This window comes from Mesorhizobium sp. RCAM 05104 (assembly GCF_059683645.1).
On sequence record NZ_CM185033.1, the window covers coordinates 4,406,889 to 4,461,935 of the forward strand.

Genomic DNA, 55,047 nt, shown 5'->3' on the forward strand with positions numbered 1-55,047 from the left:
CCAGTCGGTGCGCGCCTTGACGCCGGCCTTGCCCGCCGTGCGCCAGGCGTCGAGGATGTCGGCCGGAATTTCGAAAGGCGGCGAATCCCAGTTGAAGAACTTGCGCGCACCAGCGATCTCGTCGGCGCCGAGCGGTGAACCGTGCGCCTTGTTGGTGCCGGCCTTGGTCGGCGCGCCGAAGCCGATGGTGGTCTTGCAGGCGATCATCGTCGGCTTGTCGGAGTGGCGGGCGGCTTCGATGGCATAGGCGATCGCTTCCGGATCCGTGCCGTCGATATGGCTGGCGTTCCAGCCAGAGGCCTGGAAGCGGGCAACCTGGTCGGTATTGTCGGCAAGCGAGACCGGGCCGTCGATCGAGATGTTGTTGTTGTCCCAGAAGACGATCAGCTTGTTGAGCTTGAGGTGACCGGCAAGCGCGATGGCTTCCTGGGAAACGCCTTCCATCAGGCAGCCGTCGCCGGCCAGCACATAGGTGTAGTGATCGACGAGGTCGTTGCCGAAGGCGGCGTTCATGATGCGCTCGCCGAGCGCGAAGCCGACCGAATTGGCGAGACCCTGGCCGAGCGGGCCGGTCGTCGTCTCGATGCCGGTGGCATGGCCGTATTCGGGGTGGCCGGCGGTCTTCGAGCCCAACTGGCGGAAATGCTTGATCTGGTCGAGGGTCATGTCCTCGTAGCCGGTCAGATGCAGCAGCGAATAGAGCAGCATCGAACCATGGCCGGCCGACAGGATGAAGCGGTCGCGGTCGGCCCAGTGCGGGGCCTTGGGGTCATATTTCAGGAAGCGCGTGAACAGCACCGTGGCGATGTCGGCGCAGCCCATGGGCAGGCCGGGATGGCCGGACTGAGCCTTCTCGACGGCATCCATGGAGAGAAAACGGATCGCATTGGCCATCCGGTCATGTTGTTCACGCGACGTCATGGTACCTCCGGGGTGGGGGTTTGGGGCCTTGGGAGAGGCCTTGAAAGGGGTGCGCGACACATAGCAGGCGCGGGCTTTTAGTCAACAAACCGGTGCGCATTTGCCGGCCTTGCAATGCCGCCGGCGGGTCTACATTAGCGTTAGCGGGGGACAGTCGCGAGAGCTTTGTTGACGTTGCCTTCACCCGGTGCCTAATGTTTCTCACATAACGCGTTCTGAACGCGAACGATTCGGTGATGGGCAGGGCACAGGACGAAGCCATGACCGGGGAAGCCACGCTCAAGGAAGTGATCGCCAGGCTGGGTAAAGCCATCGAGGGCCTGGAAAATGCCGTCGCGGCCAAGCTCGAGCACGAACGCGACTACTCGGAAGCCGAGGCCGAGGTGCAGCGGATGAATGCCGACCGCTCCCGGCTTGCACAGGAACTCGACAATTCCGAAGCGCGCGCCGAACGGCTGGAAGACGCCAACAAGGAAGTGTCGCGACGGCTGGTGACCGCCATGGAAACCATCCGCGCCGTGTTGGACAGGTAGGGGCTGGACAGGTAGGCCAATGGCACAGGTCACGGTTTCAATCGACGGCAAGCAGTATCGGATGGCCTGCGACGAAGGCCAGGAAGAGCACCTGATCGACTTGGCCGAACGCTTCGATCGCTACGTCTCGCATCTGAAGGATTCTTTTGGCGAGATCGGCGACCAGCGGCTCACCGTGATGGCCGGCATCATGGTGATGGACGAACTCTCCGAGCTCCAGAAGCGCGTCAAGGGCATGGAAAGCGAAGTCCTGACACTGCGCAAGACGCGCGACGACGCGCTGACCAAGGCCGACAAGAACGACAGCGTGCTAACCACTGCGCTCGGCGCGCTGGCGCAGCGGATGGAAGACCTGACGACGACGCTGGCCGTGAAGTCCTAGGCTTCACCGCTGCCGGCAGGTAAATTTCCGCATTCTCCAGCAAAAGGCGAAAATTTTTCGCGGGCCGCGTCGCAGCCGGCGGCCTCGGCGTTTGAAGGTAGCCGCCGGAGTGGTAAAAGGGTCCGAACCCGCCAGCCGGCGGCATTTCACAGGGGTAGGGACCATGAGCCTTCGTATCAACGACATCGCACCCGATTTCACCGCCGAGACCACGCAAGGGACGATCAGGTTCCACGAATGGATCGGTGACGGCTGGGCGATCCTGTTCAGCCACCCGAAAAACTTCACGCCGGTCTGCACGACCGAGCTTGGCACGATGGCCGGGCTGGAGGGCGAATTCAAGAAACGCAACGTCAAGATCATCGGCATCTCCGTCGACCCGGTTGCGAGCCACGACAAGTGGCAGGCCGACATCAAGACGGCGACCGGCCATTCGGTGCACTATCCGCTGATTGGCGACAAGGACCTCAAGGTCGCCAAGCTCTACGACATGCTGCCCGCCGGTGCCGGCGAGACTTCGGAAGGCCGCACGCCCGCCGACAACGCCACTGTGCGCTCGGTCTACGTCATCGGGCCGGACAAGAAGATCAAGCTGGTGCTGACCTATCCGATGACCACGGGCCGCAACTTCGACGAGATCCTGCGCGCGGTCGATTCCATGCAGCTCACCGCGAAGCACCAGGTGGCGACGCCGGCAAACTGGAAGCAGGGCGAGGACGTCATCATCACCGCCGCCGTTTCAAACGAGGATGCCATCAAGCGTTTCGGCGCCTTCGAGACCATCCTGCCCTATCTCAGGAAGACCAAGCAGCCGTCCGCCTGAGCGCTTCGGAACGGTTTTTGGCTTTCTTGCCCTTGTGAGCCAAGGGATGCTTGACTGAGCCACCCGAGTGGACAACCATGCTCCTCTCGGGTGCCGCCAGAGAAAATCATTCCTGTCGGCCGGAGCGGTCCATCGTTTCGCGGAACCGTGGAACCACTCCAGCCCGTTGTTTCGACGCAATTCCGATCGGAAAACCGTGTCACGCTTTTCCTGGAATTGCCTCAGGGGTTTGGGGAAGCCGAAATTGGACGTAGCTTTGGCCAGGCCGCAGGTCAGCGGCTTCTATGACAAGCCGACCGGGGCCATCCAGTATGTCGTCGCCGACCAGGCGACGAGGCGATGCGCCATCATCGATCCGATCCTCGATTTCGACGAGAAGTCCGGTGCGACCGGTACGAAGAACGCGGACGCCTTGCTCGATTTCATCCGGGACAACGGGCTCGAACTCGAGTGGATTCTCGACACCCATCCGCATGCGGATCATTTCTCGGCGGCGCACTACCTGAAGCAGAAAACCGGGGCACCCACCGCCATCGGCGACAGGGTCGTCGAAGTCCAGAAATTATGGAAGGCGATCTACAACTGGCCGGATTTTCCCGCCGACGGCTCGCAATGGGACAGGCTGTTCGGGGAAGGCGAGACGTTCCGGATCGGAACCGTTCCAGTCAAGGTCCTTTTCTCACCCGGGCACACGCTGGCTTCGATCACCTATGTGGTCGGTGATGCCGCCTTCGTCCACGATACGCTGTTCATGCCCGACAGCGGCACGGCGAGAGCGGATTTTCCCGGCGGGAGCGCCACGCGGCTCTGGCACTCGATCCAGGGCATCCTGGTGTTGCCGGACGAGACGCGCGTCTTCGTCGGCCACGACTATCAGGCCGGTGGGCGCGAACCCTTGTGGGAAAGCACGATCGCGATGCAGAAGGCCACCAACATCCACCTCGTTGCCGCGCGTGCCGAGGCCGATTTCGTCGCCCTGCGCGAAGCCCGCGACAGGACGCTGCCGATGCCGAGGCTGATCCTGCATGCGCTGCAGGTCAACATGAATGGCGGCCGGCTGCCGGAGCCGGAAGCCAATGGCCGGCGATACCTGAAGTTCCCCCTGGATTCGCTTTGAGCTTGCGGTGCTGAGCCGACAACAGGCTTCCTGTCAGCTGCGTAGGGTACAAAAGGAAACGGCGGCGCCAGTTTCCTGGCGCCGCCGTTCTGTTTCGTTGCCGAAGCTGGCTCAGGCCGCCGGCTGGGCCTCGATGGTGCGTAGCGCCTGGGTCTGGCGCTTGGCGGCGGCCTTGACCGCATCCTGCACCTTCTCGAAGGCGCGCACCTCGATCTGGCGCACGCGCTCGCGGCTGATGTCGAACTCGGCCGACAGCTCTTCCAGGGTCAGCGGCTCTTCCGCGAGGCGACGGGCCTCGAAGATGCGCCGCTCGCGCTCGTTGAGCACGGCAAGAGCGCCTGACAGCATGCCGCGCCGATTTTCCAGCTCGTCCTGCTCGATCAGCATGTCTTCCTGGCTTTCGTGGTCGTCGACCAGCCAGTCCTGCCATTCGCCGGACTCGCCTTCGCTCGCCCGGATCGGCGCGTTGAGCGAGGCGTCGCCCGACAGGCGGCGGTTCATCGACACCACTTCGGCTTCGGACACGTTGAGGCGGGTGGCGATCTCGGTAATCTGGTCGGGCTTCAAATCGCCATCGTCGAGCGCCTGGATCTTGCCCTTCACCTTGCGCAGGTTGAAGAACAGACGCTTCTGGTTGGCGGTCGTGCCCATCTTGACCAGGCTCCACGAGCGCAGGATGTACTCCTGGATCGAGGCCTTGATCCACCACATGGCATAGGTCGCGAGGCGGAAGCCGCGCTCGGGTTCGAACTTCTTGACGGCCTGCATCAGGCCGACATTGCCTTCCGAGATCACTTCGCCGATCGGCAGGCCATAGCCACGATAGCCCATGGCGATCTTGGCGACGAGCCTCAAATGGCTGGTGACGAGCTTGTGCGCAGCAGAAGTGTCTTCATGCTCGGCGTAACGCTTGGCGAGCATGTACTCTTCCTGCGGCTGCAGCATGGGAAAGCGGCGGATTTCTTCCAGGTAGCGGCTGAGGCCGCCTTCGCCGGAAACGATACTGGGTAATGACTGGGCCATGATAGCGCGCCCTCTCTATTGGAGTGATGCCCCCGAAACGCGGCGGGCATATGACACGAGCACCAAAAGGCTCGCTCGCGACGTCAGGTGTTTATACAGGAACAAAACCAGAAAAGACAGGCGTTTGTTCAACACGAAACAGTGTGTCACGTTGAAGTGAACAATGCGGGTCAGGTTTTGAAGGTTAGCCTTGAAGGGTGTTGTTGACGGGGTTCAAAGCTTGCGGAAGCCGCCGACGAGTTCCTCCATGTCCCCCGGCAACGGCGCCTCGAACCTCATCGATAGATGGGTAGCCGGGTGACGAAATGCAAGGAGCCAGGCATGCAAAGCTTGCCGGGAAAATGCCTTGACCTGGCTTTTCAGCGGTTCAGGCAGCCGGTTGGCCTTGGTCCGGAACGCCTGGCCGTAATCCGGGTCACCGATCACCGGATGGCCGATATGCGCCATGTGGACGCGGATCTGGTGGGTGCGGCCGGTCTCCAGCCGGCATTCGACCAGGCTTGCCGTGGCGAATTCCTGCTGTTTGTCGCCGAAACGCTCCTGCACGGCGAAGTGGGTGACGGCATGGCGGGCATCGTCGCGCCCTTCCGGCACCACGGCGCGGCGCACCCGGTCGGCGGCGCGGCCGAGCGGCGCGTCGACCGTTCCCGTCGGCCGCTGCGGGATGCCCCAGACCAGCGCCAGATAGGCGCGTTCGAGATCGCCGGTCAGGCCGTGATCGGCAAAGGCTTCGGACAGCGACTTGTGGGCGCGGTCGGTCTTGGCGACCACCATGACGCCGCTGGTCTCCTTGTCGAGGCGATGGACGATACCCGGCCGCCGCACGCCGCCGATGCCCGAAAGACTGTCGCCGCAGTGATGGATCAGCGCGTTGACCAGCGTGCCGGTCCAGTTGCCGGCGCCAGGATGCACGACAAGCCCGGCCGGCTTGTTGATGACGATCAGTTCATCGTCCTCATAGAGCACATCGAGCGGGATGTTTTCGCCTTGCGGCTCGGCCGGCTCCGGCTCCGGCATGGCGACCGACACGCTTTCGCCCGCGGTCATCTTGCGCTTGGTCTCCTCGACAGGCTTGCCGTCGACCTTGACCGCGCCCTGCCTGATCAGCATCTGCACGCGGCTGCGCGACATGTCCGGACCGAGGCTGGCCGCCAACCACTGGTCGAGGCGCTGGCCGGCCGCATCCGCGCCCGCGACCAGCACGGTGGGGGCTGCCCCTATGAATTGGTCCTCTATCAATTCAGGGGCCTCTTCGCTATGAGCGCTCATCGAAAATCGTTCCGGAATGCTTTGCCATGGCCATCGCCGAGGAAGACCCAGTTGAAGGTCGGGAGAAGCCGCTCGACCCCGAGGTCGAAAAGGTGCGCAAGAAACTCGTCCGCTTCGTCGGGATCAATCTCGGTCTGCTGTTTCTTGCCCTTATGGTGGTGATCGGGGCCCTTGTCTACAAAGCGCGCAACGCACCGCCCGCGACCCCGCCGCTGGCCGGCGACATCCAGGCGCCCGCCGGCGAGCCGGTCAGCGGCGACATCGTGCTGCCGGTTGGCGCCAAGGTGGTCAGCCAGTCGCTGTCCGGCAACCGTGTCTCGATCGACGCCGAGCTTGCCGACGGCAGCCGCACGATCTTCGTCTATGATATCGCCGAGCGCCGTCTGATCGGCCGTTTCGCGATCCGTAACAAATGAGCCGGCCGCAACAAATGCGCAGGCTTCGGGCATGACCGGGTTCGCCGAACATCGTCGCGTGGCGACCGTAGCGCTGGTGGTCGCCAGCTATGACGAGGCGATTGCCTGGTATGTCGAGCGGCTCGGCTTCCTGCTCGTCGAGGACGTCGATCTCGGCGGCGGCAAGCGCTGGGTGACGGTGGCGCCGGCCAACGGTCAAGGCGCCAGGCTGCTCCTGGCCGAGGCTTCCGACGAGGCACAGAGGAACAGCATCGGCAACCAAACCGGAGGCCGGGTGTTTCTGTTCCTCGAGACCGACGACTTTGCCCGCGACCATGCGGCGATGCTGGAAAAGGGCGTCGAGTTCCGCGAGGCGCCGCGCGTCGAGCCCTATGGCACGGTGGCGGTTTTCGCCGATCTGCACGGAAATCTCTGGGACCTGATCGAGCCGAAACGGTAGGCTTGCAGCCGACTTTTCCCCGATAAGGGAAAGCCGCCGAACCCCAGTTGCTTTTTCCCAGCCGTCAGCCTATATCGCCGGTTCTTGAACGCGCCCATCGTCTAGCGGTCAGGACACCGCCCTCTCACGGCGGGAACAGGGGTTCGATTCCCCTTGGGCGTACCAAGTGATTTTCTGCCAGATGTGATGCTTGCGCAGCAAGGCCTGTTGCAGCAAGTTGGCCGCATGAAACAACTGGCCTTGACCCTCCTCGTCTCCGTGTCCGTGATTGCCCAGTGTAACCCGTCGTTCTCCAAGGACAGGAAGATCACGGGTACCATTCGAGGCTTCGAATGTGGTGACAATTGCTATCTGACCATCGTCGACCGCAAGAAGGCCGAGCAAGTTGGCCTGTGTGCCGCACCCGAGTGCGAAAGCTGGAACGAGCAGACCGTGATGCCGTCTCGCTACAAGGGAAAACGCGTGACCGTTACGGTCGGGCAAGGGCAGCAGGTCGATGACAGCGGCAACGTCATGGGAGAGATGATGGCGTTCAAGAAAATCATCTTTCTCGACTGACGATTGTGCTGCGCGGGCGAAATCAAGATTTCGCTCACCATTCGCCTATCTACCGGAGGCAATTCGCTTTCGGCGCGACCAGATGTACCGGTGCAAATGTCGAAAGAAAATGGTCGGCTCAGTGCCGGCCTTTTTGCTTTTGGCGTGCTGCGCCTTGGGCGCACCTCTTTCTCAGAGCTCTCCACCAATCGTCCAACCCAGGCCGCATTCGCCGCTTCTGGCGCAGCGGGGCCGATTGGATTAGCATCGCGGGATGGATCCCCGGCTAGAGCGGCGCGCAGAACGCCGTTGCCCAAGCAGATCCGGACGGGCAGCGATGCCTCGGGAGGGAGACCAATGCAGAAACTGCAGTCGCAAGGCGTGCATCACATCACCCTGGTCGGCGCCGGGCGCCAGACCTCGATCGATTTCTGGGAAGGCGTGCTCGGCATGCCGTTCATCTTCGAGCAGCCTAATCTCGACAAGGCGAGTGAAAGCCACCTCTATTTCGATCCGGGCGACGGCCGGCTGATCACCGTCTTCACCGACGAGAGCCGCACGCCGGAGAAACGGCGCACGCCGACCGATCCGGGTTGCGTCCATCACATCGCCTTTGCGGTATCGCGCGTCACCTTCCTGCAGGCGGTCGCCCGGCTCGACGAGCGCGCCATCAAGCACAGCGGCGTCAAGGATCGCGGCTTCATGGATTCGATCTATTTCGAGGACCCGCTCGGCCTGCTGATCGAGCTCGCCTCCTACCGCTTCGAGCCGCCGGCGGGCTTCACCCATGCCGACGTGCTGATGGAAGCGCACGGACTGCGTGTCTCGCGCGGCGACTACAACATTGCGGAAGTGCATCTCGCCGATGCGATCCAGGCGCTTGTCGAGCGTTCCCGCGCAACCTTGTCGGACGACCGGGCGCCGAAGAACCCATACTGACGATAGCCAAAACAAAAGGGAGGAACACAATGGCAAAGACAGCGATCAAGGGTGCGAAGAAGCCGGCGGCCAAGGCAGCCGCAAAGCCGGTGGGGAAGGCTGCGAAGCCAGCAGCCAAGCCAGCGCCAAAAGCTGCCGCGAAGGCGACGGCAAAGTCGGCGGCCAAGGCGACCGCCAAACCCGCACCGAAGGCCAAGGCGAAGTCGGCGAAGAAGCCGGTGCTGAAGCTCAGCATGCTGAAGCCGAGCGTCAACAACATGACCGTTCGGGTGTTTGCGAGAGCGGCCGGGTTCGATCATGCCGAGACCGACGCCTGGGGCACCACGCGCTCGCCCGAATACATGGCGCGCAACCCGGCGCATCTGACGCCAATGATCGAGGACAAGAGCCTGCCACGCGGCGTTCTGTGGGAAAGCTGCGCCATCATGCAGTATCTCGCCAACAAGCATGGGCTGGAGAAGTTCTATCCGAAGGCACCGGCCAAGCGGGCCATGATCGACAGCGCCATGTTCTATCTGATCGGCACGCTCTACCCCTATGTCGCACGCGCCACCTATCCGGCGCTCGGCTTCCCGCAATATGCCGGCGAGGTCGGCCATAGCGACGCCCACCCCGACAAGAAGTCCGAAGCCCAGAAAGCAGCCATGGCCGCGATCGCCGAGCCACTGGAGGTGTTCCACAGCTTCTTCCGGGACGGCAAGCCGTTCATCGGCGGCTCGAACCCTTCGATCGCCGACATCCGCCTGGCGGCGACGCTCGAATTCCTGGCCGTCATCGACTACCCCTTGCCCAAATGGGCGAAGGACTATGTGGAGGCGATCGAGAAGAAGCTCGGCAAGGCCTACGCCGAGCCGGCCGCCGACGTGCGCGGCTACATCGCCTATGTGAGGTCGCAGGCCAAGGCCTGAGGTTAGGGATTCATTAACCAATACCCTGTCTACTGCCGGTAATTCACCCCGCGACCACGGATGTACTGGCGCCGAGGTGAAAGGAAAGGTCGGCGCAATGCCGGCCTTTTTGCTTTTTTCACACGCCATCGCCGGCGGTGAGACGAGCAGGCGGTGCGAGCGTTTTTCGGCATCAACTTTTTATCGAGAGATATTGTCATTGCCGGTGTTGGCCTTACCATCGATTCCGGCAGTCCGGCAGGGATTGTCGGTTGACGGTGAAGACATGGGGATTGCGATGAACATCGTGGCCAAACTTGCGATTGCGGGCGTTATGTCGGCAGGCATCGCCTGCCCGTCGTTTGCCGCGCCGCTCAACACCATGAACGAAGTGAAGGCCGCGATCCAGGCATGCTGGACGCCGCCGGCCGACGCCGGAAATGCCAGCGTCACGTTGAGCTTCAGCTTGAAGCGCGACGGCACGCTGATCGGTCCACCGAGGCCGACAGCAATCAAGGTGGACGGCGACGCCAAGGCCAAGAAATCATTCGTCGATGCCGCCACCACGGCCTTGCAGAACTGCCTGCCCTTATCCTTTTCGCCGACGCTGGCGCAAGGCATGGCAGGCAACGTGTTCATGTTGCAATTCACCTCTCCCAAAAAATAAGCCGAAGCCGGCATGCACCGGTGGGCATGCGCGACCCTTGACCCATTCGGGCTCGGTGATGACTACGCGGGCTCAGTGACGACTGCGCCTGGCATCTGCATGGCGCGCAAGATCGGGCGTCTCGAAGACATAGTCATTCCAGGCCGATTCCGGGATCTGGCCAGCCAGATAGCATTCCAGCAGCAGCCTGTGCTCGGGGCTGAGAGGCCTTGGCGCGCGTTCGTGATCCAGCCCAAGCGAGTGAAACAGGTTTCTTGTCAGGTCCGAGACCGTGAATTGGATCGACATCTGCGTTCTCCTTCGACCATCAACGCCGAAGGCCGGGCAAAGGTTTCGGGAGGGCAGCCGGTAACGATGGTTTGATCGCGGCTTCGCCGCACCTCAGTCACCGGCTCTGTGTGGTCGGCGCGGCCTTCTTCCTAAAGCCGTTCCGAAGTCGACGGCTGGCCGGTATCGGCGAGCCTGCCGGAAGCGGGCACACGATACGCCTGGAACGCAGGGGCGCTCGCAGCGTTGTCATCGACATCAGCCAGGAGAAACGCCATGGCCACATTCAGGGAAATGAGGGTGCTGGAGATCGTCGAGGACGATGCCCTGACCTCCGAGCAAAAGATCGCTGGGCTGCGCGAGATCGAGTCCGAGGCGCGGGGATTGCAACGGGCCGCGTCGGAAAGCCCGATGAACGACGATGACGGCTGGCAGGACGATTTGCGCCAGGTTCGGCTTGCGCTCGACAAGCTGGGCGCGACAGAGCCCAAAAAGGGTGCGGCCTCGCTGTAAGGCAATTGCCTTGAAGGGGCTTTTCCGGGCGTCAGTCGCAGACCATGCGAATTCTCTTGCCGGGTTCGCTGACATTCCTGCATGCCAGCGGCTTCGCCGGGCCGGAAGACAGCGAGGGGGGCGTCGAAACCCTGGTCTGGTGCCGTCTCGGCGCGGTGCCCTCGGAAAAGCGCCTTGGCGGCTGCGGCGCTACCGGAAAAGCGCCGCTTTCGGCCTGCGGCTGGGCGTACTCGACATTTGGCGGCGGCCGATCCCAGAAACGCCGGACATCAAGCGGCCTCGGGATGACGACGGTGCCATCATAGGTGCGCGAGCAGCCACTGGCAGAAAGCAGCGACACGCCCACGAAAAAAGGCAAAATCCGTCCGAACATTAGCAACACCCCTAGGTGCTTATATAGCGGCTACGAGCTCGCCGACAACCGGGCGGAATAACGCAGGCCGGACCGGCCGATCGCTCTCTAACCAGCCGTTAAGGTTAGCGGATCGTTAATGCTTCTCGGGCACATTCCGCCGACGAACCACGGAGGGGGTTCGACCTTGGTTTTCGGGGTGGGGATGGCATGGCGGAAGCGGACGAAGCAACGCGCGGCAAACGTGGGACTCGCAAATCGACATCGCATGGCGACGGTGCACCATCGTGCGCCGCCGACATGGATTCGGCCGACGTGCTTCGCCAACTGGTCGAAGCCAGTTCGGACTGGATCTGGGAGACCGACGCCGAGCTGCGATTCTCCTGGCTGTCGCAAAACTACCAGGCAGCCACCGGCATCGATCCGGCCGATGTGCTTGGCCGGTTCCGCTTCGACTTCCTCAAGCAGGTCCTGAACGGCGACCGCAGTGCCGCCGCGCATCTGGAGGATCTGCAGGCGCACCGGCCGTTTCGCGACTTCGTCTATGAACTGAAAGGTGGCCGCGCCGATTGCCGCTGGGTGTTGACCACCGGCTTTCCGAGGTTTGACGACACAGGACAATTCACCGGCTATCGCGGCATCGGCCGCAACGTCACGGCGCTGGCCGGCGCCTTCGAGAAGCTGGAGCAGGGGCCGCCGGCGGGCGGCGAGCCGGCCCAGCTTCTTGCCGATCTCGAGCGGACGATGGACGCCATGCACATGGGGGTCGTGCTGCTTGACGCCAGGCTCGACACGCTGATCGTCAACAAGGCCTATCGCGACCTCTCCAGGATTCCGGAAGGCGCCGTGACCGTCGGCGCTCCGTTCAGCCTGTTGATGGAACTCAACCGCCGCAACGGCATCTACGGCGACCTCGACGAACAGCAATGGCAGCGCTACCTCGCCACCCGCATCGAGGAGATTCGCGCCGGCTCCGTCGCGCCACGCGAGTTTTCCCATGCCAATGGCAGGACGATGATGTTCTCGGTGACGGCGCTGTCCGGGGGCAAGCGGCTATTGACCTATTATGAGGTCACCGAGGTCAAGCGTCGCGATGCCGAGATCGAGAGCGCCAACGCCAAGATCGCCGAAACCTTCGCCAATCTCCGCACCATGGTCGATCAGATGCCGATCGGTGTCCTCGTCGTCGATGCCGACATGCGCGCCGAAGTCATCAACCGTGCCTTCTACGATTTCTGGCAGATCGACGCCCGGCGCGCCGAGATCGGCTGCAACTTCCGCGATCTGATGAACGCCAGCCGCGACGTCGATCCGTACGGCTCCGAGGACGCGACTTGGCAGCAGCATATCGCCGATCGCGAGGCGGAAATCAGGGCCGGCACGGCCGGATCACGGCAGTTCCCGCGCAATGACGGCCGCACGCTGATCTCGTCGATGGCACCGCTGGCCGGGGGCAGGCGGCTGATCTCCTATGTCGACGTCACCGACATGAAGAACCGCGAAGCCGAACTCGCCGACGCGCTGGAGAAAGCGCGGCTGGCGGAAGCGGTCATCAACGCCGTCAAGGATCCGATCTTCGTCAAGGACGACAATCTGCGCTTCGTGTTCGTCAACGAGGCGTTCGCCACCTTGTTCGGCCAGACGCCTCGGGCCATGCTCGGCAAGCCCGGCGGCGATTTCCTCACGCTGAACGATGTCGCGCTTTTCGAACAGAGCGAACGGGACGTGCTGGCCACCGGACGGCCCTACGAAGGGGAAGAAAATTTCGAGGCCGAGGGCGCCAGCCGCTCGCGCATCGTCAGGAAGAGCCGCGTCGGCATGGCCAGCGGCCGCAACTATGTCGCCGGCTTCATCTTCGACATTTCCGACATGAAGCGCCGCGAGACGGAAGCCGAGGACGCACGCAAGAACCTCGCGACCGTGCTGGAATCGCTGCCGGCCGCCGTCATCATCTATGACCGTGACGACAAGTTCGTCTTCGCCAACCGCAAGCTGCAGGACACGCTGCCTGAACTGAAGCCCGTGTGGCAGGCAGGCCGCACCTTCCGCGAGGCCTTGGCGCTTGGCCATTCGGTCGGCTATTTCCGCCTTAGTGGCGACCCCGAAGTCGACAAACTGTACGACAGCGATCCCGAGCGCTGGCTCGACGGCATTCTCGCCCGCTACCGTTTGCCCAACTCATCCTATGAGCGTCTCAATCCCGATGGCCGCTGGTATCAGGTCTACGACATGCGGACCGAGGATGGCACCTTCATCGGCGTGCGCGTCGACATCTCCGAGATCAAGAGCCGCGAAAAGGCGCTGCAGGAAAGCATGCGTCAGATCGATCTGTTCCGGCACGTCATGGACGAGCTGCCGGTGGCCGCCTTCATCAAGGCGCAGGATCTGAGCATCGAATTCGTCAACAAGGCCTGGTGCGCGCTGACCGGCATTGCCAAGGAAGACGTCATCGGCCTCACCGACCGCCAGCTGTTCGGTGCCGAAGAGGCCGAAAGCTACAGCCACGACGACACCGAGGTCGTCGTCACCGGTCGCGTCAGGGAGATCGAGGAGCCCGTCACCCATCGCGACGGCACGCTGCGGCAGTTGATGACGCGCAAGAGCCGCCTGGTGGCGCTGGACGGATCGGTGCATCTGGTCGGTTCGAGCACGGACATCACCGAGGTCAAGGCGCGCGAGCGTGCGCTGGAAGAGAGCATGCGCGAGAACGAGGTGTTCCGCAGCCTGATCGACAACGTGCCGGTCTCGATCTACGCCAAGCGCTCGGACCTCAGGCAGTTCTACGTCAACAAGGGCTGGTGCGATCTCACCGGTCTCAGCAGGGAAGATGCGCTCGGCAAGACCGACATCGAGATTTTCGGACAGGATGGCGAAGCCTTCGTCAACAGCGATCTCGCCGTGCTGCGCACCGGCGAAACGCAGGAGGTCGAGGAAACTGTGACGCTTGCCGACGGCAGCGTGCGCCACCAGTTCGCCCGCAAGGGGGCGATGATCGCGTCCGACGGCTCGCTCTACCTGATCGGGTCGACCACCGACATCACCGAGTTGAAGCTGCGCGAGGCCGAACTGCGCGAGGCGCGTCAGCGCGCCGTGCTCGCCGACCGCGCCAAGTCGGAATTCCTTGCCAATATGAGCCATGAAATCCGCACGCCGATGAACGGCGTGCTCGGCATGGCCGAACTGTTGGCCAAATCGAACCTCGACCCGAAGCAGAAGACGTTCACCGACATCATCGTGAAATCGGGCAACGCGCTGCTCACCATCATCAACGACATTCTGGATTTCTCCAAGATCGATGCCGGCCAGCTGGTGCTCGATCCGGCGCCCTTCAACCTTGCCGAGGCGATCGAGGATGTGGCGACGCTGGTTTCGACCCGCGCCAAGGAGAAGGACCTCGAGCTCATCGTGCGCGTCGAGCCTCGTCTCGAAAGCATGTTCATCGGCGATGTCGGCCGCATCAGGCAGATCGTCACCAATCTTGTCGGCAACGCGGTGAAGTTCACCGACGAAGGCCATGTGCTGGTCGACGTCACCGGCGAACGGGTTCCGACGGGAACGAAACTGACCATCTCGGTTACCGATACCGGCATCGGTATCCCCGAGGAGAAGCTGAAACTCGTGTTTGAAAAGTTCAGCCAGGTCGACACCTCCTCGACAAGACGGCACGAGGGAACCGGCCTCGGCCTCGCCATCACCTCGCGGCTCGTCGATCTGATGGGCGGCGACATTGGTGTCGAGAGCGCCGAGGGCAAGGGCTCGACCTTCTGGTTCACGGTCACGTTGCCAAGGGCCGGGCAGCAGGACGGGCAACGCATCATGCCCGTGGACGTGACCGGCGCGCGCGTGCTGATCGTCGACGACAATGCCGTGAACCGCGCTATCTTGACCGAGCAGATGACATCGTGGACCTTCGATTCCTGCGCGGCCGAAAGCGGCGCCGAGGGCCTCAAGGTGCTGTTCGCCGCCGCCGCCTATGACGTGCCGGTCGATTGTGTCGTGCTCGACTATCAGATGCCGGGCATGAGCGGCGCCGAAATGGCACGGATCGTGCGCAACACCGCTGGCCTTGCCGACACGCCGATCATCATGCTGACCTCGGTCGACCAGTCGCTCGCCAACACCAGCTATCGCGATCTCGGCATAGATGCCCAGCTGATCAAGCCGGCGCGGTCGTCGGTGCTGCTGGAGACGCTGGTCGCCACCATCCAGCGGCATCGCCACGCGACCGGTAGCGAGGCGGAGCCGCTCGCCACCGATGGCGCTCGAGACGACGTTCCGCAGCCACCGCGGTCGACGCCATCGGCACAACGGGCGCTGCTGCAGCCGCCGGCGGTTCGCCCCCGGCTGCCTGCGACCGGCGGTGGCGGGGACAGGCTGGATATTCTCGTGGCCGAGGACAATGAAGTGAACCAGATGGTCTTTACCCAGATCCTGGGCGAGACCGGTTATGGTTTCGAGATCGTCGGCAATGGCCGCAAGGCGCTCGACGCTTTCGGCAGGCTCAATCCATGCATGATCCTGATGGATGTCTCTATGCCGGAGATGAATGGGCTTGAGGCGACCGCCGCCATTCGCCGGCTGGAGGAAGAAACCGGCACCCATGTGCCGATCGTCGGGGTCACCGCGCATGCGCTGAAGGGCGATCGCGAACGCTGCCTGGAGGCCGGCATGGACGACTATCTGCCCAAGCCGATCAGTCCCAGGGCCCTGCTCGAGAAGGTCGAGCGCTGGATCGGCGCTGGTCGCCAGGTTCAGCGCAACGCCGGCTAGCATCGCATCCGCTCGTTCTGAGGGAATCAACCGGGATTCGCCGCAACCCCTGGAGGCAAGACTATGGTGCGATCGCACCATAGCAAAGGCGGCGCCCAGTCGAGACAATGGCCATATTCGAATTCCGCTCTTCCAGTTACGGGCGGGAGCAGCGACCGCCGGCATGAAACAGCGTCAATCTACCCCAACGGACCTGTTTTCGGCGATGGCCCGGCCAAGACATCCTCTGGCTGAGAGCAACGCGCTCCCGTCCGGATTTTCTTTACCAGGGCAGCGATCCGGAAACGGCAGGCCGGCTTCGGTCTGAAACGGCGCAAGTGCCTGATTCCGGGAGCAAAGCCAGGCTCCCCGGCGAGCGCCGGTTGGCTGGCGCCTTCCCTTCCCCGGTGACGCGTTACCGGGGTGACATCAAACTGTCATGCGACTGTAATAATCGAAGGCTATTGGCCTCAGCGGGCGCCGAGAGGAATGGCGCCGAGAGACCATCTTCCGAACAGGAGCAGGCCACATGAGACATTTCATCCGCTCGGCGGCCGTTGCGATTGCAATGGCTACGGCGTCTACCTTCACCCTTTCCGCGGCAATGGCAGCTGATCTTTCCGGCGCCGGCTCGACCTTCATCTATCCGGTGTTCGCCAAGTGGGCCGACACCTACAAGAAAGACACCAACGTTGGCCTCAACTACCAGTCGATCGGCTCGGGCGGCGGCATCAAGCAGGTCATCGCCAAGACCGTGACCTTCGGCGCCACCGACAAGCCGATGTCCGATGCCGACCTGGAAAAGAACGGCCTCGTCCAGTTTCCGATGGTGATGGGCGGCATCGTGCCGATCGTCAACCTCACCGGCATCAAGCCGGGCGAACTGGTTCTCGACGGCAAGACGCTGGCCCAGATCTATCTGGGCGCCATCACCACCTGGGACGATGCCGCGATCAAGGCGCTGAACCCCACGCTCACCCTGCCGTCGACCGCGATCGCCGTCGTGCATCGTTCGGACGGCTCGGGCACGACCTTCAACTTCACCAACTACCTGGTCAAGCTGTCGCCCGACTGGAAGGACAAGATCGGTTCCGACACGGCGGTCGAATGGCCGGTCGGCGTCGGCGCCAAGGGCAGCGAAGGCGTTGCCAACACCGTCAAGCAGACCGACGGCGGCATCGGCTACGTCGAGTATGCCTATGCGTCCCAGAACAACCTGTCCTACTCCAAGATGTTGAACGCTGCCGGCAAGGTTGTCGAGCCGTCGCTCGAATCCTTCGGCTCGGCTGCTTCGAACGCCGACTGGAAGGGTGCGAAGAACTTCAACGTCATCATCACCAACGAGCCCGGCGACGCCACCTGGCCGATCGCCGCATCGACCTGGGTGCTGATCCACAAGACTCCCGAGGATGTCGCCGCCACCGGTGAAGCGCTGAAGTTCTTCGCCTGGGCCTACAAGGACGGCAAGGACATCGCCAAGGGCCTCGACTACGTTTCGATCCCCGACAACGTCGTCGACCTGATCAAGGCTTCGTGGAAGTCGGATATCGTCACCGACGGCAAGCCCGTCTACGCCGGCGAGTAACATCCTCCAAAGGAGCGCCGCGCCGCGGCGCTCCTTTTTCCTCAACACAAAGAGCCGAGCTTCACATGAGCGCTGTCCAGGAAGCCTTGCCAGCCATTCGAGGTTCGCGCGATGCCACCGTCAGGCGGTTCGCGTTGACCGACGCGATCTTCCACGGGCTTACCCGCGCCGCCGCCATATTGGTGCTGGTCCTGCTCGGCGGTGTCGCGATCTCGCTGTTTGCCGGTTCCTGGCAGGCGCTGTCGACCTTCGGCTTCTCCTTCCTGACCAGTGAAAGCTGGAATCCGGTCACCGAAAAATTCGGCGCGCTGGCGCCGATCTACGGCACCATCGTCACCTCGGCGATCGCCATCCTGATCGCCGTTCCGCTCGGCATCGGCATTGCCATCTTCCTCACCGAACTTTGCCCGCGGCCGCTTCGGCGGCCGATCGGCATGGCGGTGGAACTGCTCGCCGGCATCCCGTCGATCATCTACGGCATCTGGGGCCTGTTCGTGCTGGCGCCGTTCCTGCAGACGACCGTGCAGCCCTTCATCATCGGCGCGTTCCACGGCATTCCCGGCCTCAACAGCCTGTTTGCCGGCCCGCCTTACGGCATCGGCCTTTTGACCTCGTCGCTGATCCTGGCCATCATGGTGCTGCCCTTCATCACCTCGATCACCAAGGACGTCTTCGACACGGTGCCGCCGGTGCTGAAGGAATCCGCCTACGGCATTGGCTGCACGACCTGGGAAGTGACCCGCCGCGTTGTCATTCCCTACACAAGGATCGGCATCATGGGCGGCGTCATGCTTGGTCTCGGCCGCGCGCTCGGCGAAACCATGGCGGTGACCTTCGTCATCGGCAACGCGCATCGGATCAGCACCTCGCTGTTCGCACCGGCGACCACGATCTCCGCGACCATCGCCAATGAATTCACCGAAGCCGTCGGCGATCTCTACACGTCTTCGCTGGTGGCGCTCGGCCTGATCCTGTTCGTCATCACCTTCCTGATCCTTGCCATCGCACGCTACATGCTGATGCGCATCGACGCCCGCACGGGAGCCTGACCGATGTCGACAGCCTCATCGCTTCACCAGAGCCGCAAGAGGAAGAATGCCGTGATGATGACGCTGTGCGTCATCGCCGCGGGCATCGGACTTGCCTGGCTGGCGCTCATCCTCGGCGCGCTGGTCTACAAGGGCACCGCCGGCCTGTCCCTCGACGTCTTCACGCAGATGACGCCGCCACCCGGCGACGCCGGTGGGTTGCTCAACGCCATCTACGGCAGCGTGGTGATGACGGTCATCGCCGTCATCGTCGGCACGCCAATCGGCGTGCTTGCAGGAACCTACATGGCCGAATACGGCCGCTTCTCAAAACTCACCACGGTGGTGCGTTTCATCAACGACATCCTGCTGTCGGCGCCGTCGATCATCATCGGCCTGTTCGTCTACGAACTGATGGTGCGGCCGATGGGGCATTTCTCGGCCCTTGCCGGTTCTGTCGCACTCGCCATCCTGGTCATTCCGGTCGTCGTGCGCACCACCGAAGACATGCTCAACCTGGTGCCGAACGCCTTGCGCGAAGCCGGCACCGCGATCGGCGCGCCGCGCTGGGTTGTCATCAAGTCGGTGGCCTACCGCGCCGCTCTTTCCGGTATCGTCACAGGCATATTGCTGTCGATCGCCCGTATTTCGGGCGAGACCGCGCCACTGCTCTTTACAGCGCTCAACAACCAGTTCTGGTCGAGCAATCTCAACGCGCCGATGGCCAGCCTGCCGGTGACCATCTTCCAGTTCGCTCTCAGTCCTTACGAGGAATGGCAGCAACTGGCCTGGACCGGCGCACTCATAATCACATTGACGGTTCTCGCGCTCAGCATCTTTGCTCGCAGCCTGACCGGACGCAGAGAGGACAAATGAGTCAGATGTTGTCTCCAGACATGACGATCGCCGCCGAGGCAACCGCCAAAGCCAAGATCGAGGTCAAGAACCTCAACTTTTACTACGGTCAGAGCAAGGCGCTCAAGGGTATCACCCTGTCGCTGCCCGAGCGCAGCGTCACCGCCTTCATCGGGCCCTCGGGCTGCGGAAAGTCGACGCTGCTGCGCGTCTTCAACCGCATCTACGAGCTCTACCCGAAACAGACCGCCGAGGGCCAGGTGCTGCTCGACGGTCAGAATATCCTTGACCGGTCGCAGGATCTCAACCTGCTGCGGACCAAGATCGGCATGGTGTTCCAGAAGCCGACGCCATTTCCGATGTCGATCTATGAGAACATCGCTTTCGGCGTCAGGCTCTATGAGAAGATCAGCAAGTCCGAGATGGACGGCCGTGTCGAGCAGGCGCTCAAGCGCGCCGCGCTGTGGACCGAGGTCAAGGACAAGCTCAACGCCAGCGGCCTCAGTCTTTCGGGCGGCCAGCAGCAGCGGCTCTGCATCGCCCGCACCGTGGCGGTGAAGCCGGAAGTCATCCTGCTCGACGAGCCGGCTTCGGCGCTCGATCCGCTGTCGACCGCCAAGATCGAAGAGCTGATCGACGAGTTGCAGGCCGACTACACGATCGTCATCGTCACCCACAACATGCAGCAGGCGGCACGCGTCTCGAAGCAGACCGCCTTCATGTATCTGGGCGAACTGGTCGAATTCGACCGCACCGAGAAGATCTTCACGTCGCCCCGCGAGAAGCGCACGCAGGACTACATCACCGGCCGCTTCGGCTGAGCTCAGACATACGAGGACTAAGATCATGGGCGAACATACAGTCGCTTCTTTCGACGAGGATCTCGGACAGATCAGCAGGCTCATCAGCGATATGGGCGATCTCGCCGGCTCGATGGTCGGCGGCGCGACCAAGGCGCTTTTGAATTCCGACAACGCCCTGGCACAGCGCGTTGTCTCCGACGACGCGATCATGGACGCGCGCCAGCGCGAACTCGACGACCGCGCCATCACATTGATCGCCAAGCGTCAGCCGATGGCCGACGATCTGCGCCATGTCGTCGGTTCGATCCGCATGGCCGGCGACCTCGAACGCATCGGCGATCTTGCCAAGAACATAGCCAAACGCGTCGGCACCGTTGGCCTCAGCGTCACGCCTCGCGACCTTTCGCACTCGATCGATGCGATGGCGCAACTGGTGCTGATCCAGGTGCAGGGTGTGATCGAGGAATATGCCGCCGCCGACGCGGCGGCGCTGGCCAAGCTCAGGAACGACGACGAACGCATCGACGTCAAGTACACGTCCGTGTTCCGCGAACTCCTGACCTACATGATGGAGGATCCGCGCAACATCACCGCGTGCACGCATCTGTTGTTCTGCGCCAAGAACCTCGAACGCATCGGCGATCACGTGACCAACATCGCCGAGAATGCGTATTATGTTTTGACCGGCACGCAGCTGCCCGCCAATCGCCCGAAGCAGGACGAGACGGCAATGTCCGCGCCGGCGGCATGACGACAGGGGTGAGCAGCCGATGATCGCGCCACGCATCATGGTGGTGGAGGACGAGGAGCCGCTGGGTGTGCTGCTCCGCTACAATCTGGAGTCAGAGGGTTACCAGGTCGAGGTGGTGACGCGCGGCGACGAGGCCGAGATCCGGCTGCAGGAGAACGTCCCCGACCTTCTGGTGCTGGACTGGATGGTGCCGGCGGTTTCCGGCATCGAACTCTGCCGGCGGCTGAGAATGCGCCCCGAGACCGAGCGGCTGCCGATAATCATGCTGACCGCGCGTGGCGAGGAGAGCGATCGCGTGCGCGGCCTTTCGACAGGCGCCGACGATTATCTGGTCAAGCCGTTCTCGACACCGGAGTTCATGGCCAGGGTCAAGGCGCTGCTGCGCCGCGCCAAGCCGGAAGTGCTGTCCAGCGTGCTCAAGGTTGGCGACATCGTGCTCGATCGTGAGTCGCACCGGGTCTATCGCAAGAAGAGCGAGATCCGGCTCGGACCGACCGAATTCCGCCTGCTGGAATTCATGATGCGCCACCCTGGCCGCGTCTTCTCGCGCAGCCAGCTGCTCGACAATGTCTGGGGCGAGACAATCTATATCGACGAGCGCACGGTGGACGTGCATGTCGGCCGGTTGCGCAAGGCGGTCAACAATGGCCGCATGCCCGATGTCATCCGCACGATCCGCGGGGCGGGTTACGCGATCAGGGAAGACTAGGGACAGTCCGGGCTCAAACCTGCCGGACGACGGTGCCGATCACATTGACGAGAAGGCGCGCCGCGGTCAGGGCCGACAGGCTGTCAATGTCGGCGGGAGGATAGAGTTCGACAAGGTCGAATCCCGCGATCCTGGCCCGCCTGCCGAGGCCCGCGATCAGATCGATCACCTGGGTGTAGGTGAGGCCGCCGGGCGAACGCGCCGCCACGCCCGGCATGATGCCGGGATCGAGGCCGTCGCAGTCGAGGGTTACGACGACCCGCGCCCCTTCCGGAATATGCCGGAGAGCGGCTTCGACGCCCTGGGCGTGAACCTCGCGGGCCGTTACAAGGCGGCTGCCATAGCGCCGTGCCGCTTCGATTTCGGTGAGGCGCGCGCTGCCAACGCCACGGATGCCGACCTGCACGATGCCGGCGACATGCGGCATCTCGCTCGCGCGGCGCATCGGGTTCGAATAGCCGTAGCGCTCGCCATGCACCTCGTCGCGCCAGTCGATATGGGCGTCGATCTGCAGGATCCAGACCGGCCCGTGATCCGCAAAGCCGGCGAGGAAGGGGATGGGCACGGAATCGTCGCCGCCGAGCAGGATCGGTACGGCCGGCAATGCCAGAACCTGACGCGTTTTCGCCTGGATTCGAGCCCTGTTGCCGGTATTGTCATGCATGGTGGTCGGGATGTCGCCGGTGTCGATGCAGCAGACCGGCTTGCCGTCGAACAGCGGGCCGCCGAGATCGAAATCCCAGTGCTCGACGAGCGTGGCATCGCCCTGACTCGCAACGCGGATGGCGTCGGCGGCCAAGGCATAGCCGCGGCTGTCCTCGCCGGGATAGGTGCTGCCGTGGCCGGCTCCGAAGATCACCGCGCGCGGGATACGGCCATCGGCAAGCCAATCGGGAAAGCCGAGAAAGGGAGGCGAGGCGGTCATTTCTTGGTGGTCCTGATGATGGTTTAGCTGAAATTTCAGTGTTGAGGGTGCGGGATGATGAGCATTGGCTGGGCGTGTCGAATTAGACAGCATCCTAACAGTTGGCGCGCCTAACTGACATCATACCCATCGTGAAGCCCGGTTCAGGTCGACCGGTCGTTCAGAATATGCGCTGATCCTCAGGCAACGTTCTTTCCGGCGCCCGTTCGTGCTTGCGCGCCCGGTGCGAAAATCTCCTGGTCGACGAAGGTCAGCGCGCGCATGGCGCAGCCTTCGCGGATCAGCGGCAGTTCGTTCGGCTCGGTGTCGAAGGAAATCGATTCCGAATGCTGGCCTCCGGCGGTCTGGGCTATGGCCTCGCGCAATGCCGGCTCGATCAGGTCGAAGGCCGCGGCGCTGACACCGACCATGGCGACGGGTGCCGGATCGATCAGCGCGAACAGGCTGCCGAGGCCGTAGCCGAGCGCTTCGCCGGCCTTGCGATAGGCTTCACGCTCGGGCCCCGCGCTGTCGCGGGCCGCGGCTGCCAGAGCGCGCATGTCTGCGTCGCTGACATCGGCAACCGGCTCGGTGTCCTCGCCCAGCTGCCTTGCGTTGCGCCAGATGGCGTAGTTGCCGGCATAGGCCTCGACGCAGCCGCGTCGCCCACAGCGGCAGAGCGCGCCCCTCGGCTGGTGGATCATGTGACCGAACTCGCCGCCCGAGGAATGGGTGCCGGTGAACAACTGACCCTTCAGCACCAGGCCCATGCCGATGCCGTGCGAGAGCAGGATGGCGATGAAGTCATCACGGTAGCGCTGCGGATCGCGCCAGCGCAACGCCACCGCCATCATGTTGCAGTCGTTCTCCATGGTGGCGGGGATGCCGAACTCGTCCTCGAGGATGTCGGCGAAGGCGATGTCGGTGTGCGGCGTGATCGGCGACCACAGCATGGCGCGAGCACGGGTGTCGGTAATGCCCTGGATGGCCAGCGCGATGCGGGCGACGCTGCGGACATCAAGATCGGGGTCTTCGAGACGGCGTCGCACGATGGCGACGCATTCACCGATAAGCGCGTCGCGCGACATCGTCAGCGTCTCCAGCCGGCGCTGTTCCTCCGATATCACCTGGCCGGCATAGTCGATGACGGCGACGGACAGGAAGTTCAGAGACAGCACCACGGTCATCACCGCCGCGGCTTCCGGATTGAGGCTGAGGCCGACCTGTGGCCGGCCGCGTTTCAGCGAAGCGGGCTCGCTCGGCTTGCTCTCGGCCAGGATGCCTTCGCCGATCAGGTCGGAGGAAATCGCCGATATGGTCGAGTGGGAGAGGCCCGTGGTCGCGGCGATCTCGGTGCGTGACGGCTGTCCGGCGCGGCGCACGGCCGCAATCACCATTGCCCGGTTGCGCCGGCGCAAATCGTCGTGGCGGATTCCGACCGACATGCTTTCTCACATCCTCCCGGTCGCCGCGGCCTTTCGTGCCCTCCGAAGGCGTCGGCGAAGCCTGAAGCGCGTCGCGCCCCAGGTCGTCATTCCCGCGCCTGTCGTCGTCCCGAAACCGCTGCCCACCCTTGGGCGACACGCGCCAGCCAAATACTGGCAGAAGCGAATTATTCTGTCATTATTTATTCCGAGGCTCGAAAAAAATTCCGAGAGACATCAAAATCCATCAGAATCGATGTTGACAGCGTTCCGGTGTTGGATCAGTATTTTTTCGAGGCTCGAAAAAAGAGCCTGTGTGCCGGCCTTCGGGTCAGTTTGGTCGCGCCATACGCGGCGCAGGGAGGATAACATGAAGAGATTCACAGCCGCCATCCTGGCGGGTGTCGCCATGTCGCTGACGCTCGCGTCGGTCGCGCAGGCGAAGGACAAGGTCATCGGCGTTTCGTGGTCCAACTTCCAGGAAGAGCGCTGGAAGACGGACGAGGCCGCCATGAAGGCGGCGATCGCGGCCGCCGGCGACAAGTATATCTCCGCCGACGCGCAGTCCAATCCCGGCAAGCAGCTTACCGATGTCGAGAGCCTGATCTCGCAGGGCGCCAACTCGCTGATCATCCTGGCGCAGGATGCCTCGGCCATCGGCCCGGCGGTGCAGAAGGCACTGGACGAAGGCATTCCGGTCGTCGGCTATGACCGTCTGATCGAGAACAAGGATGTCTTCTACCTGACCTTCGACAACAAGGAAGTTGGCCGCATGCAGGCCCGCGAAGTGTTCAAGGTCAAGCCGGAAGGCAACTATGTCTTCATCAAGGGCTCCGGTGCCGATCCGAATGCCGACTTCCTGTTCTCGGGCTCAATGGAAGTGCTCAAGGAAGCCATCGACAGCGGCAAGATCAAGAATGTCGGCGAGGCCTATACGGACGGCTGGCTGCCCGCCAACGCCCAGAAGAACATGGAACAGTTCCTCACCGCCAACGACAACAAGGTCGATGCCGTGGTCGCGGCCAATGACGGCACCGCCGGCGGCGTCGTCGCGGCGCTGACGGCGCAGGGTCTGGCCGGCACCGTGCCGGTGTCGGGTCAGGACGGCGACCACGCCGCGCTGAACCGTATCGCGCTCGGCACCCAGACCGTGTCGGTCTGGAAGGACGCGCGCGAACTCGGCAAGAATGCCGCCGAGATCGCATCGCAGCTGGCCGACGGCAAGAAGATGACCGACATCGCCGGCGTGAAGGATTTCACGACGCCGGGCGGCAACACCGTCAAGTCGCTGTTCCTGACCCCGGTTGCCATCACCAAGGACAATCTCAACGTCGTCATCGACGCCGGCTGGATCAAGAAGGATGAGGTCTGCGCGGGCGTTGCCGCCGGCACCGTCGCTGCCTGCAATTAAGCCGGGCCTGTTCCTGCTCGATATCAACGCCGCGGCCCAAAGCCGCGGCGTTTTCTCAAAAAGATTTGTGTTTCCGCATCGTGCGGATAGCTTCTAGGCTGCTTACGGCATCCGCGTCAGACGGCCAGCCGGTGGGAGGAAATCATGACCGACACGACGTCCAACCCGCAGGCCGACATCGCGCGTGCGTCGGAGCTCGGCGTGGTCGCCCGGTTTCTCAAGGCAACCGAGATCGACACCCGCATGCTCGGCATGATCGGCGCCCTGCTGCTGATCTGGACCGGGCTGCATGTCATTTCCAGCCTGCGCCTCGGCGTCAATCCGCTCGATTTCGACAGCCGTACCTTTCTCACGCCGCGCAATCTGTGGAACCTGTCGGTGCAGACATCGGCGGTCGCCATCATGGCCTGCGGCATGGTGCTGGTCATCGTAATGCGCAACATCGACCTGTCGGTCGGCTCCGCCGAGGGGCTGATCGGCATGGTGATGGGCTTTGCGCAGGTGCATTTCCTGGTGCGGTTTGTCGGGCTCGAACTCGGCAATCCCTGGATATGGGTCCTGGCGCTGGTCATCGGCCTGGCGCTCGGCCTGTTGATCGGGGCCTTCCAGGGCTTCATAATCGCCTATCTCGAGGTGCCGGCCTTCATCGTCACGCTGGGCGGCCTGCTGGTCTGGCGCGGTGCCGCCTGGTGGGTCACCAGCGGCCAGACGGTGGCGCCGCTTGACGCCACCTTCCAGCTGATGGGCGGCGGTCCGGCGGGATCGATCGGCGCGACGTGGAGCTGGATCGTCGGCATCGTCGCGTGCCTTGCGGTGGTGTTTGCGCTGTTCAACGGGCGGGTGCAGCGTAAGCGGTTTCGTTTTCCGCTGCGTCCGATCTGGGCTGAGACGCTGCTTGGCGTGGTCACCTGCGCCGTCATCATGGGCGCCGTGTGGCTCGCCAATTCCTATCCCTGGCCGATCGGCATCGTGAACAGATACGCGGCCGCCAACAACATCACCGTTCCCGAAGGCGGCCTGTTCATCGCCCATGGCATCGCCATACCGGTGCTGATGGCGATCGCCGTCGGCCTGATCATGACCTTCATCACCAACCGCACCCGTTTCGGCCGCTATGTCTTTGCCATCGGCGGCAATCCGGAGGCCGCCAACCTCGCCGGCATCAACACGCGCTGGATCACCATGAAGGTGTTCATGATCATGGGCGTGCTGGCGACGGTTGCCGCGGCGATCTCCTCGGCGCGACAGAATTCATCGACCAACGTGCTCGGCACGCTCGACGAACTGCTGGTCATCGCCGCTGCCGTCATTGGCGGCACGTCGCTTGCCGGCGGTTCGGGAACGATCATCGGCGCCATGCTTGGCGCGCTGCTGATGCAGTCGCTGCAGTCCGGCATGGTGTTGCTTGGCGTCGACTCGCCGCTGCAGAGCATCGTCGTCGGCGCCGTGCTGGTCATCGCCGTCTGGCTCGACACCGTCTATCGCAAACGCGTTTAGGGAGGAGAAGCGACCATGGACAAGACCGCTCCCGCCGGCACGCCGCTGATCGATATGCGCAACATCTCGATCGCCTTCGGCGGCATTCGCGCCGTCGACGACGCCTCGATCGATCTTTTCCCCGGCGAGGTCGTGGCGCTGCTCGGCCACAACGGCGCCGGCAAGTCGACATTGATCAAGATCCTGTCCGGCGCCTACAAGCGCGACTCAGGGCATATCTTCGTCAATGGCGAGGAGGCATCGATCTCCAACCCGCGCGACGCCAAGAGATACGGCATCGAGACGATCTACCAGACGCTGGCGCTGGCCGACAATGTCGACGCCGCCGCCAATCTGTTCCTTGGCCGCGAGCTGATGACCGCCTGGGGCACGCTCGACGACGTTGCCATGGAAGCCGAGGCGCGCAAGGTGATGGGCCGGCTCAATCCCCGCTTCCAGCGCTTCAAGGAGCCGGTCATCAAGCTGTCGGGCGGACAGCGGCAGTCGGTGGCGATCGCGCGCGCGATCCTGTTCAACGCGCGCATCCTGATCATGGACGAACCGACGGCGGCACTCGGTCCGCAGGAAACCGCGCAGGTCGGCGAACTGGTCAAGCAGCTCAAGTCCGACGGCATCGGCATCTTCCTGATCAGTCACGACATCCACGATGTGTTCGACCTTGCCGACCGGGTCTGCGTCATGAAGAACGGCCAGGTCGTCGGCACCGCCCGCACCACCGACGTGACCCAGGACGAGGTGCTTGGCATGATCATTCTGGGCAAATGCCCTCCCGGCGCCATTCCCGGACCGGGCGCCTTGAAGATCGCCGCCTAGAGCCGGTCCCATCCGCGGCCGGCCGCTGGTTGCCGCACACGTGATGTGCCAGCCGTCAGGATGGCTTGGCCTTGCCATTGTGTTGGCAGGACGAGTTGCCCATAAAGGTCCGATATCGCTCAGGGACCGCGTCATCCGTTGAAGAAGCTTTTCCCAATCGTCGCGTTCATCGCCGTTGCGCTGATCAGCATGACGATGGCGGGGTTTGCCTATTTCGCGACGCAGGAGGCCGCCCGCATCAAGTTCGAAGCGGCGGCCGACGACGCACTCAACCGGATCGAGAGCCGAATCGACCTGCACCTGTCACTGCTGCGTTCGACGCAGGCCCTGTTCGACGCCCGCAACGGCGACATCTCGCAGAACGAGTTCAAGGCGTTCTTCAACGCGCTGGATGTCGACAACAATTTTGCCGGCTTGCGTGGCATCGGCTTTCTCAGACTCGTCAAGGCGGGCGACGAGGCGGCGATCGAACGCGACATGCTGCACGACCATGGCGTCAGCCATTCGGTCTATCCGGACACGACACAGCCCTGGCGTGCGCCCATCGTGCTTTTCGAACCGCTTGATCCGTCCAACCAGACCAGTATCGGCTACGACATGTTCACCGAACCGGTGCGGCGCGAAGCGATCAAAAAGGCAATGTCCGACGATCAGCAGCACGCCAGCGGGCTGGTGCAACTGGGGCAGGGTACGGGCGCCGCGCAGACCTTCACCGGCTTCCTGGTTTTCGTGCGGCTGAATGTCGAGACCGCACCCGATGTCATCAATGCGTCGAGATCCTCGACTGCCGGCTTTCTCTATGCGGCGTTTCGGGCCCGTGACCTGTTCCAGATCGCGCTCAGCCGCTCGCCGCTGCTGCCGGTCAACACCGAAATCTATGACGGCGCGGCGGATGGCGACAAGCTCTTGTTCCGCTCGGAGACGCCGCCGGCTTCCTCCTTCGGCGACAGGCTGCTCGTCACCCGCAAGATCGTGGTGGCCGGCCGGCCGTGGACCGTCCTGTTCCGGCCGACAAGCGCCTTCTCGCAGCCGTCGTCGAGGGCCATTCCGGTGATGCTGGGACTGTTCGGGCTGCTGCTGGCGGGCGCTATCGCGCTGGTGGCGCGCTACCAGGAGCGGGCCTATGAGGCGGCCTCGCGCCTGCACGAAACGACCGAAAAGAGCCTGATCGAAAAAGACCTGATGCTGCAGGAGATGAAGCATCGCATCAAGAATTCGATCACCCGGGTGCTGGCGATCGCGCGCCAGACGGCTTCGCGGGCCACAGACGTCAACGAATTTTCATCATCCTTCTCGGCCAGGCTGCAGGCGATGGCGGCGTCCCAGGACATGCTGACGCGCTCCCGCTGGCAGAAGGCCGATCTCGGCGATCTGCTGCGCATCGAACTTGGTCAGGTGTTCGGCAAGGAACTGCCCGAAGGACTGTTGTCGGGGCCGGAGGTGCTGCTCGACGAAACCACGACGCAGGCGCTCGGCCTCACGTTCCACGAACTGGCGACGAATGCGTTGAAATATGGCGAAGCCGGCAATTCGGTTGGCGCGCTCAAGGTCGACTGGTCACTCGAAGGGCGCGGAAGCGAGAGGGTTCTTGCCCTCAATTGGCGGGAAACCGGGCACAAGAAACTCGAAGCGCCGGCCAATACCGGCTTCGGCACCAAGCTGATCGACCTGAACGTCACGCGAGAGCTGCGCGGCACGATCAAGCGCGATTTTCAAGCCAATGGGCTGAACGTGGAAATAAGAATTCCACTAACGGGTTGAAAACCTGTTAGCCGGCATCGACGACCATGGCGTCCGGCCGTGAAAACCCGGAGACGGCAAGGCCGGTCTCCGGGTCGACGTTTCGATGATCGCTGAACTAGTTGCAGCGGGCTCGGTAGGTTCCCCTGCCGTCGCGGTAGCGATACACGCAATAGCCATTGCGCAGGTTGCGCACCAGCAGACCGGACCCGGCACCGACAGCCGCACCGATCAGCGCGCCCTTGCCGCCGCCGACGAGGCCGCCGACACCGGCGCCGATCAAGCCGCCGCCAACCACGTCCTGCTCGGTCGTGGTGCAGCCGCTGAGAGCGGCCACCGCAACCATGGCAATAATCATCTTCCGCATAGAGTCACTCCTCACTTTGTGTCCTCACTTTAGCAAGTGCCAGCCGCCATTTAGCACGAAATATCGGCCTTTGCTGCTGGAATTTATTGTTGGCGAAGATAGTCTTTTTCTGTGCGCGCTCCGTTCGACGCCATCACCAGGTCGGAAATTGCCAGAGAAGCGTCGAGCGTGCCGTCCGGACGCACGTTCCAGACGATCTGATCGTAGTCGTCTTCCAGCGCCGGGTCGACGGCAAGGCATTTGGCGATGATGTGCTCAGCCTGCCCTTGCACGTCGCCCATGGCGAACGGCCGCTCGGCGACGCATTGGTCGGCTGTTGCGAAAACGCTTACAGGCACCGGCAATTCGTGGCAGTCGGCCATCGTGTTCGAGCAACCGATGACCAGCAACAATGCAGCGATGTGTTCCATGGCGACATGTCCTCTCGCCATAGTAACGGTCCATGGTCGCCAAAGTTCCTGTGCCATCGGGCTGTCCAGCGAATTAAGAGGTGCGCAGGGCCGTGGGCGCCGCCGCACGGCAGGGTGGCGGATTGGACCTTCAGTACGCCAGCGGGAGCAGGATGACCGCGACGATCACCGCGGCCAGAACCAAAGCGATAAGGCGCAGCGAGACGTGAGGAGCAGGAGCTAGCGGCGGCGCGGATGCTTCAGGGTCCTGAAACTCGCCCATCGAAACACGAGCGGCCTGCTCCAGTCTGTTCATGTCGCCAACCGTCAAGGCATTCCTCCCACACCGTCATGCTGCTGCGGCAATGTTCGGCGACGCTGCAGGTTCCAGCGGTCCCTGGGAAAAACAGCATCTGCTTTCATGGTGAACAGCCGGTTAACCAACTGGCGAGCGCCGGCGCTCATTCCGTCTCGAAATTGCCGTGCGGAACGACAAGGCGATATTCGAGGCGGCCCGGCTCTATCTCAAGGGTCGCCGTTCCGTTCAGGGACGCGGGCACGACACGCTCGAGCGCGACGCTGCCGAAGCGCTTCTGGTTGCGCTCGGTGTCGTTGGCTCCTATCGCTTCTGCTCCAATCGCTTCGGCCCATGTCAACGCCAGCGCGGTGCCGCCGGCCGCGGCCGTCAGATCGGCCGTAACTTCGACGAAGCCGTTCGCCCGCGACAGGGCGCCATAGCTGACCGAATTGACGGCGAGCTCATGCATGGCAAGGCCGATATGGAGAGCGGCGTTGGGATTGAGATAGGGATTTGCCCCGCGGAAGCGCAGGCCGTGCGACGGATCCACCCCGTTCCTGCCGACTTGGCCCGACACCAGTTCGTGAAGTGCCGCGCCTCGCCAGTTGGAGGAGGTTACCAGATCCTGGGACGAGGCCAGCGATTGCAGCCGGCCGCGAAAGCGTGTCAGGAAATCAGTGATGCCGTCAGAGTAGCGCCCGGTCTGGGTGGCTATGCTCTGAATGATCGCCAACAGGTTCTTCGAACGATGACTGACTTCGCGCAACAGCGTCGTCAGGGTCTGCTCACGGCGTTTCTGCTCGGTTGTTTCGACCATGGTGGTGACGACACCCTGCACCGAGCCGCCATCGCCATGGTCGGCGTCGACCCACACCTGAAACCAGCGAAAGCCGTCTTCGGCGGGAACACTGATTTCGAGGCGTTGCGGATTGCCGGATGCGATGACCTCGCGCTTGGCGGTGCCGATGCGATCGGCCTGCGCCGCCGGCAAGGCGCCACTGCCGTCAGCGGTTTCGGAAACCCAGGGTGCGCGCATATTGCGCGCCCATACGGTTTTCATTTCGCGATCCTGATAGAGAACGGAAATGCCGGCATTGTGCAACGCGTGGAGCAGAGCCCGGCCAAGCTGCATGCCAGTCTCGGCGGGATGCAGGGCGATGACGTCATTGCCCTGCGCGTCGTCTTTCACGTCTCCGGTCTTGGAATGCATCGTCAACCTGTCCACCCAGTCAGGCTGAACGGCTCACCGTCAAATGGGTTCCCAAAAGAGGTTTCCCGAAAACCCGCCCGCAAAAAGCAGTCCGCCGAGCGGTGCCCTTTGCAGGATACCGCCCGGCGGTGGCTGGAAGCCGTTTGAGGGGTGCGGCTTCCAGTGTTCGGTCGCCCTCTCGTTATGACGCCCGCTTGAACAGGCCGGCGAGAAGCGAGATGATCAGGAAGGCGAGAAAGATGAAGAACAGTATCTGGGCTATACCGGCCGACGTGCCGGCGATGCCGCCGAAACCAAGCGCGCCGGCGATGATCGCCACGACGAGAAATACGAGCGCCCAGTAGAGCATGATCCATCTCCTTCGAATGGTGCGATAAAAACGTGGATAGATGCGGTTTGTTCCACCATTTGCCGAAAAAGACGACCCCCGAGGAGCCGTGGTGCCGAGATAAAGATCATGTGCGGGTTCACGCGACCACACAGCAGCCTATTGCCTGGCTTCGGCTGCGTGGTTCGCTTCTACGGGTGTTCGGCAAACGGGGGCGTTGCTACGGACAACGCCCTGCGCGCTATGCGGCGGCTTTTGCCTGGCGATCGAAGAAAAGCGCCTGGCTGATCAGCGCCTTGACCATATCGGGATTGAACGGCTTGGTGACCAGAAAGGCCGGTTCGGGGCGCTCACCGGTCAAGAGACGCTCGGGAAACGCGGTGATGAAGATGACCGGAACCGAAGTCGATGACAGGATTTCGTTCACGGCCTCGATGCCCGAGCTGCCGTCGGCGAGCTGGATGTCGGCCAGCACCATCTTCGGCCGCATCTTGCCGAACATCGTCACCGCCTCGGCATGGGTGCGTGCCGTGCCGACGACGCGATGGCCGAGGCTCTCGACCATCTCTTCTATGTCCATGGCGATCAGCGGTTCATCCTCGATGATAAGCACGTCGGTTGCCACCTGACGGGAAATCTCGTTGCTTGCCTGGGCAAGCAGCTCTGAAAACTCCTGGTCGCCGACATCGAGGATCTCGGCTGCCTCATCCTCCGTGAAACCCTCGACGGCCACGAGCAGGAAGGCCTGGCGGGGACGCGGTGCGAGCGCATTCAGATTGGCCGCGGCACGCTGTTCCCATGCCGATTGCGCCTGCTCCTGCGGAACGCGAATGGCCACCGATGTAAAAAGCTTGGCGAAAACCTTGTATAACGCGATGCGGTCGTTCGATGCCTCGGGAAAAATGTCGACATCGGCGATGATGGCTTCGAGCATCGCGGCGACCAGCGCGTCACCACTCTCCTGCGATCCGGAAACAGCCCGCGAGAAGCGGCGCAGAAACGGCAGGTTTGGTGCGATGGTGGCGGATAAGCTCATGGTAAGACGTCTCCCTCAGAATGACGTGATTGCATAGGTTGCAGGTCAAGCTGATTGCAAGCCCCGAGCAAACAACGCGGGTTGCGCGAGAAAGTTCCGGCCTTGCATGGAACTAATGCGCCGGGACGGCGTTTGAGGTCGGGATGGGCGACCAGACGATGATGCCGCTGGCGTTGTGTTGAGTAATGATATGAGCGGCTTGGGTGCTGGGAATACAAGGGCGAAATGAAGGATATGACGAAAGATATTCTGGCTGGCGTCGCGGGCAGGCGCCGGGATGGTTCCGGCGACCCACTTGGGCCGAACTCCGAAATCGGACGCAAACTCAAACAATACTACGACGAGCTGGTCTCCGACGATGTGCCGGATCGCTTCGCCCAGTTGCTCAGCCAACTGGAACAGGCCGAACCCGCACAGAAGAAGGACTGAGGCATGGCAGCGGTCTCCCAAGGCTTCAAGACCGATCTGCTTGGGGCAATCCCGAGCCTGCGCGCCTTTGCCGTCTCGCTGGCGCAGAATGCCGACAAGGCCGACGACCTGGTCCAGGAAACGCTGGTCAAGGCCTGGGACAAGCATGAGAGCTTCCAGCCCGGCACCAATATCAAGGCATGGCTTTTCACCATCCTGCGCAATGAATTCTATTCGCAGATGCGCAAGCGCGGACGCGAGGTGCAGGACAGTGATGGCATCATGACGGCCAGGCTCGCCGTTCATCCGGCCCAGCACGGTCAGCTCGATCTGAAGGATTTTCGCGGCGCCCTCGAACAATTGCCGGAAGACCAGCGCGAAGCCATCATCCTCATCGGAGCGTCGGGCTTTTCCTACGAAGAGGCGGCCGAGATCTGCGGATGCGCGGTCGGGACGATCAAGAGCCGTGTCAGCCGGGCCCGCACGCGATTGCAGGAGATCCTGAAGATCTCCGGCGAGGACGAGTATGGTCCGGATGCGATTTCGGCCCAGGTAACGGGATCGCCGGCTCACTGACCTGGGAGGCGGGATCAGGTTTCAATCAACGGAGCTTAGCCCGCAGGCGGTCGCGACCGCTTGCACGAGGTCTTCACCCGAATAGGGTTTGCCGACCAGCCTGACGCCCGGAAAGGATGCCTTGATTTCATCGGCATCCGAATAGCCCGAAGCAAATACGAACGGGACGCCCGCCGCGCGCAGGCCCGAGGCGAAATCGAGTGTCGAGGTGCCGCCCACCATGAGGTCGACGATGGCCGCGTCGAATTGCGTGGCGACCTGCCGGTCATCGATCTCGGCCAGATCGCGGGCGATCACCACCTCGCCCGCGCCATGGTCGCGGCAAAGCTGCTCGACATCCATGGCGATGAGAAATTCATCCTCCAGGACCAGAATCCGCAATCCGTCAAGCAAAGGGGGCACAGGCAAAGACTCCTTGAAACACACGGAGTCATGATCGTTATTCGGCGAGCTGTCATTTAAAAAAGACATGTGGTCGAGAGCGGAACCTCGATCCTTGCAACGCGTTTGAAACTCAGCCCTTCTCTGTTCCAAAGAGCGGGCTTTCGAAGAGGGGTCGAAATGTCGGGCCAGAACGGTCGCGCTGTCTCCAGCCGCCAGTATCCTTGCGAGAAATGCCCGTTGCGGCCATTGCCGGTTTTCCGCGAGTTCGAAAAACAGGAACTGGCCTTCATCAGCACATTCAAGAAGGGCGAACTCTCCGTCGACAAGGGTGCCACGGTGCTGGTGGAGGGCAGCCATAGCGCCCATCTCTACACCGTGCTCTCCGGCTGGGCGTTCCGCTACAAGCTGTTGCGGGATGGTCGCCGCCAGATCCTCAACTATCTCATGCCCGGCGATCTGATCGGCCTCCAAGGCAGCGTGATGGGCGAGATGCAGCATTCCGTCGAAGCCCTTTCGCCGATGCTGCTTTGCGTTTTCGAACGCGAGCATCTCCACGAGCTTTACCGCAATCACCCCGGGCTGGCCTACGACATCACCTGGATCGCATCGCGCGAAGAGCGCATGCTGGACGAGAACCTGCTCAGCATCGGCCGGCGCAGCGCGATCGAGCGTGCCGCCTATCTCATCGCCTTCATCAGCAGCCGGGCGAAGGTCGTCGGGCTGAACGGCAAGCAATCCATTCAGATACCGGTCACCCAGCAACACATCGCCGATACGCTTGGCCTGTCGCTGGTTCACACCAACAAGACGATCCGCAAGCTGATGGATCGCAAGCTGGTCGTCTGGCGTGACGGCGGTTGCGAGGTCATCGACAATGAAGGGCTCAAGAGGCTCGCCGGCTGGGACGGGCTGGGCGAGGTGCGCCGGCCGCTGATCTGACGAAGCACCTTTTTTGCCAAGGGGTTGGCGCATCAGGTGCGCGCGCTCGCGTTTTCAGCTACTTTGTCCTGGTCTCGGAACCTTGAGACGTGCGGTGCGTTTGAAATCAAGCAATCACAAGGAGTTAAGCAATGGCAGCTACCGCAGGGAAGACCGCAAGCGAAGGCCAGGCGAGTGCGGATCTCGAAGCCGATATCAGGCAGTTGAAGGCCGATATCGAAAAGCTCACCAAGCAACTGGCCAAGACCAGCGAGCACGGTTATGGCACTGCCCGGCGCGCGGCCACCGAAGGGGTCGAGCAGTTGCGTGCCCAGGGCGAAGCCGCGTTTGACAGCCTGCGCAGCAACGCCAAGGATATCGAAGCACAGATGATGGCAAGCGTGCGCGAAAAGCCGGTAACGTCACTGGCAATCGCCGCCGGTGTCGGCTTCCTCTTCGCGCTTCTCGCTCGTCGCTAGTCCCGCCGATGGGACTGCTGGTATCCCTGATCTCGGGTTTCGCCTCGGGTGAAACCGCAGCCGCCATGCGCCGTGCGCGCACGGCGGCCCTCATCTATGTGCTGGCCACGCTGGCAGCGCTCTGCGGTCTCGGCTTTCTGGTCGGCGCCGCCTATATCTGGGCGGCGGCCCGCTACGGATCGCTGGCTGCAGCGCTTGGCTTCGGCGCCGGCTTTCTGATCATCGCCGGGCTGATCCTGTTGATCCATCAGTTGATGTCTGGCGCCCGCGGCCGCCGCGAGGCGAGACGACGCAACGCCGACATGAAGATGATCGGCATCACAGCCGCGCTTGCCGTGCTGCCGGCGCTGCTCAAGGGAAAAGCCGGTCTCGGCCTCATTCTGGGGCCGGCGGCGGCGCTCGTGGCCTACGCCATCTACCGCGAAAACGTGAAACCCGATGATCCGGATGACGGCGAACGGAGATAAAGCCACCGGGTTCTTCGTTGACCACGATCTTTCCCGAAAACCGGTTTCCACTTTTCGGGATGAAAGTTCGGGATGAAGGTCCGTCACTTCGACAGATCTTCCAACGGCATGGATATTTCGGCAAACACGCCTTCCGGCCGGAACTCATGCGTCACTTCGCTCGAGATGACCTTGGCAAGGCTGCGGCGGATCAGGATCGAGCCGAAGCCGTGTCGCTCGGGCGGGGCAACCTCAGGGCCACCGCTTTCGCGCCACGTCAGCACAAGGCGTCTGTCACCCTTCCTGCCTTGCGTCTTCCAGTCCAGATCAACCTTGCCGGACGCCACCGACAGCGAGCCATATTGCAGCGCATTGCTGGCCAGTTCATGCAGGATCAGGCCAAGTCCGACGGCCTGGTCGGGCGACAGCAACAGGTCGGCGCCGGAGATCGTCATGCGCGGCTGCTCGGCGGTGTCGAAAGGCTTCACCTCGATCTGGACGAGTTCGCGGATGCCGATGCCGCGCCACTCGCGGTCGGACAAGAGGTTGTGGGCGATGCCGAGGGCCTGAAGCCGGGCGCTGAAGGCCTCGAGGAACTCCTTCGGTTGGCGGGCATGGCGCACGGTCTGCGTCGCCAGCGCCTGGACGGTCGCCAGCGTGTTCTTGACGCGGTGGTTGAGCTCACGCAGCAGCAGCCGTTGTCGCTCGTCGCCAAGCTTGCGCTCGGTGATGTCATAGTTGACGCCGAAAATCAGCGTCGGCTTGCCGTCGCCATCGCGCTCGATGACACGGCCGCGCGTGGCGAGCCACCGCGGTGGATGAAAGCCCTTCACCCGGTATTCGCCGAAATAATCGTCGCTGCCGGTCAAGGCATCGCGAAAGCGTGTTTCGGTCTGGTAGACGTCGCGAGGATCGATGGCGGTGAGGATGTCGCGCGCCCGCAGCCGGTTCGAGCGCGGCAGGTTGAACAGCTCCGGCAGCAAGGTGTCGCATTCGATGACGTCGCCGCGGATATCCCATGCCCAGCTGGCCAACGACGCCGCATCGAGCGCGATGGCGCGCCGTTTCTCCTCGCGCGCCAGCGCCGCCTCGGCGATGGCGCCGCTGCGGGTCGCGTCCTTCAAGGTGAACAGGCTGCTTGCGAGGCCGGCGAGCGCCTTCAACTGGTCCAACTTCGCGCGGGATGGAAAGGCATGCGGCTTGCGGTCGAGCACGCACAGCGTGCCGATCCGGACGCCGGCCACGATCATCGGCGCGCCCGCGTAGAAGCGGACATGATGCTTGCCGGTGACCAGCGGGTTGGCCTTGAAACGTGGGTCGATCGTTGCATCGGCTACCACCATGGGCTCGTCGCCAGCGGCGATCGCATGGGCGCAGAAGGAGATGTTGGTCGCGGTTTCAGTCTCGTCCAGGCCGATGCAAGACTTGAACCACTGCCGTCCTACGTCGACGAGCGTGACCAGAGCGACAGGTGCCCGCATCACCGCGGCGGCAAGGCTGCCTATGCGGTCGAAATCCGGGTCGGCCGCCGTGTCCAGCATCTGCAGCCCGTGCAACACGGCCAGCCGGTCCTCGTCCTTTACCGCGCGTGCAACTTCGGCCGGCAAACCCGGCGCTGTCTGCGTCCTGCTATTCACCCAAGTCCCCAATGCCCCGTCGTGGTGTTCGCCGCCGCCTCGCGGGTCCGCCAGCCCCGAGCCGCCCGCTGGCCCGGAACCATCGTAGCGAGGAACCGTTACCCGACCATGTTGTTTTGCCGGACGCGCCAGCTGGCGCGAAACGATGCGAGGGCCAGCCATGACCAAGATCATTCCTGAGGACAAAGCCCGTCAGGGACGTTGGGGCCGACACGGCCTGCGCATTCTGATCGCGGCGTTGCTGCTGGCCTTCGTCGCTTGGGGCGGCGCCGAAATTTATGGCGAGTTGATCAAGAAGGACACGACCCAGCAGGGCAATGCTCCCAGCAACTAGGGTGTCGGCCGCGATGGGTTCGGATCGCATCAGGCAGCCTTTGCCTCGGCGATGCTGGCCGGCACCAGGACATTCAATGCACCAGGCTGGATCTCGATCGTCGTCTCACGGTCAAGCTTGACCAGTTCACCGTCCATGACGGCGCGGAATTTCCTGATGCCTGAATGGATCTTCAGGACTGTTCGGTCAGCCTGATGGATTTCGACATGCTCGTTGTCGCGCCACTTGCCGCGCGCCACGTTGAAGACGAATTTGACCAGTTCGGCGCGCTGCCGCGCCACCGTGACATAGACGCCAAGCACGCCACCCGCCGGGTTGTCGGCGTAAGGCAAGTGGCCTTCGCCGAACAGATTGTTGGTGACGCCGATGCCGGTTATGCGGGCCGTCATCTCGGCTTCGCCTATGCGGAGCGTCACGTTCATCGCCGGTGGATTGTTGATCGTCGCCCAGGCTGCCTTGGCCGAAGCGCGGATCTTTCCGAGACGCGAACCGAATTCCATCCCCTGGCGCAGTTGCACCATCCTGGCATGCATGCCGATCGAGAACTGGTGGACGAAGGGCCGGCCGTTGGCCGTGGCCATGTCGACCGCGATGATCTCGCCGTCGGCAAAAGATTTCAGCGCGGCATCGAGGGACTGCGGAATGCCGAGCCCGCGCGCGAACAGGTTCATGGTGCCGGCCGGCAATATGGCAAGCGCCTTCTTCTTGCCCATCAGCCGGGCGGCTGCCGCGGAAATGGTTCCGTCTCCGCCACCGGCCAGCACGACATCTACGGAACGGCGCGAAGCAGCATTGTCGAGCGCTTCGACCACGTCCTTGCCGGTAACAATATCAATGGCAAGAGAGTGGCCCGCCGTTTCCAGGGTCTGATGCATCCTGTCGGAGAAAGCGGCAAGGTCGGTGGTGCGCAAGGTGCCGCCGTCCCGGTTCAGCACCGCTGCAAATCTCATGCCCCCGCTCCGCTTTGTCAGCCCAAATGGGGCCGGGACGCGCCCAGCCGCAGGCTGAAACGCGGCAAAGGAGGAAAAGTTCCGAGGCGGCCCTGCAATTCGGCGGCGTGTATTTCGGCCGGCGCTCAACTGCCGCGCGTTCTCGTCGCGAAACCGGCAGCGTTTTTGTCGGAACAACAGCATGGTCACGACGTTGTGAACTCGTACAAGATGCCGCGTCCGACCTCCCCAGCAACAGTTCAACCGGGCGCGGCGTGCACGAAATCACGCACGAGGAGAGACTATCATGACCCGCAATCTTTTAGCCACGACAGCACTCATAGCGCTGGTCGCGACCGGGGCCTATGCGCAGAATGCGACCACTCCGGCGCCGGCGCAGACCCCTGCCGTTCAGGAGCCGGCCGCTGCTCCAGTAGCGCGCGCCGAAGGCAGCATCGTCACCAACATCATCGGCGAATCCGTCTATAATGGCACCGGCGATGACGCTGAGGACATCGGCAAGGTCAGCGACGTCGTATTCGACAAGGATGGTATGGCGAAATCCGTCGTCATCGGTGTCGGCGGCTTTCTGGGTGTGGGAGCGAAGAATGTCGCTTTCGACTATGACAAGTTGCAGTGGGCCGAGAAGAACGGCGACCGCTGGTTGGTTGCCCGGACGACCAAGGATGAGTTGACGGCGCAGCCCGAGTTCGACAGCAAGCCGTACGGCCCGGCGCCAGCGCCCGCGGCGTCGACTGATGCAACGGCTCCGACGGCGCCAGCGACAACGGACACCGCACAGAAGCCCGTCGACATGAATGCGGCCACGGCCGAGCCCGTCAAGCGTGCGGATGGCAATCTGGCCACCAACATCATCGGCGAAACCGTCTACAACGGCGCAGGCGATGACGCGCAGAATATCGGCAGCGTCAACGACATCGTGCTGACGAGGGAAGGCAAGGCGCAATCGCTGGTCATAGGGGTCGGCGGCTTCCTTGGCCTCGGCGCCAAGAACGTCGCCTATGATTTCGACAAAGCTCAGTGGGCCGAGAAAAAAGGTGACCGTTGGCTGGTGGCACAGACCACCAAGGAAGAATTGCAGGCGCAGCCGGACTTCAACCGCAAGGCCTATGATCCGGTGCCGGCAACGACGGCGTCCAATGAGCCTGCAGCAACCGCACCGGCTGCTGCACCCTTGGACACCACGGGTCCCGCCGGCAAGACGGCTGAGGCTCCGGCTGCCCCTGATGCCTCGGCTCCCGACCAGACGCAGACGGCAGCGATCGACAAGTCGACCTTGACCGAGATGCCTGTTGGTGAGATTCGCGGCGATGACCTGAAGGGCACGACTGTCTATGGCGCCAATGACGCCAAGGTCGGCGAGATCGGTGATGTCGTACTGACGCCCGACAAGAAAACCGATGCGGTGATCGTCGATGTCGGCGGATTCCTCGGCATCGGCGAGAAGGAGGTCGCGGTCGGCATGGACAACCTCAAATTCATGACCGACAAGGACGGCAACAAGTACCTCTACACGACCTTCACCAAGGAACAGCTTGAGGCTCAGGCCGCCTACGACAAGGGCAGCTACGCGCAGCAGCGCGACCAGCAGCGCTTGATCGTTCGGTAGGCAGTAGGCAGTAGGCAAACCCTCTAGCTGCCTACTGCCTAAATCCCTATTGCCTTACTGACATAGCCGGCAACCCCATGTTCGGTCAGTTCGGCGAGCGCCAGCGACTGGTCGAGATGTTCGGCCCGCCAGGCCAGCAGCCGCTCGGCGAATTCCAGCCGCACGGCGAGATGCGCGGGGTCGGCGGCGAGATTGTTCAGTTCACCTGCGTCTCTTTCCAGATCGAACAGCAGCGGCGGCAGGCCGCCGCCGAAATGCACATATTTGAACTTTTCGGTGCGCACGACGGCGAGGTTGCACTGGCGTGATGCGATGCCGAAATGCCGCTCGGCCGCGCCTTCGGCGACCGAGCGGAAGTCGAACTCCCAATGCGCGGCGTCGCGCCAGCCTTCCGGTTTCTCACCCTCGATGAACGGCTTCAGCGAATGTCCGTCGAGGTGCGGCGCAGGATCCTCGCCGAGCAGGTCGAGCAGTGTCGGCACTATGTCCACCGCTTCGGTGAAGCGATCGATGCTGGCGCCGGCGGTGTTGCCCTTACGCGGGTCGCGGACGATCAGCGGAATGTGGTAGCTGCCGTCGAAATAACCGCCCTTGCCGAGCATGAAATGGTCGCCCATCATCTCGGCATGGTCGGAGGTCAGCACGATGATGGTGTCGTGCCACGCGCCAGCGGCCTTGACCACTTGCCAAATGCGGCCGAGCTGCGCGTCCATTTCGGAGATCATGCCGTAATAGATCGCGCGGATGCGGCGAAAGTCGTCGTCGCTCCAATCATGCACCTTGCCCGCGACACCAGGCCGGAACTTCGCACGCTTCTGCAGGCCGAGGTCATAGGCGAGATAGGGATGGTTCTCCGCCTCCGCCTGCCAACTTGCCGCGCGCCGGAAGGCGGGACCGTCGGCGGGATCATAAAGGGTGTTGTATGGCTCAGGCACGATGAAGGGCGGGTGCGGGCTGATGAAGGAAAGATGGGCGAACCACGGTGCAGCCCGCTCCTGCTCGCCGAGCCAGCGAGAGAATTCGCCGGTCAGAAAAGCGGCCGGGGTCTCGTCCCTGGAATAGACGGGCGGTGCGTTGCTGACCCTGGCATCGGCCTTGCCGCCGTCGTTCACCGGGCGATGGATGTCGGGAGATCCAGCGCTGGTATCGATGCCCCGCTGCTTCAGCCAGGACAGCCACTGCTTCTGATGCTCGGGCAGCAACTGGCGCACCGTGAATCCAGGCAGCACGCCTTCATAGCTTTGCAGCCGAGGGTCGCCGGGCGCCAGCAGGCGCGGGTCGAGCGACACATCGGTGTAGCCGAACAGCGTCGGATCATAGCCGAGGCTCCGGGCATGCAGCGCGATGTTGCCGTGGCGGGCATCGAGCGGCGTGCCGTTGCGGCAGACGCGGTTGTTCATCTGGTAGAGGCCGGTGTAGAGGCAGGCGCGGGCCGGCGAGCAGGGCGCGGCGCCACCATAGTGCCGCCTGAACAGCACACCCTCGGCGGCCAGCGCGTCGGCATTCGGCGTCTTCACAACCGGATGGCCGGCGACCGACAGGCAATCGCCGCGCCACTGGTCGCATGTGATCAGGAGAACATTCGGGCGCCTGCCATTTCCAGTCACTCGCGATACCCTTATCCCTGCATGGTCGAACGCCGCTCATGGAACCGAATTCTGGCGTCGGCGCAAGCCTGGACCTGTTAGTCAAATGGTGAACAAATTCATGTTGATTGTTCACTTTGTGAGCACAGTCCATTCTGTGTTTGCCGCCTTTGCCGCAAGCTGTCGCGTTCTCATATTGGCGTGGACAGCGGCGAGGGCCGCACAAGCATCAAGGGAAGGAGCAAGACAATGCTCGACCAGATCAAGGGCCTGCATCACGTGACCTCAATGGCCAGGGATGCGCGCCAGAACAACGAGTTCTTCACCAGAAAACTTGGCCAGCGCCGGGTCAAGAAGACGGTCAATTTCGACGCGCCCGACGTCTACCACCTCTACTATGGCGACGAGGCCGGCACACCGGGTTCGGTGATGACGTATTTTCCGTTTCCGAACATCGGCAAGGGCCGTCATGGCGTCGGCGAAGTCGGCACCACGGTCTACTCCGTGCCTGAAGGCACGCTGGCCTATTGGGAAAAGCGTTTCGCCGATGAAGGCGTCACCGGCCTGTCGCGCGGAGAGGCGTTCGGCGAGCAGCGCCTGGCCTTTGCCGGTCCCGACGGCGATGGCTTCGCGCTGGTCGAGGACAAGGCCGACAGCAGAGTGCCGTGGGCCAAGGGCGGCATTCCCGCCGACGAGGCGATCCGCGGCTTTCATTCCGTGTCGCTCCGGCTGAAGGACGGCGGCGCCACGGAAGAGCTGCTGAAGTTCATGGGCTACCAGGAGGTCGACAAGTCAGGCAATGTCAGGCGGCTGGCGGTGAAGAACGGCAACGGCGCCGATATCGTCGACATCGAATCGCTGCCGGGTGCGGCCTTCGCCGGTCTCGGCGCCGGCTCCGTCCACCATGTCGCCTTCGCCGTCGAGAACCGCGCCAAGCAGCTCGAAGTGCGCAAGGCGTTGATGGACACCGGCTACCAGGTGACGCCGGTGATCGATCGCGATTATTTCTGGGCGATCTATTTCCGCACGCCGGGCGGCGTGCTGTTCGAGGTCGCCACCAACGAGCCGGGTTTCGACCGCGATGAGGATACCGCTCATCTCGGCGAGGCGCTGAAACTGCCGACGCAGCACCAGCATCTGCGGCCCTACCTCGAGCAGCATCTGCAGAAGCTGGAAGGCTGAAGCCATGAGCAAGGACGCTTACATCCACAAGCTGCTGCCCGGTTCGCCGGGCGGTCCGCTGCTCTTCGTCTTCCATGGCACCGGGGCCGACGAGAACCAGCTTCTGTCGCTGGGGCGCGATCTCGCGCCCCAAGCCACCATCATCTCGCCGCGCGGCGATGTTTCCGAACATGGCGCCGCGCGCTTCTTCCGCCGCACCGGCGAGGGCGTCTACGACATGGGCGATCTGGCGCGGGCGACGGACAAGATGGCGGGCTTCGTCAAGGCGCATGTCGAGGCGGCGAAGCCGTCGGCGGTGCTGGGCCTTGGCTATTCCAACGGCGCCAACGTCCTGGCCTCGGTGGTGTTTGCCGCGCCATTGCTGTTCGACGCCACGGTGCTGATGCATCCGCTGATCCCGTTCGAGCCGCAGGTCAAGGGCAGCCTCGCCGGCCGCCATATCCTGGTGACCGCCGGCAAGCGCGATCCGATCTGCCCGCCGAACCTGACCACGCGGCTCGAAGCCTATTTGCGTGCCGACGGCGCCGATGTCACAGTGGAGTGGCATGAAGGCGGGCACGAGGTGCGGCCAAACGAAATCGAAGCGGCACGGCGGCTTTTTGCCGGTGCCACCCAAGGAGTGTAGCGATGCCGGATCAACTGCCCGAGGTCGAACTGGAGGATCGCGGTTCCAAGGGTCGCTACGTCCTGCGCGGGCCCAATGGCGCCGAGGCCGAGATGACCTTCACCAAGATCGGCGAGCACCAGATCATCATCGACCATACCGAAGTGCCGGACGCATTTCGTGGCCAGGGTGCCGGGCTTCGGCTCGTCACCCGCGCCGTCGAGGATGCACGTGCGGCGGGCAAGAAGATCATCCCGCTCTGCCCGTTCGCCAACGCCCAGTTCCGACGTCACCCGGAATGGGCCGACGTGCTGAAGCAATAGGGATCAGCCGGAATTTGTACGACAGGAACCAGTGCGACAAGCGCCTGTCATCCTCCGGCATGGCTTTGTCATTTGCGCGGCTCGCGCATCTTGCCTAAGTAGGTATGATAGATCGCAGCGCCGACAAACGAACCGAATGATCCCCCATGACCGAATCCGACCTCGTTCCCGTCTTCGACGGCCACAACGATACGTTGCTCAGGCTCTACCAGTCGAAGGACACGGACGCCGAAAAGCTGTTCATTGAGGGGAAATCGGGCGGCCATATCGACCTGCCGCGCGCCAAGGCGGGGGGCTTTGCCGGCGGCATGTTCGCCATCTTTCCGCCGCCTGTCGAGAAAACCAGGCGCAGTGCCGTGCCCCTGGCGCCGAGCGACACCGAGCCATTGCCGCCCGAGGTTCCGCGCGCCGATGCGCTCAACTCGACGATCGCGATGGCCTCCATCCTGTTCAGGTTGGAACGGGCCGGAGCGCTGACTGTCTGCCGCAGCGCCGGCGATGTGCGCGACGCGATGGCGCAAGGGTCGATCGCGGCGGTGTTCCACATCGAGGGGGTCGAGGCGATCGATCCCGAGCTCACCATGCTCGACGTGCTGCATGCCGCCGGCCTGCGCTCGCTCGGCATCGTCTGGAGCCGGCCGAACGCTTTCGGCCACGGCGTGCCGTTCCGCTTTCCGTCCTCGCCCGACACCGGACCCGGCCTGACCGATGCCGGCAAGGCACTGGTCAAGGCCTGCAACCAGCTGAAGATCATGATCGACCTCTCGCATCTCAACGAAAAGGGTTTTCGCGATGTCGCCGCGCTCAGCGATGCGCCGCTGGTGGCTACCCATTCGAACGTGCATGCGATCTGCGGCCATTCGCGCAATCTCACCGACTGGCAGCTCGGCGCGATCCGCGAGTCCGGCGGCATGGTCGGGCTGAACTTCGCCACCGGGTTCCTGCGCGAGGACGGCCGCATGAATGCCGACACCAGTCTCGACATCATGGTGCGCCATGTCGATTCGCTGCTGCAGGCGCTGGGTGAAGACGGCGTCGGCCTCGGCTCGGATTTCGACGGCGCCATGATCCCGGCGGTCATCGGCGACGTCGCCGGCCTGCCGAAGCTCATCGATGCATTAGCGGCGCGCGGCTTTGGCCGTGCGTTGATCGAGAAGATCGCTTACCGCAACTGGCTCAACATGCTGGAAAGAACGATCGGCTAGGGTCGCCGGTCCGGCTTTTTTCGCCCGGACCGATCGGCGGACGTTAAGGCAGTCTTTTTACGCACTGCGCTGGTTCGCTGAGTCAATCTCTCTTGTCGAACCTTGTGGCGCCAAAGCAACACTGGGTTGCATTCCGGTCATTGGCAAGAGTTACCAGTTCACAATCCCATCAAGCGCATCTACGATTTGCAATGGCTGGGGGTTCTGACCATGAAATCGATTCTTTTCGCAACCGCGGTTCTGCTGGCCGCAAGTGGTAGCGCTTTTGCGGCGGACGCAGTGAGCGAACTTCCTGTCGCATCGACCTATAACTGGTCCGGTGCCTATGTCGGCCTGACAGCGGGCTACGGCTGGGGCGACAGCAAGTTCAATGACAGTGTTGATTCTGAATCCATTCGATATAAAAGGCTTCATTGGCGGTATAACGGTTGGCTACAATTACCAGTTTCATCAGAACTGGGTCGCGGGCGTCGAAGCTGACTTGTCCTATTCCGCTATCAAGGGGAGTTTCGGACCCGGCAACTTGGGGCAGCCTGACGGTAGCAGCTGGAACTGCGGCTCCGGTGCTTGTGTCACCAAGGTCGAATGGTTTTCGACCGTGCGAGGCAGGATCGGCTACGCATTCGACAACGTGCTCGTGTATGGCACTGGCGGTCTGGCTTTTGGCCGAGTCAAGTCGGGCATCGACAACTCTTCCAGCTACCAGGCAAGCAGCACCAACGTAGGATGGTCCGCAGGCGGCGGTGTCGAATACGCGTTCAATCAGAATTGGACGGCCAAGGCAGAGTATCTGCATGTCGATCTGGGATGGACAGGCGTCTCAAACGGCTTCTTCAAGTCGGATGCCAAGTTTGACGCCGTGCGTATCGGCCTGAACTACAAGTTCTGACCGCTGAGAGGCGTCCCGCTGGCAATGGTTTCCAGATCTATTATTCGAAGCCCATGCGCTTCAGCCAGTCCCTGCCGACGCCGCGGTCGCGGATGATCGGCAGCGGATTTTCCGAATCGAGCCGCGCGCAGATGCGGTAGACCTCGAGCGTTTCGGCGCTCATCTCGCCGCGCTTGTAGAAGAACATGGCGGCGGCATAGCGCGTGCGGCCAGACCATTTCTCGCCGAGCGGGGTGTTGACCAGATCCCACTGTTCGGCGGCTTCGAGTTCCGCTTCGTCGGCCATGCTCAGAAATCCGCCGGCGGGTTGGCGGTGCGCCGGTCCAGCTTGATAAAGGGTCGCGCCACCACCTTGGCCCGCTTCATCAGTTTCTGATATTGCAGCTCGCGCATGGCGTAGATCTCGACCCAGAGGTCCTCGACGACGGTATCACCGAATGGCCGCTCCAGCGAGGCGATGGCGATGTTGCGCTTTGCCATCGGTGACCACATGGCGGCGCTGACCAGACCGACCTCCTGGCTTTTCTTGTAGTAGACGATGGCGTGTTCGGCCGGGATATTGCCTTCGATCTCCAGCCCAACCAGCACGTGGCGCAGCTTGCGTTTGGCGCGAGCCTCGAGGATGGCGCGGCGACCGTTGAAATGGCCTTTCTGCAGATCGATCATGAAGCCGAGACCGATTTCGTCAGGCATGCGCAGACGGTCGGCGCGGATGGCGTGCTCGGCGGTGGTGAAGTCGGCATTGGCGACGATCAGCCCGGCTTCGAGCCGGGCGCGGTTGAGCGCGGTGTAGCCGATGGCGCGGATGCCGCGCAGTTCGCCGGCAATCATCAGCCGGTCCCACAGGCTCAGAGCCTTGTCGGCCGGCACGAACAGTTCGTAGCCGAGATCGCCGGTGAAGCCGGTGCGTGAAATGGTGACGGTGCCACCGTCATGCGGGAAATCGGCGAGGTCGAATATCCTGAGCTTCTCGACGCCGGCGAAACCGGCATCCCGCAGCACGGCGAAGGATGTCGGCCCTTGCAGGGCGAGTCCGGCGACGGCCTCGGTTTCCTCTTCGACCGTCACATCGAAGCCAATGGCGCTGTCCAGCAGCCAGGGCAGATGCCGCTCCTGCGAACACAGCCGGAAGCGTGTCGGCGAAAGCCGGAACAGCGTGCCGTCGTCGAGGACGAAACCCTCGTCGTCGCACCACGCCGTATAGTGGACTCGGCCGGGCTTGAGCTTGGCGACATCGCGTAGCGTGGCGCGGTTGAGCAAGGCCTCGGCGTCCGGCCCCTCGATCCGGTACTTCGTCATCGGCGAAATGTCGAACAGGGCGGCCTGGCTGCGGATGGCGAAGTATTCGAGTTCCTCGTCCCACAGCGAATGCGGCGCGCGGTAGCCGGCCCAATTGTACCAGTCCTGGGTTCTGGCCAGCGCATCGATGCGCGGCTGGAATGGTGTGCCGAGACGCAAGGTGCGGAAATGGGATTGCGCTGCGACGCGGGCGGAAACGGCTGCGTCGGCTGTCTTTGCAATGGGCTTCTTTTTGGTTGCCTGAGCCATGGCTTACCCCTTCATCGCAATGATGCGCCGCGCGGCATTCAGGCCAGGAGCGCCGGAGACACCCCCACCCGGATGCGAGCCGGCCCCGGCAAGAAACAACCCTTCGATCGGTGTGTCATAGCCGGACCAACCGGAGACCGGCCGCGAGATCAGCATCTGGTCGGCCTGCAATTCGCCATGGTGCCAGTGGCCCCCCGGCATGCGGTAACGCGTCTCGATATCGGCCGGCGTCAGCAACTCGGCATGGACAACGCTCTTGCCGATGCCGGGTGCATAGACTTCGAGCTGCGCCATGACCGCCTGGAGGAATTTCGGCTTGCCGGCGTCCCAGCCTTCCTTCAACCCGTAGGGCGCGTATTGCACCACCGCCGACAACACGCAGGCGCCGCTCGGCGCGAGCGACGGGTCGGCAAGGCTGGGCAGCGTGATCTCCATCACCGGTTCGGGCGAGAACTCACCGTATTTGCATGGGTTGAAGGCGCGCTCGACGTGATCGGGCGAGGGGGCGATGACCAGCCGGCCCCTGTGGCCGGCGGCATCGACGCCGGTGAATTGCGGTGGCCGGTCGAGCGCCAGATTGAGCTTGGCCGCATCGCCCTTCATGCGGATGTTCTTCACCTTGCGCATGAACCCTGTGTCGATCTCGCGCGGACCGACAAGGTCGAGGAAGGTGGTCGCCGGATTGATTGCCGAGACGATGGTCCTGGCGTGCAGCACTTCGCCATTGTCGAGTGCGACGCCGACGGCGCGGCCTTTCTCGACGATGATCTTTGCCACCCGAGCCGATGCGCGGATCACCACGCCGGCGTTTTCCGCCGCGGCGCGGATGGCGGCGATCACCGCGCCCATGCCGCCTTGCGGCAGTGCCTGTGCTCCGGCCGCACCGGCGATCTCGCCAGCCAGGCGATAGTAGAGGCCGAGCAGTGAGGTCGGCGAGCGCGGGCCGAGATGGCTGCCAAGCGTCGCATCGAAGGCGAGCAGGCCTTTCAGCCTGACATCGGCAAGCTGCTCGTCAAGCAGGTCGGCGACATTCATCAGGAGCACGCGCAGGAAATCGCGCATGTCTTCCTTGCCGAGCTTCTTCAGCGCCAGCGCGGTCTGGCCGAGCCCTGCAGATTCAAGCAGCGACATGCCGGCGAGATCGGGCGGGCGGCGGGAGAGGAACGGCTTCAGGATGCCGGCATAGCGCAGCAATTGCGCGCGCAATTCCTTCCAGGCCGATTGCTCGGACGCGCTGGCGCCGGTCAGCACTTCGCCATAGGCGCCATGCAGGACAAGCGGCGGGCCGTCCTTCGACAGCGCAACCGATGGCACGAAGTCGGCGCGGGCGACCCTTAGCCCATGCTTTTCCAGGTCCAGCGTCTTCACCATTTCGGGGTGCAGCCGGTTGAGCAGATGGGCGACTGAAGAGACGCGAAAGCCCGGCGCGAATTCCTCGGTGCGCGCGGCGCCCCCGACTTCGCTCCCGGCTTCCAGCACCAGCACCTTGCGGCCGGCTTTCGCCAGCGTGGCGGCGGTGACGAGGCCGTTATGGCCGCCGCCGATGACGATGGCATCAAATGACGTCATGGGCTGGGCTCATATGCGAAGTGGACTTGGCGAGGTCGCGCAGGATCTCGGCAGCGGCATTGCGGCCGGGCGCACCCATGACGCCGCCGCCGGGATGGGTCGAGGAGCCGCATATATAGAGGCCACCGACCGGGGAGCGATACTGCGCGTAGCCCGGCACCGGGCGGTTGAACAGCAGCTGGTCGAAGGTCAGTTCGCCCTGAAAGATGTTGCCTTCGGTGAGGCCGACCTCGGCCTCGATCTCGCGCGGGGTGCGAACCTCCATGTGGACGATGCGGTCGCGGAAGCCGGGCGAGTATTCCGCGATCTGCGCGATCACGCTTTCGGCGAAGCCGTGGCGGTCGGCATCGGTCCATTCGCGGCCGTTCACCTTTGGCGGCGCGTATTGCACGAAGCAGCTCATGAAGTGTTTGCCAGGCGGCGCCATGGTCGGGTCGAGCGTCGTCGGGATGACCATGTCGAGGAACGGATCAGCCGACCAGCGCCCGGCCTTCCAGTCGTCATAGGCGCGCTCCATGCGCTCCATCGAATCGGTAAAATGCATGTCCCCGCGATAGACCGGCGAATCCTTCGGCAGCGCCGGGAATTCCGGCAGCGAATCGAGCGCGATGTTGACCTTGCCGGACGAGCCGCGGATCTTGAAGTTCCTGACCCGGCGAAGGAAGATGTCGGGCAGTTCCTTTTCCTCCACCAGCTTCAGGAAGGTGCGCTTAACGTCGGCATTGGAGACGACGAGCTTGCCACGGATCTCCTCGCCGCCGGCCAGCACGACGCCCCTGGCCTTGCCCCTGCCGACCAGCACATGGTCGACCTCGGCGCCGGTGCGGATGGTTCCGCCCGACGCCTTGAAGGACGCGGCCAGCGCCTTGGTCACCGCGCCCATGCCGCCGCGCGCATAGCCCCAGGCGCCGACCGAGCCATCGACCTCGCCCATGTAGTGGTGCAGCAGCACGTAGGCGGTGCCGGGTGACATCGGCCCGAGCGCGGTGCCGATGATGCCGGACAAAGCGAAGTTCGCCTTGATGACATCGGTCTCGAAATACTCGTCGAGGAATTCCGAGATCGACATGGTCCAGAAGCGCAGCGTCAGCGCCATCTCCTGCGCCGACAATCCGGCGAATTTCTTGCCGAGATAGAGAAGCTCGCCGAGGTCGCGCGGCCGCAAGCTGGTCGGGTCGGGAGCGGTGCGCATCAGGAGAGGCTGGATGAAGCGGCACTGCCGCGTCACGTCGCGGGCGTAGCGGTCATAGGCTTCGGCATCGCGCTTGGAAAAGCGGGCGAATTCGCGCCGGTGCGCATCGTGATCGCGGTAGTTGGCGAGGTAGTCGCCGTCGCGCGTGAACACCGCGCCGCCCTCATAGGCGATGACCTGCAGGCCGAAGCGCGGCAATTCAAGGTCGCGCATGATCTCGGGGCGGAACAACGAACAGACATAGGAGCAGTTGGAGTAGAGGAAGCCGGGCGTCAGTTCCCTGCTGGTGGCGGCGCCGCCGACCCAGTCGTTCTTCTCGACGACCAGCACATCGAGCCCGGCGCGCTGCAGATAGCAGGCGTTGACCAGGCCGTTATGTCCGCCGCCGATGATGATCGCATCCCAAGCTTTCATTCTGGCTCGCTCATTCTATCCGCCGCCGCTTCATTTTTGTGTGATCTGTCCCCGAATACGCGGAATTTTGGCACGGCGTCCGCCATTTTGTCCAGCTATTCTGAATGAATGTTCAACAAATGATATTGCGTTTTCCCGGGTATGCGCTACGCTTTGCCGGCATTCGACAATGCGCAATTCGGCGATTGGGGACCGAGGGCCGATGATCGAAACGGCAGATGCCGAGCCGGAGTATGACGACACCGCTATCCGCTTCCTCGAAGCGCTGTGGGGCGATGGTTATTTGTCGCCGGGCGGGCCGGACGAAGTCGACCGGGTGCTTGAAGGGCTTTCGCTCGAGGGCAAGACGATCCTCGACATCGGTTGTGGATCCGGCGGCATCACCCTGCATCTGGTCGAACGCCATGGCGCTGCCCACGTCACTGGCTTCGATGTCGAACAGCCTGTGATCGAGACAGCGAGGCAGCGCGCCGCCGTGCGTGGGCTCACGGATCGCACCAGTTTCATCCAGGCGGCGCCCGGACGCCTGCCTTTCGCCGACCACGCCTTCGATGCCGTCTTCTCCAAGGATGCGCTGCTGCACGTGCCTGACAAGGACGCGCTGTTCGCCGAGATCTTCCGGGTGCTGAAGCCGGGCGGCGTTTTCGCTGCCTCCAACTGGATGATCTCGCATGATGGCGAACCATCACCTGACATGAAGGCCTATGTCGCCGCCGAAGGCCTGTCCTTCGCCATGGCGTCACCGGCACGCTACGCGCAGGCGATGCGCCGGGCGGGCTTTGCCGACGTCACGGTCAGGGATCGCAATCCGTGGTATCGCGACGTCGCGCGCGGCGAACTGGAAAGGCTGAAGGGACCGCTCTACCCAACGGTCGCGGCCGCGGTTGGCGCGGCCTATGTCGACAAGAACATACGAACCTGGGAAGCCATGCAGAAGGTGCTTGACAGTGGCGAGCACCGTCCCACTCATCTTCGCGGTCGAAAGCCGGTTGGATAGCTGGCGATGCTGGAGACCATCAGACCCATGAAGACAGCAGAGGCCAGGCAAGCCCGCCTCGAACCGGCTCGGAAAAACGAATCCGAAAAGCGTGGCCGCAAGGCCTCGAAGGAGGTCAGGCAGCTTCAGCTCATCGAGGCGACGATCGATTCGCTGGCCAAGCGTGGCTATTCGGAGACGACGATGGCCGATGTTGCCGACGGTGCGGGTCTGTCGCGCGGTATCGTCAACTTTCATTTCGAGAGCAAGGAAAAGCTGCTCATCGCGACCTTGCAGCATATGTATGACGAGTACTCGGCGCACTGGCGCAATGCCCTGCAAAAGGCAGGCGATGATCCCGCCCATCAGCTTCACGCGCTGGTCTCTGCCGATTTCGACCGGTCGATCTGCAACAAGCGCAAGCTGGCAGCCTGGTGCGCCTTCTGGGGCGAGGCCAAGTCGCGGCCGACCTACCAGGCGCTGAGCAGCGCGCGAGATGCCGTCTATCAGACCATCTTCATCGACCTGTGCGCGACGCTCAAGCAGAGCGGCGGCTACGCCTATGAACCGCAAGTCATGGCGCTGGTGCTCAGCGCCATGCTGGAAGGTTTGTGGCTGCGATTGATGATGGGGACCGAAGACACGACCCGCGAGACCGCCTTGCAGGCGGCGAACGAATTCCTGGCGGCGGCATTCCCGAAACACTATCCGTCGAAGGCCGCCGGCGCGGCGGAGCCATAACAAAATCAGAACAAGACAGAGGATGGAACAGCAATGAAGACATTGACTCGACGCCTGACGCTGACACTGGCTTTGGCGGGAACATTGGCGGCCTCGGCCGCCGCACTGGCGATCGCCGCCGACAAGGACCTGATCGTGTTCGACTGGTCCGGTTATGAAGATCCCAGCTTCCATCCGAAATATGTCGAGAAGAACGGCGACTCGCCGACCTTCGCCTTCTTCGGCGATGAGGACGAGGCGTTCGAAAAGGTTCGCTCCGGCTTCAAGGCCGATCTTGGCCATCCCTGTTCGCAGAGCGTGGTGAAATGGCGCGAGGCAGGCCTGCTGCAGCCGCTCGACACCTCTAAGATATCAGGCTGGAAGGACCTCAATCCCGGCATCATGGCGATGAAGGATCTCGCCACCACGTCGGACGGCAAGGCGTGGTTCATGCCGTGGGACTGGGGCAACACGCAGCTCACCTACAACTCTTCCAAGATCGACGCCAAGGATGTGCAGTCGCTGAAGGCGTTCGCCGATCCCAAGTTCAAGGGCCGGGTGTCGATCGGCGACAATGTCGACGACGCCTACGCGCTGGCGAGCCTTGCCATCGGCCTCAAGGACTGGACCAAGATGACGGACGACCAGTTCAAGCAGGCGTCGGATTTCCTGCGCCAGGTGCACAAGAACGTGCGCTCCTACTGGACCGATACCACGGACGTCGTGCAGCTGTTGAGCGGCGGCGAGGTCGATCTCGCCTGGGCATGGAACGATGCAACGGTCCAGTCGGTTGCCGCCGGCGTGCCGATCAAGGCCAAGAAGGACACCGACGAAGGCATCTCGACCTGGGTCTGCGGCTATGTGCTGTTCAAGGATGCGCCCGGCAATGTCGACAAGGCCTATGACTATCTGAACGCGGTCAACGATCCGGAGACCGCCAAGGTGCTGGTCAAGGACTGGGGCTATGGTCAGGCCAACGCCAAGGGCATGGCCGGCGTCGACCAGGCGGTGCTGAAGGAAAAGGGCTATGACGACGTGCAGAAATTCATCGACAAGACGCTGTTCCAGTCGCCGGTGCCTTCCGATCTCAAGCTCAAGATGATCGCCGAATTCGAGAAGATCAAAGCCGGATATTGAGGCGTGTTTCGACGGCCCGTTCGTTCGCCGACAAGGCGAGCGGACGGGCTCGCCAAGTGAGCGGAATTCTCCTAACCTCGCAGCTGCTTTTTTTCGCGATGGGGGAATTTCGCGCCATGAAGTCAGTGCTACGCCGCCTTGCCCTTGCAGCCGTGTGCATGATCGGCGCCGGCGCGGTCTATGCCTTCGCGGAAGGCGGTGGGGATCTCGTGGTGTTCGACTGGTCGGGCTATGAGGACCCGCTGCTGCATCCGGCCTACGCCGCCAAATACGGCGCCGAGCCGACCTTCGCGTTCTTCGGCGACGAGGACGAAGCCTTCGAGAAGATGCGGGCGGGCTTCAAGGCCGACATCGCCCACCCCTGTTCGCAAAGCGTGGTCAAATGGCGCGAAGCCGGCATGTTGCAGCCGCTCGACACCGCCCGGATCGCCGGCTGGAAGGACCTCAATCCGGGCATCATGGCGATGAAGGATCTCGCCACGACCGCCGACGGCAAGGCCTGGTTCATGCCGTTCGACTGGGGTGACACTTCGCTGCTCTACCGCACCGACAAGGTCACGGCTGACCAGGCGCAGTCGCTCAGGATCTTCGCCGATCCGAAATTCAAGGGCCGCGTCACCATCGGCGACAATGTCGACGACGCCTACGCGCTGGCAAGCCTCGTCATCGGGCTGAAGGACTGGACCAAAATGACGGACGCGCAGTTCCAGGAGGCGTCGGCCTTCCTGCGCGATGTGCACAAGAACATCCGCTTCTACTGGACCGACGACACCGACCTCAACCAGGCTTTCATCGGCAATGAGGTCGACCTGGTCTGGGGCTGGAACGAGACCTTCGTTACGCTGAAGGGGCAAGGCATGCCGATCGCCATGAACCGCGACACCAAGGAGGGCATTTCGACCTGGGTGTGCGGCTATGCGCTGATGAAGGATGCGCCGGGCAAGCTCGATGAAGCCTATGATTTCCTCAGCGCGGTCAA

The 55,047-nt window shown here is 63.0% G+C and carries 59 protein-coding genes and 1 tRNA gene (2 of these 60 running past the window's edge); 39 read left to right on the forward strand and 21 right to left on the reverse strand.

Translation table 11 applies throughout. The annotated features are described in order from the left end of the window. Window positions 1-921 carry the 5' end (the start) of a transketolase gene (tkt, locus tag AC56QP_RS21580; RefSeq protein ID WP_489858148.1) on the reverse strand. 1,071 nt of this gene lie to the left of the window's left edge, so the window shows 921 of its 1,992 coding nt (coding positions 1-921); its start codon is at window positions 919-921; the stop codon falls past the left edge of the window. A gap of 260 nt (window positions 922-1,181) precedes the next feature. Here tkt and AC56QP_RS21585 point away from each other — a divergent pair, with 260 nt between their 5' ends. The 4 genes from AC56QP_RS21585 to AC56QP_RS21600 all read left to right on the forward strand — a co-directional run bounded on the left by AC56QP_RS21585 (window position 1,182) and on the right by AC56QP_RS21600 (window position 3,776). Beyond that, the gene (locus tag AC56QP_RS21585) at window positions 1,182-1,454 is read left to right on the forward strand and encodes a DUF4164 domain-containing protein (RefSeq protein ID WP_013529251.1); all 273 of its coding nucleotides are present in this window, start codon (window positions 1,182-1,184) and stop codon (window positions 1,452-1,454) included. Between the two features lie 19 nt (window positions 1,455-1,473). After that, on the forward strand, window positions 1,474-1,836 hold the full coding sequence (locus AC56QP_RS21590) for a cell division protein ZapA (protein ID WP_489858147.1): 363 nt from the start codon (window positions 1,474-1,476) through the stop codon (window positions 1,834-1,836). A gap of 163 nt (window positions 1,837-1,999) precedes the next feature. Beyond that, window positions 2,000-2,659 (forward strand): peroxiredoxin, encoded by a 660-nt coding sequence (locus AC56QP_RS21595; protein ID WP_489858146.1) that lies wholly within the window; start codon window positions 2,000-2,002, stop codon window positions 2,657-2,659. 244 nt (window positions 2,660-2,903) lie between these two features. Further along, window positions 2,904-3,776, forward strand: coding sequence for an MBL fold metallo-hydrolase (locus tag AC56QP_RS21600; protein ID WP_497100371.1), 873 nt, complete (start codon window positions 2,904-2,906; stop codon window positions 3,774-3,776). Between the two features lie 111 nt (window positions 3,777-3,887). On the opposite strand, the gene rpoH is transcribed toward AC56QP_RS21600, so the two are convergent. Next, window positions 3,888-4,799 carry an RNA polymerase sigma factor RpoH gene (gene rpoH / locus AC56QP_RS21605; protein ID WP_027041896.1) on the reverse strand — a complete coding sequence of 304 codons (912 nt, stop codon included), beginning with the start codon at window positions 4,797-4,799 and terminating at the stop codon, window positions 3,888-3,890. A gap of 213 nt (window positions 4,800-5,012) precedes the next feature. Beyond that, window positions 5,013-6,068 (reverse strand): RluA family pseudouridine synthase, encoded by a 1,056-nt coding sequence (locus AC56QP_RS21610; RefSeq protein WP_489858144.1) that lies wholly within the window; start codon window positions 6,066-6,068, stop codon window positions 5,013-5,015. Between the two features lie 26 nt (window positions 6,069-6,094). Between AC56QP_RS21610 and AC56QP_RS21615 the strand changes: the two genes are divergently transcribed. The 7 genes from AC56QP_RS21615 (at window position 6,095) to tolA (ending at window position 9,953) form a co-directional block, all read left to right on the forward strand. Next, the gene (locus AC56QP_RS21615; RefSeq protein WP_489858143.1) at window positions 6,095-6,484 is read left to right on the forward strand and encodes a fimbrial protein; all 390 of its coding nucleotides are present in this window, start codon (window positions 6,095-6,097) and stop codon (window positions 6,482-6,484) included. A gap of 31 nt (window positions 6,485-6,515) precedes the next feature. After that, window positions 6,516-6,923, forward strand: coding sequence for a VOC family protein (locus AC56QP_RS21620; protein WP_489858142.1), 408 nt, complete (start codon window positions 6,516-6,518; stop codon window positions 6,921-6,923). A gap of 90 nt (window positions 6,924-7,013) precedes the next feature. Next, window positions 7,014-7,088 (forward strand) — tRNA-Glu (locus AC56QP_RS21625). Beyond that, window positions 7,077-7,481 (forward strand): hypothetical protein, encoded by a 405-nt coding sequence (locus AC56QP_RS21630; protein WP_489858141.1) that lies wholly within the window; start codon window positions 7,077-7,079, stop codon window positions 7,479-7,481. Before AC56QP_RS21625 ends, AC56QP_RS21630 begins: the two co-directional genes overlap by 12 nt. 336 nt (window positions 7,482-7,817) lie before the next feature. Next, window positions 7,818-8,399: a VOC family protein gene (locus AC56QP_RS21635; RefSeq protein WP_489858140.1), complete on the forward strand. Its 582-nt coding sequence runs from the start codon at window positions 7,818-7,820 to the stop codon at window positions 8,397-8,399. A 29-nt stretch (window positions 8,400-8,428) separates the two neighbouring features. After that, window positions 8,429-9,307: a glutathione S-transferase family protein gene (locus tag AC56QP_RS21640; RefSeq protein ID WP_489858139.1), complete on the forward strand. Its 879-nt coding sequence runs from the start codon at window positions 8,429-8,431 to the stop codon at window positions 9,305-9,307. Window positions 9,308-9,584: 277 nt separating this feature from the next. Continuing rightward, window positions 9,585-9,953 carry a cell envelope integrity protein TolA gene (tolA, locus tag AC56QP_RS21645; protein WP_489863546.1) on the forward strand — a complete coding sequence of 123 codons (369 nt, stop codon included), beginning with the start codon at window positions 9,585-9,587 and terminating at the stop codon, window positions 9,951-9,953. A 72-nt stretch (window positions 9,954-10,025) separates the two neighbouring features. Here the strand turns inward: tolA and AC56QP_RS21650 are convergent, their stop codons facing one another. After that, a complete protein-coding gene (locus AC56QP_RS21650) occupies window positions 10,026-10,241 on the reverse strand; it encodes a hypothetical protein (protein ID WP_489858138.1) in 216 nt (71 codons plus the stop codon). A 255-nt stretch (window positions 10,242-10,496) separates the two neighbouring features. On the opposite strand from AC56QP_RS21650, the gene AC56QP_RS21655 reads away from it, so the two are divergent. Continuing rightward, window positions 10,497-10,733: a hypothetical protein gene (locus tag AC56QP_RS21655; protein WP_091578620.1), complete on the forward strand. Its 237-nt coding sequence runs from the start codon at window positions 10,497-10,499 to the stop codon at window positions 10,731-10,733. Between the two features lie 31 nt (window positions 10,734-10,764). On the opposite strand, the gene AC56QP_RS21660 is transcribed toward AC56QP_RS21655, so the two are convergent. After that, window positions 10,765-11,091, reverse strand: a complete 327-nt coding sequence (locus tag AC56QP_RS21660; RefSeq protein ID WP_497103658.1) for a hypothetical protein — start codon at window positions 11,089-11,091, stop codon at window positions 10,765-10,767. Between the two features lie 204 nt (window positions 11,092-11,295). Between AC56QP_RS21660 and AC56QP_RS21665 the strand changes: the two genes are divergently transcribed. The 7 genes from AC56QP_RS21665 (at window position 11,296) to phoB (ending at window position 21,565) form a co-directional block, all read left to right on the forward strand. After that, the gene (locus AC56QP_RS21665) at window positions 11,296-15,855 is read left to right on the forward strand and encodes a PAS domain-containing protein (protein ID WP_489858137.1); all 4,560 of its coding nucleotides are present in this window, start codon (window positions 11,296-11,298) and stop codon (window positions 15,853-15,855) included. 508 nt (window positions 15,856-16,363) lie between these two features. Beyond that, window positions 16,364-17,419 (forward strand): phosphate ABC transporter substrate-binding protein PstS, encoded by a 1,056-nt coding sequence (pstS, locus tag AC56QP_RS21670; RefSeq protein ID WP_489858136.1) that lies wholly within the window; start codon window positions 16,364-16,366, stop codon window positions 17,417-17,419. Between the two features lie 65 nt (window positions 17,420-17,484). Further along, entirely contained in the window at window positions 17,485-18,468 is a 984-nt protein-coding gene (gene pstC, locus AC56QP_RS21675; protein ID WP_489858135.1) for a phosphate ABC transporter permease subunit PstC, read from the forward strand. 3 nt (window positions 18,469-18,471) lie between these two features. Then, complete coding sequence (gene pstA / locus AC56QP_RS21680; protein ID WP_489858134.1) at window positions 18,472-19,323, forward strand: phosphate ABC transporter permease PstA; 852 nt, start codon at window positions 18,472-18,474, stop codon at window positions 19,321-19,323. Next, the gene (gene pstB, locus AC56QP_RS21685; protein WP_256752622.1) at window positions 19,320-20,123 is read left to right on the forward strand and encodes a phosphate ABC transporter ATP-binding protein PstB; all 804 of its coding nucleotides are present in this window, start codon (window positions 19,320-19,322) and stop codon (window positions 20,121-20,123) included. Before pstA ends, pstB begins: the two co-directional genes overlap by 4 nt. A gap of 25 nt (window positions 20,124-20,148) precedes the next feature. Next, window positions 20,149-20,856, forward strand: a complete 708-nt coding sequence (gene phoU, locus AC56QP_RS21690; RefSeq protein ID WP_489858133.1) for a phosphate signaling complex protein PhoU — start codon at window positions 20,149-20,151, stop codon at window positions 20,854-20,856. Between the two features lie 19 nt (window positions 20,857-20,875). After that, window positions 20,876-21,565, forward strand: a complete 690-nt coding sequence (gene phoB / locus AC56QP_RS21695) for a phosphate regulon transcriptional regulator PhoB (RefSeq protein WP_010911896.1) — start codon at window positions 20,876-20,878, stop codon at window positions 21,563-21,565. Window positions 21,566-21,578: 13 nt separating this feature from the next. On the opposite strand, the gene AC56QP_RS21700 is transcribed toward phoB, so the two are convergent. Next, the gene (locus tag AC56QP_RS21700) at window positions 21,579-22,490 is read right to left on the reverse strand and encodes an agmatinase (protein ID WP_489858132.1); all 912 of its coding nucleotides are present in this window, start codon (window positions 22,488-22,490) and stop codon (window positions 21,579-21,581) included. A gap of 179 nt (window positions 22,491-22,669) precedes the next feature. Further along, window positions 22,670-23,914, reverse strand: coding sequence for an ROK family protein (locus AC56QP_RS21705; RefSeq protein WP_489858131.1), 1,245 nt, complete (start codon window positions 23,912-23,914; stop codon window positions 22,670-22,672). 349 nt (window positions 23,915-24,263) lie between these two features. On the opposite strand from AC56QP_RS21705, the gene xylF reads away from it, so the two are divergent. The 4 genes from xylF to AC56QP_RS21725 all read left to right on the forward strand — a co-directional run bounded on the left by xylF (window position 24,264) and on the right by AC56QP_RS21725 (window position 29,375). Continuing rightward, window positions 24,264-25,304 (forward strand): D-xylose ABC transporter substrate-binding protein, encoded by a 1,041-nt coding sequence (gene xylF, locus AC56QP_RS21710; protein ID WP_269907680.1) that lies wholly within the window; start codon window positions 24,264-24,266, stop codon window positions 25,302-25,304. Window positions 25,305-25,448: 144 nt separating this feature from the next. Then, window positions 25,449-26,801: a sugar ABC transporter permease gene (locus AC56QP_RS21715; protein ID WP_489858130.1), complete on the forward strand. Its 1,353-nt coding sequence runs from the start codon at window positions 25,449-25,451 to the stop codon at window positions 26,799-26,801. A gap of 15 nt (window positions 26,802-26,816) precedes the next feature. Next, complete coding sequence (locus AC56QP_RS21720; RefSeq protein WP_256752616.1) at window positions 26,817-27,614, forward strand: ATP-binding cassette domain-containing protein; 798 nt, start codon at window positions 26,817-26,819, stop codon at window positions 27,612-27,614. 138 nt (window positions 27,615-27,752) lie between these two features. Further along, a complete protein-coding gene (locus AC56QP_RS21725) occupies window positions 27,753-29,375 on the forward strand; it encodes a CHASE domain-containing protein (protein ID WP_489858129.1) in 1,623 nt (540 codons plus the stop codon). A 97-nt stretch (window positions 29,376-29,472) separates the two neighbouring features. On the opposite strand, the gene AC56QP_RS21730 is transcribed toward AC56QP_RS21725, so the two are convergent. The 6 genes from AC56QP_RS21730 to AC56QP_RS21755 form a co-directional block, all read right to left on the reverse strand. Then, complete coding sequence (locus AC56QP_RS21730) at window positions 29,473-29,721, reverse strand: YMGG-like glycine zipper-containing protein (protein ID WP_489858128.1); 249 nt, start codon at window positions 29,719-29,721, stop codon at window positions 29,473-29,475. Between the two features lie 83 nt (window positions 29,722-29,804). Next, window positions 29,805-30,131: a hypothetical protein gene (locus AC56QP_RS21735; protein WP_489858127.1), complete on the reverse strand. Its 327-nt coding sequence runs from the start codon at window positions 30,129-30,131 to the stop codon at window positions 29,805-29,807. 130 nt (window positions 30,132-30,261) lie between these two features. Continuing rightward, window positions 30,262-30,441: a hypothetical protein gene (locus AC56QP_RS21740; protein WP_489858126.1), complete on the reverse strand. Its 180-nt coding sequence runs from the start codon at window positions 30,439-30,441 to the stop codon at window positions 30,262-30,264. 130 nt (window positions 30,442-30,571) lie between these two features. Then, entirely contained in the window at window positions 30,572-31,618 is a 1,047-nt protein-coding gene (locus AC56QP_RS21745) for a sensor histidine kinase (protein WP_489858125.1), read from the reverse strand. Window positions 31,619-31,799: 181 nt separating this feature from the next. Next, the gene (locus AC56QP_RS21750; protein ID WP_091578592.1) at window positions 31,800-31,967 is read right to left on the reverse strand and encodes a DUF1328 domain-containing protein; all 168 of its coding nucleotides are present in this window, start codon (window positions 31,965-31,967) and stop codon (window positions 31,800-31,802) included. 220 nt (window positions 31,968-32,187) lie between these two features. Further along, entirely contained in the window at window positions 32,188-32,982 is a 795-nt protein-coding gene (locus AC56QP_RS21755) for a response regulator (RefSeq protein WP_489858124.1), read from the reverse strand. A 225-nt stretch (window positions 32,983-33,207) separates the two neighbouring features. On the opposite strand from AC56QP_RS21755, the gene AC56QP_RS21760 reads away from it, so the two are divergent. Both AC56QP_RS21760 and AC56QP_RS21765 read left to right on the forward strand, forming a co-directional pair. Beyond that, window positions 33,208-33,411: a NepR family anti-sigma factor gene (locus tag AC56QP_RS21760; RefSeq protein ID WP_091578589.1), complete on the forward strand. Its 204-nt coding sequence runs from the start codon at window positions 33,208-33,210 to the stop codon at window positions 33,409-33,411. A 3-nt stretch (window positions 33,412-33,414) separates the two neighbouring features. Then, window positions 33,415-33,966, forward strand: coding sequence for a sigma-70 family RNA polymerase sigma factor (locus AC56QP_RS21765; protein WP_091578588.1), 552 nt, complete (start codon window positions 33,415-33,417; stop codon window positions 33,964-33,966). Window positions 33,967-33,987: 21 nt separating this feature from the next. Here AC56QP_RS21765 and AC56QP_RS21770 read toward each other — a convergent pair whose 3' ends face one another. After that, window positions 33,988-34,368, reverse strand: coding sequence for a response regulator (locus AC56QP_RS21770; protein WP_489858123.1), 381 nt, complete (start codon window positions 34,366-34,368; stop codon window positions 33,988-33,990). Between the two features lie 159 nt (window positions 34,369-34,527). Between AC56QP_RS21770 and AC56QP_RS21775 the strand changes: the two genes are divergently transcribed. The 3 genes from AC56QP_RS21775 (at window position 34,528) to AC56QP_RS21785 (ending at window position 36,214) form a co-directional block, all read left to right on the forward strand. Then, complete coding sequence (locus AC56QP_RS21775) at window positions 34,528-35,289, forward strand: Crp/Fnr family transcriptional regulator (RefSeq protein ID WP_489858122.1); 762 nt, start codon at window positions 34,528-34,530, stop codon at window positions 35,287-35,289. 131 nt (window positions 35,290-35,420) lie between these two features. After that, entirely contained in the window at window positions 35,421-35,747 is a 327-nt protein-coding gene (locus AC56QP_RS21780; protein ID WP_489858121.1) for an ElaB/YgaM/YqjD family protein, read from the forward strand. An 8-nt stretch (window positions 35,748-35,755) separates the two neighbouring features. After that, a complete protein-coding gene (locus tag AC56QP_RS21785) occupies window positions 35,756-36,214 on the forward strand; it encodes a hypothetical protein (RefSeq protein WP_489858120.1) in 459 nt (152 codons plus the stop codon). Between the two features lie 83 nt (window positions 36,215-36,297). Here the strand turns inward: AC56QP_RS21785 and AC56QP_RS21790 are convergent, their stop codons facing one another. Further along, window positions 36,298-37,830 (reverse strand): sensor histidine kinase, encoded by a 1,533-nt coding sequence (locus AC56QP_RS21790; protein ID WP_489858119.1) that lies wholly within the window; start codon window positions 37,828-37,830, stop codon window positions 36,298-36,300. 160 nt (window positions 37,831-37,990) lie between these two features. Here AC56QP_RS21790 and AC56QP_RS21795 point away from each other — a divergent pair, with 160 nt between their 5' ends. Beyond that, window positions 37,991-38,164, forward strand: coding sequence for a hypothetical protein (locus tag AC56QP_RS21795; RefSeq protein ID WP_489858118.1), 174 nt, complete (start codon window positions 37,991-37,993; stop codon window positions 38,162-38,164). A 29-nt stretch (window positions 38,165-38,193) separates the two neighbouring features. On the opposite strand, the gene AC56QP_RS21800 is transcribed toward AC56QP_RS21795, so the two are convergent. Further along, window positions 38,194-39,114, reverse strand: coding sequence for a diacylglycerol/lipid kinase family protein (locus AC56QP_RS21800; RefSeq protein ID WP_489858117.1), 921 nt, complete (start codon window positions 39,112-39,114; stop codon window positions 38,194-38,196). 286 nt (window positions 39,115-39,400) lie between these two features. On the opposite strand from AC56QP_RS21800, the gene AC56QP_RS21805 reads away from it, so the two are divergent. Then, a complete protein-coding gene (locus AC56QP_RS21805) occupies window positions 39,401-40,723 on the forward strand; it encodes a PRC-barrel domain-containing protein (protein WP_489858116.1) in 1,323 nt (440 codons plus the stop codon). A 38-nt stretch (window positions 40,724-40,761) separates the two neighbouring features. On the opposite strand, the gene AC56QP_RS21810 is transcribed toward AC56QP_RS21805, so the two are convergent. Next, a complete protein-coding gene (locus AC56QP_RS21810) occupies window positions 40,762-42,330 on the reverse strand; it encodes an alkaline phosphatase family protein (RefSeq protein ID WP_489858115.1) in 1,569 nt (522 codons plus the stop codon). Window positions 42,331-42,558: 228 nt separating this feature from the next. Between AC56QP_RS21810 and AC56QP_RS21815 the strand changes: the two genes are divergently transcribed. The 5 genes from AC56QP_RS21815 (at window position 42,559) to AC56QP_RS21835 (ending at window position 46,512) form a co-directional block, all read left to right on the forward strand. Further along, the gene (locus AC56QP_RS21815; protein WP_489858114.1) at window positions 42,559-43,491 is read left to right on the forward strand and encodes a VOC family protein; all 933 of its coding nucleotides are present in this window, start codon (window positions 42,559-42,561) and stop codon (window positions 43,489-43,491) included. Window positions 43,492-43,495: 4 nt separating this feature from the next. Continuing rightward, window positions 43,496-44,116 (forward strand): alpha/beta hydrolase, encoded by a 621-nt coding sequence (locus AC56QP_RS21820; protein WP_489858113.1) that lies wholly within the window; start codon window positions 43,496-43,498, stop codon window positions 44,114-44,116. Between the two features lie 2 nt (window positions 44,117-44,118). Continuing rightward, entirely contained in the window at window positions 44,119-44,418 is a 300-nt protein-coding gene (locus AC56QP_RS21825; RefSeq protein WP_256752599.1) for a GNAT family N-acetyltransferase, read from the forward strand. A 146-nt stretch (window positions 44,419-44,564) separates the two neighbouring features. Beyond that, entirely contained in the window at window positions 44,565-45,623 is a 1,059-nt protein-coding gene (locus tag AC56QP_RS21830; RefSeq protein WP_489858112.1) for a dipeptidase, read from the forward strand. 370 nt (window positions 45,624-45,993) lie between these two features. Beyond that, entirely contained in the window at window positions 45,994-46,512 is a 519-nt protein-coding gene (locus AC56QP_RS21835) for an outer membrane protein (protein ID WP_497100367.1), read from the forward strand. 40 nt (window positions 46,513-46,552) lie between these two features. On the opposite strand, the gene AC56QP_RS21840 is transcribed toward AC56QP_RS21835, so the two are convergent. Genes AC56QP_RS21840 through AC56QP_RS21855 form a run of 4 tightly spaced genes read right to left on the reverse strand, consistent with a single transcriptional unit; the run spans window position 46,553 to window position 51,235 of the window. After that, window positions 46,553-46,798, reverse strand: coding sequence for a hypothetical protein (locus AC56QP_RS21840; protein ID WP_489858110.1), 246 nt, complete (start codon window positions 46,796-46,798; stop codon window positions 46,553-46,555). Window positions 46,799-46,800: 2 nt separating this feature from the next. Then, entirely contained in the window at window positions 46,801-48,060 is a 1,260-nt protein-coding gene (locus AC56QP_RS21845; protein WP_489858109.1) for an aminomethyl transferase family protein, read from the reverse strand. A gap of 3 nt (window positions 48,061-48,063) precedes the next feature. Next, entirely contained in the window at window positions 48,064-49,629 is a 1,566-nt protein-coding gene (locus AC56QP_RS21850; RefSeq protein WP_489858108.1) for a phytoene desaturase family protein, read from the reverse strand. Then, a complete protein-coding gene (locus AC56QP_RS21855; protein ID WP_489858107.1) occupies window positions 49,616-51,235 on the reverse strand; it encodes a phytoene desaturase family protein in 1,620 nt (539 codons plus the stop codon). Before AC56QP_RS21855 ends, AC56QP_RS21850 begins: the two co-directional genes overlap by 14 nt. A gap of 202 nt (window positions 51,236-51,437) precedes the next feature. Here AC56QP_RS21855 and AC56QP_RS21860 point away from each other — a divergent pair, with 202 nt between their 5' ends. From AC56QP_RS21860 to AC56QP_RS21875, 4 genes are all read left to right on the forward strand, one after another. Continuing rightward, window positions 51,438-52,232, forward strand: coding sequence for a class I SAM-dependent methyltransferase (locus AC56QP_RS21860; RefSeq protein WP_489858106.1), 795 nt, complete (start codon window positions 51,438-51,440; stop codon window positions 52,230-52,232). A gap of 6 nt (window positions 52,233-52,238) precedes the next feature. Then, the gene (gene betI / locus AC56QP_RS21865; protein ID WP_489858105.1) at window positions 52,239-52,952 is read left to right on the forward strand and encodes a transcriptional regulator BetI; all 714 of its coding nucleotides are present in this window, start codon (window positions 52,239-52,241) and stop codon (window positions 52,950-52,952) included. A 33-nt stretch (window positions 52,953-52,985) separates the two neighbouring features. Then, entirely contained in the window at window positions 52,986-54,068 is a 1,083-nt protein-coding gene (locus tag AC56QP_RS21870; RefSeq protein WP_489858104.1) for an ABC transporter substrate-binding protein, read from the forward strand. 116 nt (window positions 54,069-54,184) lie between these two features. After that, window positions 54,185-55,047: the 5' portion of an extracellular solute-binding protein gene (locus tag AC56QP_RS21875; protein ID WP_489858103.1), read on the forward strand. The gene runs 214 nt beyond the window's last position; only the first 863 of its 1,077 coding nucleotides appear in the window; it begins with the start codon at window positions 54,185-54,187; its stop codon lies off the right edge, out of view.

Excerpts from the sequence above, each read along its gene's own strand:
- xylF (WP_269907680.1), top strand. The coding sequence starts at position 24,264 with ATGAAGAGATTCACAGCCGCCATCCTGGCGGGTGTCGCCATGTCGCTG.
- AC56QP_RS21785 (WP_489858120.1), top strand. The coding sequence starts at position 35,756 with ATGGGACTGCTGGTATCCCTGATCTCGGGTTTCGCCTCGGGTGAAACC.
- pstB (WP_256752622.1), top strand. The coding sequence starts at position 19,320 with ATGAGTCAGATGTTGTCTCCAGACATGACGATCGCCGCCGAGGCAACC.
- AC56QP_RS21750 (WP_091578592.1), bottom strand. The coding sequence starts at position 31,967 with ATGCTCTACTGGGCGCTCGTATTTCTCGTCGTGGCGATCATCGCCGGC.
- AC56QP_RS21655 (WP_091578620.1), top strand. The coding sequence starts at position 10,497 with ATGGCCACATTCAGGGAAATGAGGGTGCTGGAGATCGTCGAGGACGAT.
- AC56QP_RS21635 (WP_489858140.1), top strand. The coding sequence starts at position 7,818 with ATGCAGAAACTGCAGTCGCAAGGCGTGCATCACATCACCCTGGTCGGC.
- pstS (WP_489858136.1), top strand. The coding sequence starts at position 16,364 with ATGAGACATTTCATCCGCTCGGCGGCCGTTGCGATTGCAATGGCTACG.
- AC56QP_RS21615 (WP_489858143.1), top strand. The coding sequence starts at position 6,095 with ATGGCCATCGCCGAGGAAGACCCAGTTGAAGGTCGGGAGAAGCCGCTC.
- AC56QP_RS21825 (WP_256752599.1), top strand. The coding sequence starts at position 44,119 with ATGCCGGATCAACTGCCCGAGGTCGAACTGGAGGATCGCGGTTCCAAG.
- AC56QP_RS21800 (WP_489858117.1), bottom strand. The coding sequence starts at position 39,114 with ATGAGATTTGCAGCGGTGCTGAACCGGGACGGCGGCACCTTGCGCACC.
- AC56QP_RS21795 (WP_489858118.1), top strand. The coding sequence starts at position 37,991 with ATGACCAAGATCATTCCTGAGGACAAAGCCCGTCAGGGACGTTGGGGC.
- phoB (WP_010911896.1), top strand. The coding sequence starts at position 20,876 with ATGATCGCGCCACGCATCATGGTGGTGGAGGACGAGGAGCCGCTGGGT.
- AC56QP_RS21760 (WP_091578589.1), top strand. The coding sequence starts at position 33,208 with ATGAAGGATATGACGAAAGATATTCTGGCTGGCGTCGCGGGCAGGCGC.
- AC56QP_RS21610 (WP_489858144.1), bottom strand. The coding sequence starts at position 6,068 with ATGAGCGCTCATAGCGAAGAGGCCCCTGAATTGATAGAGGACCAATTC.
- AC56QP_RS21765 (WP_091578588.1), top strand. The coding sequence starts at position 33,415 with ATGGCAGCGGTCTCCCAAGGCTTCAAGACCGATCTGCTTGGGGCAATC.
- AC56QP_RS21585 (WP_013529251.1), top strand. The coding sequence starts at position 1,182 with ATGACCGGGGAAGCCACGCTCAAGGAAGTGATCGCCAGGCTGGGTAAA.
- AC56QP_RS21620 (WP_489858142.1), top strand. The coding sequence starts at position 6,516 with ATGACCGGGTTCGCCGAACATCGTCGCGTGGCGACCGTAGCGCTGGTG.
- betI (WP_489858105.1), top strand. The coding sequence starts at position 52,239 with ATGCTGGAGACCATCAGACCCATGAAGACAGCAGAGGCCAGGCAAGCC.
- AC56QP_RS21840 (WP_489858110.1), bottom strand. The coding sequence starts at position 46,798 with ATGGCCGACGAAGCGGAACTCGAAGCCGCCGAACAGTGGGATCTGGTC.
- AC56QP_RS21870 (WP_489858104.1), top strand. The coding sequence starts at position 52,986 with ATGAAGACATTGACTCGACGCCTGACGCTGACACTGGCTTTGGCGGGA.
- tolA (WP_489863546.1), top strand. The coding sequence starts at position 9,585 with ATGAACATCGTGGCCAAACTTGCGATTGCGGGCGTTATGTCGGCAGGC.
- AC56QP_RS21720 (WP_256752616.1), top strand. The coding sequence starts at position 26,817 with ATGGACAAGACCGCTCCCGCCGGCACGCCGCTGATCGATATGCGCAAC.
- AC56QP_RS21700 (WP_489858132.1), bottom strand. The coding sequence starts at position 22,490 with ATGACCGCCTCGCCTCCCTTTCTCGGCTTTCCCGATTGGCTTGCCGAT.
- AC56QP_RS21855 (WP_489858107.1), bottom strand. The coding sequence starts at position 51,235 with ATGAAAGCTTGGGATGCGATCATCATCGGCGGCGGACATAACGGCCTG.
- AC56QP_RS21815 (WP_489858114.1), top strand. The coding sequence starts at position 42,559 with ATGCTCGACCAGATCAAGGGCCTGCATCACGTGACCTCAATGGCCAGG.
- AC56QP_RS21775 (WP_489858122.1), top strand. The coding sequence starts at position 34,528 with ATGTCGGGCCAGAACGGTCGCGCTGTCTCCAGCCGCCAGTATCCTTGC.
- AC56QP_RS21820 (WP_489858113.1), top strand. The coding sequence starts at position 43,496 with ATGAGCAAGGACGCTTACATCCACAAGCTGCTGCCCGGTTCGCCGGGC.
- AC56QP_RS21595 (WP_489858146.1), top strand. The coding sequence starts at position 2,000 with ATGAGCCTTCGTATCAACGACATCGCACCCGATTTCACCGCCGAGACC.
- phoU (WP_489858133.1), top strand. The coding sequence starts at position 20,149 with ATGGGCGAACATACAGTCGCTTCTTTCGACGAGGATCTCGGACAGATC.
- AC56QP_RS21735 (WP_489858127.1), bottom strand. The coding sequence starts at position 30,131 with ATGGAACACATCGCTGCATTGTTGCTGGTCATCGGTTGCTCGAACACG.
- AC56QP_RS21755 (WP_489858124.1), bottom strand. The coding sequence starts at position 32,982 with ATGAGCTTATCCGCCACCATCGCACCAAACCTGCCGTTTCTGCGCCGC.
- pstA (WP_489858134.1), top strand. The coding sequence starts at position 18,472 with ATGTCGACAGCCTCATCGCTTCACCAGAGCCGCAAGAGGAAGAATGCC.
- AC56QP_RS21705 (WP_489858131.1), bottom strand. The coding sequence starts at position 23,914 with ATGTCGGTCGGAATCCGCCACGACGATTTGCGCCGGCGCAACCGGGCA.
- AC56QP_RS21590 (WP_489858147.1), top strand. The coding sequence starts at position 1,474 with ATGGCACAGGTCACGGTTTCAATCGACGGCAAGCAGTATCGGATGGCC.
- AC56QP_RS21845 (WP_489858109.1), bottom strand. The coding sequence starts at position 48,060 with ATGGCTCAGGCAACCAAAAAGAAGCCCATTGCAAAGACAGCCGACGCA.
- AC56QP_RS21715 (WP_489858130.1), top strand. The coding sequence starts at position 25,449 with ATGACCGACACGACGTCCAACCCGCAGGCCGACATCGCGCGTGCGTCG.
- AC56QP_RS21835 (WP_497100367.1), top strand. The coding sequence starts at position 45,994 with ATGACAGTGTTGATTCTGAATCCATTCGATATAAAAGGCTTCATTGGC.
- AC56QP_RS21665 (WP_489858137.1), top strand. The coding sequence starts at position 11,296 with ATGGCGGAAGCGGACGAAGCAACGCGCGGCAAACGTGGGACTCGCAAA.
- AC56QP_RS21730 (WP_489858128.1), bottom strand. The coding sequence starts at position 29,721 with ATGCGGAAGATGATTATTGCCATGGTTGCGGTGGCCGCTCTCAGCGGC.
- pstC (WP_489858135.1), top strand. The coding sequence starts at position 17,485 with ATGAGCGCTGTCCAGGAAGCCTTGCCAGCCATTCGAGGTTCGCGCGAT.
- AC56QP_RS21850 (WP_489858108.1), bottom strand. The coding sequence starts at position 49,629 with ATGACGTCATTTGATGCCATCGTCATCGGCGGCGGCCATAACGGCCTC.
- AC56QP_RS21640 (WP_489858139.1), top strand. The coding sequence starts at position 8,429 with ATGGCAAAGACAGCGATCAAGGGTGCGAAGAAGCCGGCGGCCAAGGCA.
- AC56QP_RS21780 (WP_489858121.1), top strand. The coding sequence starts at position 35,421 with ATGGCAGCTACCGCAGGGAAGACCGCAAGCGAAGGCCAGGCGAGTGCG.
- AC56QP_RS21650 (WP_489858138.1), bottom strand. The coding sequence starts at position 10,241 with ATGTCGATCCAATTCACGGTCTCGGACCTGACAAGAAACCTGTTTCAC.
- AC56QP_RS21805 (WP_489858116.1), top strand. The coding sequence starts at position 39,401 with ATGACCCGCAATCTTTTAGCCACGACAGCACTCATAGCGCTGGTCGCG.
- rpoH (WP_027041896.1), bottom strand. The coding sequence starts at position 4,799 with ATGGCCCAGTCATTACCCAGTATCGTTTCCGGCGAAGGCGGCCTCAGC.
- AC56QP_RS21830 (WP_489858112.1), top strand. The coding sequence starts at position 44,565 with ATGACCGAATCCGACCTCGTTCCCGTCTTCGACGGCCACAACGATACG.
- AC56QP_RS21860 (WP_489858106.1), top strand. The coding sequence starts at position 51,438 with ATGATCGAAACGGCAGATGCCGAGCCGGAGTATGACGACACCGCTATC.
- AC56QP_RS21745 (WP_489858125.1), bottom strand. The coding sequence starts at position 31,618 with ATGCATTCCAAGACCGGAGACGTGAAAGACGACGCGCAGGGCAATGAC.